Source organism: Comamonas sp. (assembly GCF_009360615.1).
GTDB lineage: Bacteria > Pseudomonadota > Gammaproteobacteria > Burkholderiales > Burkholderiaceae_C > Comamonas.
In genome coordinates this window covers 1-56220 of record NZ_SPEY01000086.1, presented here as the reverse complement: position 1 = coordinate 56220, position 56220 = coordinate 1, and the positions used below count along the sequence as shown (strand labels likewise).

General features: G+C 64.8%; 56 protein-coding genes (1 of these 56 only partly in view). 34 read left to right on the top strand and 22 right to left on the bottom strand.

Going from position 1 to position 56220, the window contains the following annotated elements; all coding sequences use genetic code 11:
- The 5 genes from E2583_RS20330 to E2583_RS20310 all read left to right on the top strand — a co-directional run.
- Nucleotides 1-1014 carry the 3' portion of an adenosine deaminase gene (locus E2583_RS20330; RefSeq protein ID WP_291598066.1) on the top strand. The gene continues 57 nt to the left of window position 1, outside the view, so the window shows 1014 of its 1071 coding nt (coding positions 58-1071); the start codon falls outside the window, past its left edge; it ends in the stop codon at nt 1012-1014.
- A 101-nt stretch (nt 1015-1115) separates the two neighbouring features.
- Nucleotides 1116-1484, top strand: coding sequence for a hypothetical protein (locus E2583_RS20325; RefSeq protein WP_291598065.1), 369 nt, complete (start codon nt 1116-1118; stop codon nt 1482-1484).
- The gene (locus E2583_RS20320) at nt 1481-1972 is read left to right on the top strand and encodes a low molecular weight protein-tyrosine-phosphatase (protein ID WP_291598064.1); all 492 of its coding nucleotides are present in this window, start codon (nt 1481-1483) and stop codon (nt 1970-1972) included. Before E2583_RS20325 ends, E2583_RS20320 begins: the two co-directional genes overlap by 4 nt.
- 12 nt (nt 1973-1984) lie before the next feature.
- Nucleotides 1985-2524: a CbrC family protein gene (locus E2583_RS20315; RefSeq protein ID WP_291598063.1), complete on the top strand. Its 540-nt coding sequence runs from the start codon at nt 1985-1987 to the stop codon at nt 2522-2524.
- Between the two features lie 3 nt (nt 2525-2527).
- Nucleotides 2528-2851 carry a hypothetical protein gene (locus E2583_RS20310; protein ID WP_291598062.1) on the top strand — a complete coding sequence of 108 codons (324 nt, stop codon included), beginning with the start codon at nt 2528-2530 and terminating at the stop codon, nt 2849-2851.
- A 17-nt stretch (nt 2852-2868) separates the two neighbouring features.
- On the opposite strand, the gene E2583_RS20305 is transcribed toward E2583_RS20310, so the two are convergent.
- From E2583_RS20305 to E2583_RS20290, 4 genes are all read right to left on the bottom strand, one after another.
- A complete protein-coding gene (locus E2583_RS20305; protein ID WP_291598061.1) occupies nt 2869-3798 on the bottom strand; it encodes a DMT family transporter in 930 nt (309 codons plus the stop codon).
- 129 nt (nt 3799-3927) lie between these two features.
- Nucleotides 3928-4167 carry a formate dehydrogenase subunit delta gene (locus tag E2583_RS20300; protein ID WP_291598060.1) on the bottom strand — a complete coding sequence of 80 codons (240 nt, stop codon included), beginning with the start codon at nt 4165-4167 and terminating at the stop codon, nt 3928-3930.
- Nucleotides 4167-7097: a formate dehydrogenase subunit alpha gene (fdhF, locus tag E2583_RS20295; protein ID WP_291598059.1), complete on the bottom strand. Its 2931-nt coding sequence runs from the start codon at nt 7095-7097 to the stop codon at nt 4167-4169. The genes E2583_RS20300 and fdhF overlap by 1 nt, the downstream gene beginning before the upstream one ends.
- 10 nt (nt 7098-7107) lie before the next feature.
- Nucleotides 7108-9261 (bottom strand): formate dehydrogenase subunit gamma, encoded by a 2154-nt coding sequence (locus E2583_RS20290; RefSeq protein ID WP_291598058.1) that lies wholly within the window; start codon nt 9259-9261, stop codon nt 7108-7110.
- Nucleotides 9262-9570: 309 nt separating this feature from the next.
- Between E2583_RS20290 and E2583_RS20285 the strand changes: the two genes are divergently transcribed.
- A complete protein-coding gene (locus tag E2583_RS20285) occupies nt 9571-10014 on the top strand; it encodes a MarR family transcriptional regulator (RefSeq protein ID WP_291598114.1) in 444 nt (147 codons plus the stop codon).
- 93 nt (nt 10015-10107) lie between these two features.
- Here the strand turns inward: E2583_RS20285 and E2583_RS20280 are convergent, their stop codons facing one another.
- The 4 genes from E2583_RS20280 to E2583_RS20265 form a co-directional block, all read right to left on the bottom strand.
- Nucleotides 10108-11424 (bottom strand): MFS transporter, encoded by a 1317-nt coding sequence (locus E2583_RS20280; RefSeq protein ID WP_291598057.1) that lies wholly within the window; start codon nt 11422-11424, stop codon nt 10108-10110.
- Nucleotides 11425-11765: 341 nt separating this feature from the next.
- On the bottom strand, nt 11766-14729 hold the full coding sequence (locus E2583_RS20275) for a c-type cytochrome (RefSeq protein ID WP_291598056.1): 2964 nt from the start codon (nt 14727-14729) through the stop codon (nt 11766-11768).
- Nucleotides 14726-15283, bottom strand: a complete 558-nt coding sequence (locus E2583_RS20270; protein WP_291598055.1) for a (2Fe-2S)-binding protein — start codon at nt 15281-15283, stop codon at nt 14726-14728. The genes E2583_RS20275 and E2583_RS20270 overlap by 4 nt, the downstream gene beginning before the upstream one ends.
- A gap of 92 nt (nt 15284-15375) precedes the next feature.
- On the bottom strand, nt 15376-16533 hold the full coding sequence (locus E2583_RS20265; protein ID WP_291598054.1) for an FAD-dependent monooxygenase: 1158 nt from the start codon (nt 16531-16533) through the stop codon (nt 15376-15378).
- Between the two features lie 323 nt (nt 16534-16856).
- Here E2583_RS20265 and E2583_RS20260 point away from each other — a divergent pair, with 323 nt between their 5' ends.
- The 5 genes from E2583_RS20260 (at nt 16857) to E2583_RS20240 (ending at nt 22833) form a co-directional block, all read left to right on the top strand.
- Nucleotides 16857-17645, top strand: coding sequence for an Asp/Glu racemase (locus E2583_RS20260; protein WP_291598053.1), 789 nt, complete (start codon nt 16857-16859; stop codon nt 17643-17645).
- Between the two features lie 11 nt (nt 17646-17656).
- Nucleotides 17657-18502, top strand: a complete 846-nt coding sequence (locus E2583_RS20255) for an alpha/beta hydrolase (protein WP_291598052.1) — start codon at nt 17657-17659, stop codon at nt 18500-18502.
- A 50-nt stretch (nt 18503-18552) separates the two neighbouring features.
- Nucleotides 18553-19638: a 2,5-dihydroxypyridine 5,6-dioxygenase gene (locus tag E2583_RS20250; RefSeq protein ID WP_291598051.1), complete on the top strand. Its 1086-nt coding sequence runs from the start codon at nt 18553-18555 to the stop codon at nt 19636-19638.
- Entirely contained in the window at nt 19635-20318 is a 684-nt protein-coding gene (locus E2583_RS20245) for an N-carbamoylsarcosine amidohydrolase (RefSeq protein ID WP_291598050.1), read from the top strand. The genes E2583_RS20250 and E2583_RS20245 overlap by 4 nt, the downstream gene beginning before the upstream one ends.
- Before the next feature lie 205 nt (nt 20319-20523).
- Nucleotides 20524-22833 (top strand): molybdopterin cofactor-binding domain-containing protein, encoded by a 2310-nt coding sequence (locus E2583_RS20240; RefSeq protein ID WP_291598049.1) that lies wholly within the window; start codon nt 20524-20526, stop codon nt 22831-22833.
- 6 nt (nt 22834-22839) lie between these two features.
- Here E2583_RS20240 and E2583_RS20235 read toward each other — a convergent pair whose 3' ends face one another.
- The gene (locus E2583_RS20235; protein ID WP_291598048.1) at nt 22840-23802 is read right to left on the bottom strand and encodes a LysR family transcriptional regulator; all 963 of its coding nucleotides are present in this window, start codon (nt 23800-23802) and stop codon (nt 22840-22842) included.
- Nucleotides 23802-24893 carry an iron-sulfur cluster carrier protein ApbC gene (apbC, locus tag E2583_RS20230; RefSeq protein ID WP_291598047.1) on the bottom strand — a complete coding sequence of 364 codons (1092 nt, stop codon included), beginning with the start codon at nt 24891-24893 and terminating at the stop codon, nt 23802-23804. Before apbC ends, E2583_RS20235 begins: the two co-directional genes overlap by 1 nt.
- 123 nt (nt 24894-25016) lie before the next feature.
- Between apbC and E2583_RS20225 the strand changes: the two genes are divergently transcribed.
- The 11 genes from E2583_RS20225 (at nt 25017) to soxZ (ending at nt 37412) form a co-directional block, all read left to right on the top strand.
- Nucleotides 25017-25586 carry a restriction endonuclease gene (locus tag E2583_RS20225; protein WP_291598046.1) on the top strand — a complete coding sequence of 190 codons (570 nt, stop codon included), beginning with the start codon at nt 25017-25019 and terminating at the stop codon, nt 25584-25586.
- An 89-nt stretch (nt 25587-25675) separates the two neighbouring features.
- Nucleotides 25676-26947 (top strand): patatin-like phospholipase family protein, encoded by a 1272-nt coding sequence (locus E2583_RS20220; protein WP_291598044.1) that lies wholly within the window; start codon nt 25676-25678, stop codon nt 26945-26947.
- A 90-nt stretch (nt 26948-27037) separates the two neighbouring features.
- Nucleotides 27038-28783 (top strand): diguanylate cyclase, encoded by a 1746-nt coding sequence (locus E2583_RS20215; protein ID WP_291598042.1) that lies wholly within the window; start codon nt 27038-27040, stop codon nt 28781-28783.
- Nucleotides 28784-29013: 230 nt separating this feature from the next.
- Entirely contained in the window at nt 29014-31155 is a 2142-nt protein-coding gene (gene metG / locus E2583_RS20210) for a methionine--tRNA ligase (protein ID WP_291598039.1), read from the top strand.
- A gap of 161 nt (nt 31156-31316) precedes the next feature.
- Nucleotides 31317-31655: a hypothetical protein gene (locus E2583_RS20205; RefSeq protein WP_309467949.1), complete on the top strand. Its 339-nt coding sequence runs from the start codon at nt 31317-31319 to the stop codon at nt 31653-31655.
- A gap of 337 nt (nt 31656-31992) precedes the next feature.
- On the top strand, nt 31993-32322 hold the full coding sequence (locus E2583_RS20200) for a c-type cytochrome (RefSeq protein ID WP_309467954.1): 330 nt from the start codon (nt 31993-31995) through the stop codon (nt 32320-32322).
- The gene (locus E2583_RS20195) at nt 32323-33600 is read left to right on the top strand and encodes an NAD(P)/FAD-dependent oxidoreductase (RefSeq protein ID WP_291598033.1); all 1278 of its coding nucleotides are present in this window, start codon (nt 32323-32325) and stop codon (nt 33598-33600) included.
- A 188-nt stretch (nt 33601-33788) separates the two neighbouring features.
- Nucleotides 33789-34811, top strand: coding sequence for a YeeE/YedE family protein (locus tag E2583_RS20190; RefSeq protein ID WP_291598031.1), 1023 nt, complete (start codon nt 33789-33791; stop codon nt 34809-34811).
- A gap of 185 nt (nt 34812-34996) precedes the next feature.
- Entirely contained in the window at nt 34997-36328 is a 1332-nt protein-coding gene (locus E2583_RS20185; protein ID WP_291598030.1) for an FAD/NAD(P)-binding oxidoreductase, read from the top strand.
- A gap of 101 nt (nt 36329-36429) precedes the next feature.
- Nucleotides 36430-36918, top strand: a complete 489-nt coding sequence (locus tag E2583_RS20180) for a thiosulfate oxidation carrier protein SoxY (protein WP_291598028.1) — start codon at nt 36430-36432, stop codon at nt 36916-36918.
- Nucleotides 36919-37082: 164 nt separating this feature from the next.
- Nucleotides 37083-37412 (top strand): thiosulfate oxidation carrier complex protein SoxZ, encoded by a 330-nt coding sequence (gene soxZ, locus E2583_RS20175; protein ID WP_291598026.1) that lies wholly within the window; start codon nt 37083-37085, stop codon nt 37410-37412.
- Nucleotides 37413-37480: 68 nt separating this feature from the next.
- Here the strand turns inward: soxZ and E2583_RS20170 are convergent, their stop codons facing one another.
- Together E2583_RS20170 and E2583_RS20165 are read right to left on the bottom strand one after the other, a co-directional pair.
- A complete protein-coding gene (locus E2583_RS20170; protein WP_291598024.1) occupies nt 37481-38188 on the bottom strand; it encodes a YitT family protein in 708 nt (235 codons plus the stop codon).
- A 321-nt stretch (nt 38189-38509) separates the two neighbouring features.
- Nucleotides 38510-39016 (bottom strand): outer membrane protein assembly factor BamE, encoded by a 507-nt coding sequence (locus E2583_RS20165; protein WP_291598022.1) that lies wholly within the window; start codon nt 39014-39016, stop codon nt 38510-38512.
- Nucleotides 39017-39121: 105 nt separating this feature from the next.
- Between E2583_RS20165 and E2583_RS20160 the strand changes: the two genes are divergently transcribed.
- The 5 genes from E2583_RS20160 (at nt 39122) to E2583_RS20140 (ending at nt 42375) form a co-directional block, all read left to right on the top strand.
- Entirely contained in the window at nt 39122-39580 is a 459-nt protein-coding gene (locus tag E2583_RS20160; RefSeq protein WP_291598020.1) for a hypothetical protein, read from the top strand.
- A 365-nt stretch (nt 39581-39945) separates the two neighbouring features.
- Nucleotides 39946-40152, top strand: coding sequence for a DUF3460 family protein (locus tag E2583_RS20155; RefSeq protein ID WP_291598018.1), 207 nt, complete (start codon nt 39946-39948; stop codon nt 40150-40152).
- Nucleotides 40153-40222: 70 nt separating this feature from the next.
- Complete coding sequence (locus tag E2583_RS20150) at nt 40223-41080, top strand: ScpA family protein (RefSeq protein WP_291598016.1); 858 nt, start codon at nt 40223-40225, stop codon at nt 41078-41080.
- 136 nt (nt 41081-41216) lie between these two features.
- A complete protein-coding gene (gene queE / locus E2583_RS20145; protein WP_291598014.1) occupies nt 41217-41855 on the top strand; it encodes a 7-carboxy-7-deazaguanine synthase in 639 nt (212 codons plus the stop codon).
- A gap of 154 nt (nt 41856-42009) precedes the next feature.
- Nucleotides 42010-42375: a 6-carboxytetrahydropterin synthase gene (locus tag E2583_RS20140; RefSeq protein WP_291598012.1), complete on the top strand. Its 366-nt coding sequence runs from the start codon at nt 42010-42012 to the stop codon at nt 42373-42375.
- A 152-nt stretch (nt 42376-42527) separates the two neighbouring features.
- On the opposite strand, the gene E2583_RS20135 is transcribed toward E2583_RS20140, so the two are convergent.
- Nucleotides 42528-43556 (bottom strand): porin, encoded by a 1029-nt coding sequence (locus E2583_RS20135; RefSeq protein WP_291598011.1) that lies wholly within the window; start codon nt 43554-43556, stop codon nt 42528-42530.
- Between the two features lie 346 nt (nt 43557-43902).
- On the opposite strand from E2583_RS20135, the gene panD reads away from it, so the two are divergent.
- The 3 genes from panD (at nt 43903) to E2583_RS20120 (ending at nt 45495) form a co-directional block, all read left to right on the top strand.
- Nucleotides 43903-44283, top strand: a complete 381-nt coding sequence (gene panD / locus E2583_RS20130) for an aspartate 1-decarboxylase (protein ID WP_291598009.1) — start codon at nt 43903-43905, stop codon at nt 44281-44283.
- 38 nt (nt 44284-44321) lie between these two features.
- On the top strand, nt 44322-44687 hold the full coding sequence (locus E2583_RS20125) for a 5-carboxymethyl-2-hydroxymuconate Delta-isomerase (protein ID WP_291598007.1): 366 nt from the start codon (nt 44322-44324) through the stop codon (nt 44685-44687).
- 124 nt (nt 44688-44811) lie between these two features.
- Nucleotides 44812-45495 carry a tRNA-uridine aminocarboxypropyltransferase gene (locus E2583_RS20120; protein WP_291598005.1) on the top strand — a complete coding sequence of 228 codons (684 nt, stop codon included), beginning with the start codon at nt 44812-44814 and terminating at the stop codon, nt 45493-45495.
- Between the two features lie 27 nt (nt 45496-45522).
- Here the strand turns inward: E2583_RS20120 and yiaA are convergent, their stop codons facing one another.
- The 6 genes from yiaA to E2583_RS20090 form a co-directional block, all read right to left on the bottom strand.
- Entirely contained in the window at nt 45523-46041 is a 519-nt protein-coding gene (gene yiaA / locus E2583_RS20115; protein ID WP_291598112.1) for an inner membrane protein YiaA, read from the bottom strand.
- A 205-nt stretch (nt 46042-46246) separates the two neighbouring features.
- Nucleotides 46247-46819 (bottom strand): DUF4274 domain-containing protein, encoded by a 573-nt coding sequence (locus tag E2583_RS20110; protein ID WP_291598004.1) that lies wholly within the window; start codon nt 46817-46819, stop codon nt 46247-46249.
- A 49-nt stretch (nt 46820-46868) separates the two neighbouring features.
- Nucleotides 46869-47501, bottom strand: coding sequence for an aminotransferase class IV (locus E2583_RS20105; protein ID WP_291598003.1), 633 nt, complete (start codon nt 47499-47501; stop codon nt 46869-46871).
- Complete coding sequence (pabB, locus tag E2583_RS20100) at nt 47498-48682, bottom strand: aminodeoxychorismate synthase component I (protein ID WP_291598002.1); 1185 nt, start codon at nt 48680-48682, stop codon at nt 47498-47500. Before pabB ends, E2583_RS20105 begins: the two co-directional genes overlap by 4 nt.
- A gap of 162 nt (nt 48683-48844) precedes the next feature.
- Nucleotides 48845-49144 (bottom strand): DUF4148 domain-containing protein, encoded by a 300-nt coding sequence (locus E2583_RS20095; protein WP_291598001.1) that lies wholly within the window; start codon nt 49142-49144, stop codon nt 48845-48847.
- A 130-nt stretch (nt 49145-49274) separates the two neighbouring features.
- Nucleotides 49275-50009, bottom strand: coding sequence for a Crp/Fnr family transcriptional regulator (locus E2583_RS20090; protein WP_291598000.1), 735 nt, complete (start codon nt 50007-50009; stop codon nt 49275-49277).
- A 203-nt stretch (nt 50010-50212) separates the two neighbouring features.
- Here E2583_RS20090 and panB point away from each other — a divergent pair, with 203 nt between their 5' ends.
- Complete coding sequence (gene panB / locus E2583_RS20085) at nt 50213-51082, top strand: 3-methyl-2-oxobutanoate hydroxymethyltransferase (protein WP_291597999.1); 870 nt, start codon at nt 50213-50215, stop codon at nt 51080-51082.
- 40 nt (nt 51083-51122) lie between these two features.
- Complete coding sequence (gene panC, locus E2583_RS20080; RefSeq protein WP_291597998.1) at nt 51123-51962, top strand: pantoate--beta-alanine ligase; 840 nt, start codon at nt 51123-51125, stop codon at nt 51960-51962.
- A gap of 114 nt (nt 51963-52076) precedes the next feature.
- Here panC and E2583_RS20075 read toward each other — a convergent pair whose 3' ends face one another.
- Nucleotides 52077-52478, bottom strand: a complete 402-nt coding sequence (locus E2583_RS20075; protein ID WP_291597997.1) for a hypothetical protein — start codon at nt 52476-52478, stop codon at nt 52077-52079.
- A 102-nt stretch (nt 52479-52580) separates the two neighbouring features.
- Here E2583_RS20075 and E2583_RS20070 point away from each other — a divergent pair, with 102 nt between their 5' ends.
- Nucleotides 52581-53030 carry a MaoC family dehydratase gene (locus E2583_RS20070; protein ID WP_291597996.1) on the top strand — a complete coding sequence of 150 codons (450 nt, stop codon included), beginning with the start codon at nt 52581-52583 and terminating at the stop codon, nt 53028-53030.
- Nucleotides 53031-53121: 91 nt separating this feature from the next.
- Entirely contained in the window at nt 53122-54603 is a 1482-nt protein-coding gene (locus tag E2583_RS20065) for a SulP family inorganic anion transporter (RefSeq protein ID WP_291597995.1), read from the top strand.
- A gap of 19 nt (nt 54604-54622) precedes the next feature.
- On the opposite strand, the gene E2583_RS20060 is transcribed toward E2583_RS20065, so the two are convergent.
- Nucleotides 54623-54994, bottom strand: a complete 372-nt coding sequence (locus E2583_RS20060) for a polyhydroxyalkanoate granule-associated phasin (protein ID WP_291597994.1) — start codon at nt 54992-54994, stop codon at nt 54623-54625.
- An 87-nt stretch (nt 54995-55081) separates the two neighbouring features.
- Entirely contained in the window at nt 55082-56008 is a 927-nt protein-coding gene (locus tag E2583_RS20055; protein WP_291597993.1) for a LysR family transcriptional regulator, read from the bottom strand.
- Nucleotides 56009-56220 lie beyond the last annotated feature (212 nt).

The window sequence follows — 56220 nt, the reverse complement described above, 5'->3', positions numbered from 1 at the left end:
CCCAAGATGGAGTTGCACTGCCACCTGCTGGGGACGGTCAGAAAAAGCACTTTCATCGAACTGGTTCAACGCACCAAGGCGCCGCTGACTCCCGAAGAGATCGAGGCTTTCTACACACGCGGCGAAAAGCCCGTGGGCGTGCTGCGCGTACTGCGCGCACTCGACGAGTGGCTGCTGCAGACGCCGGCCGATCTGGAGCGTATTACCTATGAATACCTGCAGGATGCCGCCGCCCACCATGTGCGCTATGCCGAATTCTTCTGGAACCCCACCGGCACGGTGCAATGCTCGGGCATGGGCTATGCCGTCGCCCAGCAAGCCATTCTGGCCGGCGCCGCAGCCGCGCAAAAGGATTGCGGCATACGTGGCCGTCTGGTGCCGTCCATCGACCGAGAAGCCCCGGCCGAGGCCGCCGTGCAGATGGTGCAGTGGATGCTGGACAACCGCCACGACGATGTGCCCGGCATCGGCATCGACTACCGCGAAAACGACCGCCCGCCCGAGCTGTTTGTCGACGCCTATGCGCTGGCACGTCGCAACGGCCTCAAGACCACGGCCCATGCCAGCGAGTTCGGCCTGCCCTGGAACAATCTGCAAACGGCCATTGAGACGCTCAAGGTGGATCGTGTCGATCACGGCTACACCGTCATCGACAACCCGGAACTGGCCCGGCGCTGCGCCGATCTGGGCATTGTGTTCACCGTGGTGCCGACCAATTCCTACTACCTGCGCACACTGGCTCCCGAACGCTGGGCACTGGATCACCCGATACGCCAGATGCCCGGCCTGGGCCTTCGCGTGCACCCCAACACCGACGACCCCACGCTGCACCATGTAAACCCTACAGGGGCCTGGACCAAGATGGTCAGCGACTTCGGCTTTTCGATGGCCGACCTCAAGGACTTCATGCTCAACGGCATCGACGCGGCCTGGATCGACGAGAGCGAAAAGCGCAGCCTGCGCCAGCAGTGGAGTGCAGAATTCGATGCACTGCGCCGCACACACCACGCCTGATTCCCAATCGCCGTATCGTTGTTCCATCAAGCACTTTCAGCGATCAAACCGGAGTCATGCAGGCATGACGCCCGCCATCACTCTTAACGACCATCTGCCCTATGCCGTCAGACAAGCCCGCCAGCCTTGAAGAGATTCAGGCGTCCATTGCCAGACTCAGAGCCACCGAGCAGCAGCTCGAGGCCACTGCGCAGAAGTACGAACGCAAGATGCAAAGCTCGAGGAAATGGAACTATCTTGCCGTGGCCATGGCCGTGGGGGTCTGCGCCGTGGCCTGGATCAACCAGGCCTCGCCCTGGCTGCGCTGGGGCGTGCTGCCCGTGGTGCTCTTCATGGTGCTGTTCTTCGAAGGCATGCGCCGGCTGCTGGGAGTGACCATGCAAAGCAGCCTGCGCCAGCTCAAGACCCAGATCCGCACACTGGAAACCAGGATGGCCGAGGTACAAGCCACAGCGAAAGATCAGCCATGACTGCCGCCAAACCCGTTCGCGTTCTGATGGTTTGCACCGGAAACATCTGCCGCAGCCCCACAGCCCATGGCGTGCTGGAAAAAATGGTCGCGGATGCGGGTCTGCAGCATCGGGTGCAAGTGGACTCCGCCGGCACGCACGGCTATCACGTGGGCGAGCCCCCCGATGCCCGCAGCCAGCAGCATGCGCGCCGCCGGGGCTATGACCTCAGCGGGCAGCGTGCGCGGCAGCTGACGAAGCAGGATTTCGACGCTTTCGATCTGGTGCTGGTGATGGACAGCGCCAATGAAACCGCCGCCCGCCGCCTCGCCAGTCCTGCACAGCAAGAGCGCCTGCATCGACTGACCGATTACTGCCAGCGCTTCGGCGACCCGGAAGTGCCCGACCCCTACTACGGTGGCGAGCGCGGCTTCGAGCATGTGCTCGATCTGATCGAGGACGCCTGCCAGAATCTGCTGCAAACCATCGCCCTGAATCGCCAGACCTGAATGGAGATCTCCATGGATTTGCCGAAATTTCGTCTCAGCCCCAATGCCTATGCGCTGAACCTGTTTGTGGCCGAAAGCGGTATCTGCTCCTGCTGCGGCCAAGCTCGTGAGCTCAAGTACAACAGCTCGTTTTACAGCCGCGAAGAGCCGGACTATCTCTGCCCCTGGTGCATTGCCGACGGCAGCGCAGCCCGGCGCTACGAGGGTGAATTCAACGACTACCTGGGCATTGAAGGCGTGAGCGCCGATCCCGACGAACCTGACAGCATCGCCATGGATCGCCTGCTGCTGCAGGAAGTCTGCGAGCGCACGCCCAGCTATCACAGCTGGCAGCAGGAGCAATGGCTGGTGCATTGCGATCAGCCCTGCGCCTTTGTAGGTTACACCGACCATACCGAAATCAAGCAGCTGGAGCAGGAGTTGCAAGCCGATATTGCCAACATGCCACAGCGCTATCTGCAGGCCATCAGCAAGACCGGTGATCCGGTGGGCGGCTACCTGTTTCGCTGCGTGAAGTGCGGCACGCACCGGCTGCACACCGATGGCAGCTAAGGCATGAGCACCGATGGCCTGCAGGTGGAATGCAGCCACCATATCGACGCCAGTGAGCCCGATGCCGAGGGCGTTTACGAGTACTACTACGAATACGACATCTACCGCTTCACGCTGGGCAATCTGAGCCTGGTGGTGCGCAGTTACAGCGACACCAGCGCGCAGGCGAGTGTGCTTCGCCTGGAGACCGCGGATAAATCACGCGCCTTGCAGCTCAAGGACTTGCAGCGGCCGCTGCTGCTGCAGGCCAAGGCTCATCTGCGCACCCTGGGCAAGCAGGATCTGCGCTGGTTCAACCCAAAATATGCGCGATACGATCCGCTTTAAGCAGGTCGCAAGCAGCTTCAGGTCCCCGTGCGGCGCCCCCAGTTCATCACACCCGTGCCCAGCACGGCCATCGCGCCGCCCAGCAGCATGGAGCCGTCAACGCTTTCTCCCAGAAGCAAGGCCGAAAGCATCACGCCGATCACCGGCACCAGCGTGATATAGCCCGAGGCGGCCCCTGCCCCCAGGGATTTGACGCCCGCGAAGTACCAGGCATAGGCCAGGGCCGTGGAACCGTAGGCCATGAAGACCATGGCCGTCCAGGCCGTACCACTGGCCTGAAATGCGGAAACCAGCCCCTGCATGCCTTCCAGCACGAGGCTGGCGATCAGGAGCAGCAGGGCACCGAAAATGGAGGTCACGGTGGTGGCGGCGAGCGCGTCCACGCCGGCCAGCATGGCACGGCCGATCAGCGTATAGCACACCCAGCAGGCCACGCAGCCCAGAATCAGCATTTCGCCCACCCCCACCGCTCCATTGAGCAATTGCAGCGGGTCGCCATGCGAGATGACCACCACGGCACCGCAGGCCGCCAGCAGCATCCCCAGGGCAATGGTGGCGTTGATGCGCTCCTTGAAAAGCCACACGGCGAACGCCAGCGTGACCACGGGGTTGAGCGTGATGAGCAACGCCGCCTTGCCTGCAGGCAGATGCTGCAGCCCCGTGAGGAAAAAGCTGGCATAGCCGAACACCCCGGTCGCGCCTGCTGCGAACATGCCCAGCCAGGTCCTGGCAGACCAGTGCCTGAGAGCCCCCAGCCCGCCCGAGAAGTGCAGCCAGGGCAGCAACAGGGTCGCGGCCAGCAAAAAGCGCAGCGCCGATGCCGCCAAAGGCGGCATGTTGAGCGCCAGAATGCGGCCTGCCGGCCAGGAAGCGCCCCACATCAGGGCCATGCCCAGAAGACGCAGATGGGCGCTCATCAACGAGCTTTTGACGGATTCGGAAGTCATGAAGATGGTCAACAAAAAAAGCCGCGGCCATTCGATCGCAGGCTGCGGCTCAGATCAGGGATCTGGAGACCCAATATACCCGCAACACATTGCGGGCGGACACATGCCGTCTCTGTGCTGTTCGTTGCGCTAAGACTGCACATGTCCCAGCAGCGCGGCATGCCTGTGCAGGGCTTCGCGCACCAGAGGCCTCAACTGCGCAGCCTCGCACGGCTCGTTCAAGGCAGCCAGAATGCGAAGCCGCATGCGCGGCTCCCAGAACTTCAGAATATGCTGGGCCACACCGTCCAGAGCCTCTTCATGCTCGGGCATGGCCTCGAAGAACTCGGCGATGCGATTGGCCATGCGGATCAGGTTGCTCGCATCCATCAGCGACCTCCCGCTTCGAGCTGAGCCACGGCGAGATGACGGAGCTGCTGGTCGTTGAAACGCCGGTAGCCCTGCTGCCAGCTTGAAGGCTGCGCCACAGGCAGCACCTGCACGGCCGTCACCTTGTACTCGGGGCAGTTGGTGGCCCAGTCCGAACTGTCGGTGGTGATCACATTCGCGCCAGACTCGGGAAAATGGAAGGTGGTGTAGACCACCCCCGGCTGTATGCGCTCGGTCACCGTGGCACGCAACACCGTCTGGCCGGAGCGGCTTTCAATGCCCACCCAGTCTCCCTCGCGGATGCCTCTGTCCTGTGCGTCATGCGGATGGATCTCGAGCCGGTCCTCGCCGTGCCACAGGCTGTTGGCCGTGCGACGCGTCTGCGCGCCCACGTTGTACTGCGAGAGGATGCGCCCCGTGGTCAGCAGCAGCGGAAAGCGCTGCGTGACCTTTTCGTCGGTGGCTACGTACTGGGTGATGACGAAGCGTCCCTTGCCACGCACAAACTTGTCCTGGTGCATGATGGCCGTCCCCGCCTCTTCGGTGCCTTCGTTGCAGGGCCACTGCACGCTGCCCAGACGCTCGATCTTCTCGTAGCTCACACCCGCAAAGGTGGGGGTCAGCGCCGCAATCTCGGCCATGATTTCGCGCGGGTGACCATAATTCATGGGGTAGCCCAGCGCATTGGACAGGAGCTGCGTCACCTCCCAGTCGGCATAGCCCGCCAGCGGCTGCATGAGCCGGGTCACGCGCGAGATGCGCCGCTCGGCGTTGGTGAACGTGCCATCCTTTTCCATGAAGGACGATCCGGGCAGGAATACGTGGGCGTACTTGGCGGTTTCGTTGAGGAAAATGTCCTGCACCACGACGCATTCCATGGCCGACAGCGCTGCCGTCACATGCTGTGTGTTGGGGTCCGACTGCACAATGTCCTCGCCCTCGCAGTACAGTCCCATGAAGCTGCCTTCCAGCGCAGCCTCGAACATATTGGGAATGCGCAGGCCCGGCTCGGGATTCAGCGTCACCCCCCAGGCACCCTCAAACTCAGCGCGAGTGATGCTGTCGGAGATATGGCGATAGCCCGGCAGCTCATGCGGAAAGCTGCCCATGTCGCAGGAGCCCTGGACATTGTTCTGCCCGCGCAAGGGATTCACGCCCACGCCTTCGCGGCCCACATTGCCCGTGGCCATGGCCAGATTGGCAATGCCCATGACCATGGTCGAGCCCTGCGCATGCTCGGTCACACCCAGGCCGTAATAGATGGCGGAGTTCACTGGACGGCCTGCGGGATGATCCGCCGCCCCGCGTGCGTACAGCCGCGCAGCACCGCGCACCAGCTCCGGTGCCACGCCGGTGATTTCGGCCGTGGCCTCGGGCGAGTTCTCCGGCCTGGCAACAAACTCCTTCCATTGTGCAAAGGACTTGGCGTCACAACGCTCGTCAATATAGGAGTCGGCCAGCCAGCCCTCGGTGACGATCACATGGGCCAGCGCCGTGATCATGGCCACATTGGTTCCAGGCTTGAGCTGGAGGTGGTAGTCGGCCTTGACATGGGGCGATTTGACGAGCTCGATCTCGCGCGGGTCGATCACGATCAAGCCGGCGCGTGCTTGCCGGGCGTCCCCACGCCGGGCGTCGCCACGCAGGCGCTTTTTCATGCGCGAGCCGAACACCGGGTGCGCCGCCGTGGGATTGGCGCCGATCACCATGATCACATCGGAGTGCTCCACCGACTTGAAGGTCTGCGTGCCCGCCGACGTACCATAGGTCTGACCCAGCCCATAACCGGTGGGCGAGTGGCATACGCGCGCACAGGTATCGACATTGTTGTTTCCGAAGGCGGCGCGGATGAGCTTCTGCACCAGATAGGTTTCCTCGTTGGTGCAGCGCGACGAGGTGATGCCGCCGACCGAATCCCTGCCATGCCTGGCCTGGATGCGGCGGAACTCCCCGGCCGCATGGGCTATGGCCTCCTCCCAGCTCACTTCGCGCCAGGGGTCCGTGATCTTCGCTCGGATCATGGGTTGGGTGATGCGATCCTTGTGCGTGGCATAGCCCCAGGCAAAGCGCCCCTTGACGCAGGCATGGCCTTCGTTGGCCTTGCCGTCCTTCCACGGCACCATGCGCACCACCTGATCGCCCTTCATCTCGGCCTTGAATCCGCAACCCACGCCGCAGTAGGCGCAGGTGGTGATCTCGCTGTGCTCTCCCTGGCCCAGCTCGACCACGGTCTTCTCCTGCAAGGTGGCCGTGGGGCAGGCCTGTACGCAGGCGCCGCAGCTCACGCAGTCGCTGGCCATGAAGCTGTCGCCCTGGCCTGCCGTGATGCGCGACTCGAAACCGCGTCCGGTGATCGTCAGCGCAAACGTGCCTTGCGTCTCCTCGCAGGCACGCACACAGCGGTTGCAGACAATGCACTTGCTGGGGTCGTAGTTGAAATAGGGATTCGAGACATCGACCTCGGCCCGGGCTTCCCCCTTGAAGTGGTTGGCTCCCTCCATGCCGTAACGCACCTCGCGCAGGCCGACCACTCCGGCCATGTCCTGCAGCTCGCAATCCCCGTTGGACGAGCATGTCAGGCAATCGAGCGGGTGGTCGGAAATGTAGAGCTCCATCACGCCCTTGCGCAGCTCCTGCAGCTGAGGACTCTGGGTGCGAACCTTCATGCCCGCTTCGGCAGGCGTGGTGCAGGACGCAGGAAAGCCCTTGCGTCCCTCGATCTGCACCAGACACAGCCGGCAGGAGCCAAAGGGCTCCAGCGAATCCGTCGCACAGAGCTTGGGCACCTTGATGCCGCCATCGACGGCAGCGCGCATCAGCGATGTGCCCTTGGGCACGGTGACCTCGCGGCCGTCGATATGCAGCGTGACCCGTTCCTCGGACAGGCTGGCAGGCGTTCCGCAATCGGTGTTCTTCAGATGTTCCAGCATGGCTCTCTCCTCAGGCGGGGTTCACGGTCTGCACGGGCTCGATACCGAAATCGGCCGGATAGTGCTGCAACGCAGAGCGCACCGGATAGGGCGTCATGCCGCCCATGGCGCACAGGCTGCCATGCTGCATGGTCTCGCACAGGCTCTCGAGCAGCACCACATTGGCCGCACGTTCGGCGCCGTCCTGACGTCTGATGCGGTCAATCACCTCCACTCCCCGCGTGGAGCCGATGCGGCAGGGCGTGCATTTGCCGCAGGACTCGATGGCGCAGAACTCCATGGCATAACGCGCCAGCAGTGCCATGTCGGCGCTGTCGTCATGCACGACCAGTCCACCATGGCCGATCACGTTGCCCTTTGCGGCATACGCTTCGTAATCCAGTGGCTCATGCCAGTCCCCGGGCGCCACATAGCTGCCCAGCGGACCGCCCACCTGGATCGCCTTGACGGGACGGCCGCTGGCCGTGCCGCCGCCGAAGTCCTGCACCAGCTCTTGCAGCGTGAGTCCGAAGGCCTTTTCCACCAGGCCGCCTCGCGCAATATTGCCCGCCAACTGGAACGGCAGGGTTCCGCGAGAGCGGCCCACGCCAAAATCCTGATAGAAGGCCGCCCCCCTGGCCATGATGATGGGCACGGTCGCCAGCGTGATCACATTGTTGATGACCGTGGGCTTGCCGAACAGGCCCTCGATCGCAGGCAGAGGCGGCTTGGCACGCACAATGCCGCGCCGGCCTTCGATGCTCTCCAGCATGGCGGTCTCTTCGCCGCAGACATAGCTGCCCGCCCCCTTGCGCACCTGCAGATCGAACGCCTTGCCGCTGCCGGCCACATTCCCACCGAGCCAGCCTGCGGCACCGGCACGCGCAATGGCCTCGTTCAGCACCGCAATTGCATGCGGATATTCGCTGCGCACATAGATGTAGCCCTGCGTCGCCCCGACGGCCAGTGCAGCGATCGCCATGCCCTCGATCAGGCAGAACGGGTCGCCTTCCATGAGAAGGCGATCGGCGAATGTCCCCGAATCGCCTTCGTCGGCATTGCAGGCGATGTATTTCTGCGGCCCTGGTGCAGCCGCCACGGTCTTCCATTTGATGCCCGCCGGAAATGCCGCCCCGCCCCGACCGCGCAGGCCGGAGTCCAGCACCTGCTGGACGATGGCTTCGGGCGCCAAGGCTGCAGCCGCCCTGAGGCCCTGCCAGCCGCCATGCGCCTCATAGTCCCGCAGGCTCAGCGGATCGATGATGCCCACGCGCGCAAACGTCAGGCGCTCCTGCCGGGCCAGATAGGGCATGTGTTCGGTGAGCCCATGGCATAGCACATGGGGCTGGCCCTGCAACAGGCCGGCATCCAGCAGCCCCGGTACGTCGGCAGCCTGGACCGGTCCGTAGGCCACGCGGCCCTGCGCCGTCTCGACCTCGACCAGGGTCTCCAGCCACAGCAAGCCGCGCGATCCGTTGCGCACCAGCTCCACCGGCAGGCCACGCGCCGCGCACTCGCGCTGCAGCGCCTCGGCCACCGCTTCCGCGCCCACGGCCAGGGCCGCTGCATCTCGCGGCACATAGATACGCGCGGCAGCGATAGCTTCATTTTCGATAGCTACCCGCGTTTTATCCGCCTTGGTTTCAAGCTGTTCTTGCTGTATTTCTGCCAGCAAGGCGTCGAGCCGGCCCTCGGTCATCCGTGCATGGACTTCGCTCTCGTCGACCATCACGGCCGGCGACTGGGCGCACAGCCCCAGGCAGTAGACAGGCTCCAGCGTCACGCTGCCATCGGCGCTCGTGTCATGGGCCTGGCAGCCCAGTGTCGTTTGCGCATGGGCGAACAGTGCATCGGCACCGCGCGACTTGCAGGCTTCGGCCCGGCAGACCTGGATCAGCGTCCTGCCATGCGGCTGCTCGCGCAAATGCGGGTAATAGCTGACCACGCCATGGACCTCGGCACGCGACAGACTCAGGGCCTCGGCAATCTGGGGAATGGCGGCACGCGGTATGTAGCCCAGCGCATTTTGCACAGCGTGAAGCAGCTCGATCAGGGAGCCGGGTTGCGGTGCATGGTCGGCAATGGCGCGCTCGACGGCTTCGTGCTCACGGGCACCGGGTGCGGTGCCGACACTGGCGGCACCGGCGACGGCGATGGGAATGATCTTCCCTTGAATGGCTGGCATGGATGTCCCAACTGGCTTTCGTTGTGGAAGCGGCGCGGTCCGATCCGCAGGCGCTCTGTCTCGTCTGCCATTTCAAGCCCTGTCCGGCATGTCGTCAAATTCATATTCCTGATTGCGCCATTCAAGCCGCAAATGAGCACAAAGCCCACGCCCGTCTGCCTGCACGCCCTGATCCATCGCCCCTGACGCCGGTGCTGTCGTGATGGAGTACTGCCGCGTCTCGCAGGCATGCCTGGCTTGTCCCAGATCACGGTGGCTGGCGTGATTTTTGGTAAGCTCAGGCGCACCATGATTCATCCGCCATCAGCCATGACGTCACAGGATGGCTATCACTTTTCGGACCAGATCGGCCACCTGCTAAGGCGCGTCTATCAACGGCATGCGGCGCTTTTTCAGCAGTACATACCCGACTCTCAGCTCACGGCGGCACAGTTCGTGGTGCTGTGCTCGGTGCGCGACAACCGGGGCAGCTCGCTGGCCGACATCGTGAAGGCCACGGTGATCGACCAGGCTACCATTCGCGGCGTGGTGGACCGGCTCAAGCAGCGCGAACTGGTGCAGGTGGACCATGACCGCATCGACCGGCGCAAGGTCGTCATCAACCTCACGCAGGCCGGCCAGGACCTGGTGCGCGACATGGAACCCTTCGCCAAGCAGATCACCGAAAGCACCTACGGCAAGCTCAATCCGGCCGAGCGCCTGGCGCTGGATTTTCTGCTCAAGAAGATGCTGGAAGGTGGCGAGGCGGATTGAGCCGTTGCAGCCTCCCCAAAAAAACAAAGGCCAGAAGGAAAAATCCTTCTGGCCTTTTTGCTGAGCCGACCTTTCAGTCAGCTCAGGCCGTCATCAATCCAGCGCCCGGTTGCGCGATTCCACATCCACGGCCCAGATCGACAGCGCACCGCCCACCAGCATGGCAGACAGCACCGCCAGGGCCCAGGTGAAGTGTGTGGCCATGATGGGCGCGATGATGGCCGGGGCAAACAGGCCGCCGAAGCGCGCCACGGCACCTGCCATGCCCATGCCGCTGGCGCGCAGGTCGGTCGGGTAGACCTCCGGCGTGAAGGCATACAGCGCACCCCAGGTGCCCAGCAGAGAGAAGCTCATCAGCAGCGTCGATCCGATCACCACGAACGGCGACGATCCCAGGCTGTAAAGCATGCAGCCCACGGCACTGAGCAACAGAAAGCCGATCAGCGTGGGCTTGCGGCCCCAGCGCTCCACGCCATAGGCCGACAGCGCAAAGCCGGGCAATTGCACCAGCGCCAGCACCACCAGGAAGACCTGGCCGCGCATGAAGGCAAAGCCTTCGCTGCTGAGCTTGACGGGAAGGTAGACGAAGACGCCGTAGTAGGCAATGGAGATCAGCGCCCAGGCCAGGAACAGCGAGACACTGCGACGTCGCAGGTCTTGCGAGAACAGTGCGAGCAGGGACTTGCGCTCCTGCTTCTCGGGCTGCAGGGCCGGGATGTCGGACGAGGCTCCGTTGACCTTGGCCACCCGTTGCAGCACCTTGCGCGCCTCTTCGGACTTGCCGTTACGGTTCAGGTACATGGGAGATTCGGGGATGTAGAAACGCAGCACCACGCCGATCAGCGCCGGCAGTCCGGTCACGAAGAAGATCACGCGCCAGGCATCGTCGCCCCAGTTGACGGCCACCAGCGCCAAAATGGCCAGGAAGATCGTACCCACGGCCCAGAACGACTCCAGCAGCACCAGCCAGCGGCCTCGCCGGTCGCTGGGCAGGAACTCGGCCATCATGGTGTAGTCCACGGGCAGCGTGCCTCCCACGCCGATGCCCGTGATGAAGCGAAGCACCAGCAGCCAGGCAAACTCGGGCGCAAAGGCCGAAGCCACTCCCGCAAAGGCATCGATCACCACGGCCATCATCAGCACCGGGCGGCGCCCTATGCGATCGGCCAGTCTGCCGAAGACGAAGGCACCGATCAGCATGCCGATGAAGAAGAAGGTGCCGGTCTGCAGCGCCTCGGGCACGGTCTTGCCGAAGGTCTTGGCAATGGATGGCGCGCTGAAACCAATCGACAGCACCTGCATGGCATCCGCCAGCCAGACCAGGCCGAAGATCACGAACAGCCGGTACTGGAACTTGCCCACACCCGCAGTCTGGATGCCTTTTTCCACTGAAATGTATGTAGATGACATGCAGGGACTCCTTTTTTAGTCATCGCAATTGTTGAATCTGTCTTTCTTGCAAGCACCGCCATTCGGCCCCGGCCTATTCGCGCAGTGCTCTCCACCCATCGCACATCCAGAACGACACAGCCCCTCGGCGCCATGTCCATGGACCGATGAGAAAGGTTCAGGATGTCGGTATCTGCATCCGGGCGGAGGGCACATTCCACACAGTCGGCCTTTCGAGAGCTTCGTGCGTGCTGTCCATCCCCCGTCCCCGGCATCAGATGTATGGACCCCGCCCCTGGAAGCCCTCCAGAGCCAGAGATCCCTGTCCGCGGCATCGCCCATGCCGCCGCCCGTTGTCGCCCCTAGGGCGCATGCGCCTGCATCCGCGCGCGCAGCCGGTTAATCCTCTTCGTATCGTCTGGCCAAGCTTTTTCCTCCGGTGCAAATCGTTCACGCAAATATCCGAGCAGGTCCGCAATCTGCCTGTCGTCCAGGCTGTCCCTGAAGCCGGGCATGTAACCCAGGGCATCGTCGGCTGGAGCCTGGATGCCGTTCAGAATGACCTGGAGCAGGTTGTCCGGACTGGCGGCATGCAGGCTGGTGTTCAGGTCCAGCAGCGGCTTGACGCCGAACAACGTAGGCCCGCTGCCTGCCTCGTGGCAGGCCGCACAGGCGTTCTGGTAGATGCGCTCGCCAGCGATATGGCGCTGCAGACGCCTGGCGGACGCGGGCGCCACGGCAGTCAATGGAGCGAGGGGGGCTGCCTGGGCCGGTCCATCATTGACTGCCACGGGATGCGCATCCCGTGCAGCCGGGCCCGGCTGCGCCATCAGATAGGTGGCCATGGCGCGCACATCGGATTCGGGCAACTGGGCCAGGCCATGGATGACGGGTGCCATGGGCCCCGCCGCCACGCCGTGGCGGGCCGAGAAGCCTGTGCGCAGGTACTGGTAAAGCTCCTCGCGGCTCCAGGGGCGCTTGCCGGCACCGAGCTGGTTGAGCGCGGGTGCGGTCCAGCCTTCGGCCTCGCCGCCGCCCAGATAGTGAATGCCCTTTCTTTCGGCACCCAGCGCATTGCGCGGCGAGTGGCAGGCTGCGCAATGGCCCGCACCCTCGACCAGATATGCGCCCCGGTTCCATTCGGCACTGCGCGCGGGGTCGGCCTTGAAAGGCGTGGCATCGTGGAAAAGCAGGTTCCAGCCGGCCATGGCCGGGCGCAGGTTGTAGGGAAAGGCCAGTTGCGTCTCGGGGGCCCTGGCCGTCACGGCGGGCTGGGACATCAGGTAGCCATACAGGGCCTGCAGGTCGCTCTCGCTGAGCTTGGCGAACGCCGTATAAGGGAATGCCGGATACAGCTGGCGTCCATCCTGGTGAACGCCGTGGCGCATGGCCCGCTCGAAGGCCGCGTAGGACCAGCGGCCGATGCCGGTTTCGTTGTCGGGCGTGATGTTGGTGGAATAGATGGTGCCGAACGGAGTCTCCAGACCCAGGCCTCCTGCATTGGAGGCCCCACCCGGTGCCGTGTGGCAGACCACGCAATCCCCTGCGGCGGCCACCAGGCGGCCGCGCTCCAGGGCCTGGGGCGAGTAGAGGGAGACATCGGGCCCGTCTGTCAGCGGAAGGGCCGGCTTCAGTGGCCAGGCCATGGCAGCCATCCCGGCAAGTCCTGCAACGCCTGCAGCCAGCCAGCCCCATCCGCGACCGGGTTTTGCGTCGCGGGACTTGCCCACGCCCTCGCCCGACAACGCCAGGCGCAATCGCTCGGGCTGAAAGGGTACTTCGCGCAGGCGCACGCCTGTCGCATGGTGAATGGCGTTGGCAATGGCGGCTGCGGCGGGCAGCGTGGCCACGCCGTCCAGCGCCAGGTCGCCCTGGCGGATGGGTGCGGCATCGCCTTGCACCTGCTGCGCCAGGTCGGAGTCTGGCCTGGCGATCACACCGCAAGCACCGACGGAGCCGGAGGCTCCCCCCCAGTCGTCGAAGGCGGGAGCCGATCCCAGCAGCCGGCGCGCATCGGCCAGCAGGTGCGGGTCCTGCTGCAGGATCTCGGGCCGCGCGCTGGCGGCCTGCGCAGGCTGCAGGCTGCGGCTGTCATGACCGGCCACCACGCGGGTCACTTCGATCTCGCCGGTGAGGGGATGCACCGCCACTTCGGCCACCCAGGCGCTCCAGGCATGGAGGCAGTCGCCCTGCGCATCGAGGGTCTGCAACTGGGCAACGGCAAAGCCCTGGCCCAGCAGACGTCCATCGGCGCTCTGGCGGGACGGCGCCTGCTGCGATGCCTGTGCCTGCTCGGCCACCTGCCGCGCGAGATCGCGCACCGGGCCTTCGGGCAGGTTTTGCAGACGCCACTGCAGCGGGTCACGTCCCTGCACCAGGGCCTGCTCATGCCAATGGCTTTCACAGGCAAATACCTGGGCGGCATTCAGATCATCGACAGCGGCATGGCGCAGGCCTGACAGTGGCTTGCGCTCCCGCACCTGACCGGCATCGAGCACGGTGGCCTGGGCGGCGGCGCGCGCCATCCCGGGCTGGCTCAGCAAACGCGCCATGCTGGGGCGCACGGCCCAGGGGAATTCGGACAGCAGCACGTCGGACTGCGCCAGCGCCTGACCTGCATGGGCCTGCATCGACGTGCCGGCTTCCTGTGCCTGCGAAGGCTGTGCATCCATGCGCAGCACCAGATCGCGACAGTCCGCAGCGTCGATCACCGCGGTCTCGCAGGCCACGCTGACAGGCCGGCCCACGGCAAGGGACAACAGGGCCGCATCGGCAGCCGCATCCATGAGATCCAGCGCGTGCACCGTGCATGCCGCCGTGGCAGGGAGACTCCACAGCCGCAGCGCGGACTCGGGGCATTGCAGCAGTGCGGCCAGCTCGCGGCCGATCATGTGGCGCACACCGACGTCACAGGCCGGAAGCCAGACGCTGGCATGGCCGTCGAGGCACCAGGCGGCGACACGCGCAGCACCAGCGGACCCTGCGCCCGCACCCGCCATGCGCCAGACATAGCGACCGGTCTCGGACGACTCGGGGCGGCGAGAGACGGAGCGTTCCGACAAGGCTCCGTGACCGCCCTGCCAGTCAGGCGCCAGACCGGCCACGGCCTGCCGCGCATGCACGGGTGCCACGGCCACCACGCCCAGAAAATGTTCGCGCTGCACGGCGGCCACCACTCCGGCCATGGCCTGTGCCTGCTCCAGCCGGGCCCGCGTGGGCACGCTGCCCTGGTAGCGCAAGCCGTCCCAGGCCGCGACGGGCGGGCGCAGCGCCAGGCCGTGCAGCAGGTCGGAAGGCAGGGCGGGGGTATTGCCGGCCGGGCTCATGGCTGGACCTCGCCCGCGCTGGAAGATGGAAAACCGGAGGGTGCCTGCAGTGCGGCGGCTTGCGCCCGCAGCTGCACGGCGCGCAGGGCGGCCTGCATGATTTCCACATGCGTGCCGCATCGGCACAGGTTGTGGTGCAGCTCGTTGCGCAGATCCTGTTCCGAAGGATTCGGGTTGCGCCGCAGCAGGGCCTCCACCGTCATGATCATGCCGTTGAGGCAGTAGCCGCACTGGGCTGCCTGGCAGTCGATGAAGGCCTGCTGCGTGGGACCCGGGCACTGGCGCGAGCCCAGACCTTCCAGCGTGGTCACTTCGCGACCCACAACCGCCTTCACGGGAATCACGCAGGAACGCGCGGCCACGCCATCGATGAGCACCGTGCAGGCACCGCACTCGCCCAGGCCGCAGCCGTACTTGGGCCCGTTCAGCTCCAGATCATTGCGCAGCACATGCAGCAGCGCCGTCCCTGGAGCAGCCGGCACCTCGCATGCGCGAGCGTTGACCTGCAGGGGAATACGGTGGGTAAGACTGCTTGAGTGGACGGGGATTTCCATGGGACGAGGCTCTTGCAACTGCGGTTCAGGATGTCGGCGTTCTGCAGCCGGACAGGAGAGGGAGTTTCCCCTGTCCGGCTGGGCTGCGAGTATCAGGCAGCAGCCCTGACCTTGGGCTCGACCAGGGGCACGTTGAACACGTCATAGCCAAAGCACCAGGACGGATCTTCATTGGTTCGCAGCCAGGTGTTGTCGTGCGAGATGCGCTGCACCTTGCTGGCCCGTTCGGCACGGTTGGCCTCATACAGCGCGAAGGCCAGTTCATGGTTGTGCGCGCCGACTTCCTTGAGACAGCGCGCCAGCATGGCACCGTCCTCGATGGCCATGGCCGCGCCCTGGGCCATGTGGGGCTTCATGGGGTGGCAGGCGTCACCCAGCAGCACCAGGCGGCCACGGCTCCACAGGGGCAGCGGATCGCGCTCCAGCAGCGACCACTTGGTCACTTCCACGGTGGCATCGATCAATGCCTGAACCGTCGGGTGCCAGCCCGAGAAGGCCTCGCGCATCTCTTCCTTGCTGCTGGGCAGCCAGCGGTCGCCCAGATCCCACTTCTCGACGGGAACGCCGGTCACGTAGTACAGCTCGTCGGCCTTGCCCGTGACGAAATAGGTCATCATGTGGCGGTCGTCGCTCCACCACTTCACGCAGGCGTCGAAGGGCAACATGCCGGCCTTGACCTCCGGCGTGGGGAATACGGCGCGGTGGGCCAGGTAGCCTGCGTACTTGGGCAGCTCGGGGCCCAGGAGCTCTTCGCGGATGCGGGAGTTCACGCCATCGGCACCGATGACGATGTCGGCCTCTTCGGTCGTGCCGTCGGCGAAGTGCATGACCACCACATTGCCCCGATCCTCGACCTGGGTGAGGTATTTGCCGTAGGCCATCACGCTGTCTGGCAAGGCCTCGATCAGCAGCGCATGGAAGTCGCCGCGGTGCACGGTCAGATAGCTGGCCCCGTATTCCTTGACGGCGTAGTCGCCCAGGGGGATCCGGGCCAGCACGTCGCCCGTCTGCCAGTGGCGGCTGTACCAGCAGTCGGGGTGGGAGCCCTGCTCGTTAAGCGCGTCCTCGATGCCGATGCGGCGCAGGATCTTCATCACATTGGGACCGACGTGAATGCCCGCCCCCAGGCGGGAGAAGCTGGGCGCCTGCTCATAGACGCGGACATTGAAGCCTTCCTGGAGCAGCAGCTTGGCAGCAGCAGCCCCGCCGAGACCAGCACCGACAACGGCGATTCGAGGGGATTGAGACACAGTTTTTCTCCTTGCAGGAATGTTGAAAGCCAGACGAGGCAACCGTTGCTTCGGCGCGTCCATACAGGGTCTACAGCAGGAACCGTGCCAGGCAACAAAACGCCCAATTCAGGTGTATGCACTTGAATTTCCCATAATCACATATGCACCACAGTGCGGCAGATTAAATTGAAATTCACCATTTTTGGTGCAATTTCCGCACCAAATAAGTACAAACACCGAGAAAATTCTCATTTGCAAGAAGGCACGTCTTTTGCAAGAATAAAGCGTACACACTCAGTTGATTCTGATCAAAAACCCTCAAAACCCTGCAAAGGCAAGCCATGACCCACACATTCCGCATCGGCCAGATCGTCCCCAGCTCCAACACCACCATGGAGACCGAAGTACCGGCCATGCTGCAGGCCCACTCCACGCTGCGTCCGCAAGACCGCTTCACCTTCCACTCCAGCCGCATGCGCATGAAGAAGGTGCAAAAGGAAGAGCTGGCCGCGATGGACGCCGAAAGCGACCGCTGTGCGCTGGAGCTGAGCGACGCACGCGTGGACGTGCTGGGCTACGCCTGCCTGGTAGCCATCATGGCCATGGGCAAGGGCTATCACCGCGTCTCGCAGCAGCGCCTGACCGAGCGCACGGCCAGCAACGGTGCCACGGCCCCGGTGATCACCAGTGCCGGCGCGCTGGTGGAGGCGCTCAAGGTGATGGGTGCCAAGAAGATCGCCCTGGTGGCGCCCTACATGATTCCGCTGACCCGGCTGGTCATGGACTACGTGGCCGCCGAAGGCTTCGAGATCGTGGACTGGCGCGCGCTGGAAATCCCCGACAACCTGGATGTGGGCCGCCACGATCCTGCCAAGCTGCCCGGCATCGTGGCCGGCATGAACTACGCCGACGCCGACGTGATCGTGCTGTCGGCCTGCGTGCAGATGCCCTCGCTGCCGGCCGTGGCCCAGGTCGAGGCCCAGACCGGCAAGCCCGTGCTGACCGCCTCCATCGCCACCACCTATGCCATCCTCAAGGAACTGGGGCTGGACCCCGTGGTGCCGGGCGCGGGCGCGCTGCTGTCGGGCGCCTACCCCTACGACAGCCGCAACATTGCGGCCAAGGCCTGAGGAACACACGCATGACCCGCCACTCCAGCCCCCCCAGCACATTCCGCTACGGCGGCAACGTCCACGCCAACGGCATCCGCCAGCACTACCTGCGCTACGGCGGCACCGAGGGCGAACGCGCGCAGCGCGACGCCGTCATCCTGATTCCCGGCATTACCAGCCCAGCCGTGACCTGGGGCTTCGTGGCCGAGCAGTTGGGCTTCCAGTTCGACACCTATGTGCTCGACGTGCGCGGGCGCGGCCTCTCATCCTCCGGCCCCGGCCTGGACTACAGCCTCGATGCCCAGGCGGCCGACGTGACCGCCTTCGCCCAGGCGCTAGGCCTTCAGCGCTGGGCGCTGATCGGCCACTCCATGGGCGGGCGCATTGCCGTGCGCGCTGCGCGCAGCCAGCCGGCCGGGCTCACGCGCCTGGTCATCGTCGATCCACCGGTGTCCGGCCCGGGCCGCCGCGCCTACCCGGCCGCCCTGCCCTGGTATGTGGACTCCATCCGCCAGGCCACGCTGGGCATGGATGCGGAGGCCATGCGTGCCTTCTGCCCCACCTGGACCGAAGAGCAGCGCCAGTTGCGCGCCCAATGGCTGCACACCTGCCACGAGCCGGCCATCGTGCAGAGCTTCGAGGACTTCGGCCGCGACGACATCCATGCCGACCTGCCCCACATCCCGCACCCGCTGCTGCTGGTCACTGCCGAGCGCGGCGACGTGGTACGCGGCGAGGACGTGGCCGAGTGGCAGGGCCTGGCACCCCAGACCGAGCACGTGCGCGTGCCCGGTGCCGGCCACATGATTCCCTGGGACAACGAGGCCGGGTTCTATGAGGCCCTGGGCGATTTCCTGGGTGCACGGGTGGACTGAATGCCCACTCGCCGCCTCCCCCCTTTCATCGCGACACCAAGGAGCCGACCATGTCCGTCAGCGATATCGATCTGATCCACGCCTGGAAGCAGGTGCTTACGCTGTCCCGTCTCGAAGCCGGCCAGACCGTCACCGTGCTCACAGGCGCCGACACACACCCGCAGACGCTGCGCTGCGCCATCGCCGCCTCCAGTGAGATGGGCGCGCGCGTCAATCGCCTGGACCTGCCGCCCGTCAACGCCGAAAAATCCCTGAGCCGCGACTCGCTGGCCTACCTGGGCACGACGCCGCTGACCGGCAACCCCGCCGCCATCGCCGCGCTCAAGGCCAGCGACCTGGTACTGGACCTGATGACCTTGCTGTTCTCGCCGGAGCAGCACGAGATCCTGCAGACCGGCACCAAGATCCTGCTGGCCGTGGAGCCGCCCGAGGTGCTGTGCCGACTGGTGCCCACCGAGGGCGACCGCGCACGCGTGCAGGCCGCGTCCAGGTTGATCGAGGCCGCCAGCCAGATGCACATCACCTCGACCGCGGGAACCGACCTGCGCTGCCGGATCGGCAGCTTCCCGGCCATCTGCGAATACGGCTTCGTGGACCGGCCCGGCCGCTGGGACCACTGGCCCAGCGGCTTCGTGCTGACCTGGCCCGACGAAGGCGAGAGCAACGGCCGCGTGGTGCTGGACCGGGGCGACATCCTCCTGCCCATGAAGGACTACGTGACCGACCCCATCGAGCTCGTCATCGAGAAGGGCTATGTCACGCGCATCCACGGCGGCCTGCAGGCCGACATCCTCAAGGAGTACATGGCCTCCTACGAAGATCCCGAGGCCTATGCCGTGTCCCACATCGGCTGGGGGCTGCAGCCGCGCGCCCACTGGTCCATGCTGGCCCACTACGACAAGGAAACGCACATCGGCATGGACGCCCGCGCCTTCGAGGGCAACTTCCTGTGGTCCATGGGCCCCAACAACGAGGCCGGCGGCAGCCGCACCACGGCCTGCCACATCGACATTCCCATGCGCCACTGCACGGTGGCACTGGACGACAAGCCCACAGTCATCCACGGCGTGGTGCAGGACGAAGAAGGACTGGCGCGCGCCGCCAAACGGTCCAAGCCAGGAAAGGACATCGCATGACAACCACCACCTTGCCGGCCACCGGCGCCCAGAGCATCCCGACCGGGGGTGCGCAGGGAGACATCTCCGCCTATGCACGCCAGGGCTTCGGCACGCCGCTGCCGCTGAAGGCACCGTTCGGCCTGCTCATCATCGACTTCGTCAACGGCTTCGCCGACCCGGCCGTCTTCGGCGGCGGCAACATCCCCGAGGCGATCGCGCAGACGCAGCACCTGCTGGCCCATGCGCGCGAGCGCGGCTGGCCCGTGGCGCACAGCCGAATCGTTTTCTCCGACGATGACGCCGACCACAACATCTTCTGCCTGAAGGTGCCCGGCATGCTGACCCTCAAGGAAGACAGCCCTGCCAGCGCCATCGTGCCCCAGCTGGCGCCGGCCCCGGGCGAATATGTGGTGCGCAAGAGCACGCCATCGGCCTTCTTCGGCACCATGCTCGCGCCCTGGCTGGCCCAGCGCGGCGTGCAGACCCTGGTGGTGGCCGGTTGCGTCACCAGCGGCTGCGTGCGCGCCAGCGTGGTCGATGCCATGCAGTCGGGCTTTCGCCCGCTGGTAGTGGCCGACTGCTGCGGCGACCGCGCACTGGGCCCGCACGAAGCCAACCTGTTCGACATGGCACAGAAGTATGCCGCCGTGATGCCGCTTTGCCAGGCCCTCTCCGAAACCGACGTCCCGGCAAACTGACCTCCCCCTGAGTGGCCTTGCCGCATCCTCCAGAGGGGGACGGTGCCCTCGGTGCGAGGCGGTGCGGCCGGCATAGGCCCTTCCTCGGTGCCTCCCGCTCAAGGCCCTGCGTGATCTTGCGCAGCCGCCCTCGCTGGCACCGTGGATTTGCAAACCGCGCTAAACCGTCGCTCTCGGCACGCCCGCATGTCCCACATTCGCTCTTATGACCCTGCCCCAGCCCCAAACCCAGCACACACAGCTGCTCACGCGCGCCGACACCCTGCTCGTGGTGCGCCAGCCGGTGGCACCGCCGCGCCCCGCTCCCGGCCAGCCCGGCACGGCCACCGACTATGTGCAGTCCACCCCCGAAATCTTCGTCGCCGTGCTGGCCGACGAAGATGCCCCGCTGGGCTGGCGCGCCCTGGCCTTCAATGGACATGTGGATCTGGGCACGGGCATCCGCACGGCGCTGGCGCAGATCGTGGCGGAGGAGCTCGAAGTGCCGCTGGAGCACCTGGACATGGTGCTGGGCCACACGGCCGCCGCCCCTAACCAGGGGCCGACCATTGCCAGCGCCAGCATCCAGATCTCGGCCATTCCGCTGCGACGCGCCGCCGCCCAGGCGCGCGAGCAGTTGCTGGCAATGGCCGCGCAGCGATGGAGCGCGAGGGCGGACCAACTCCGGGCAAGCGACGGCATTGTGCGCTTTGCCGACGGCAGCGATGCCCGCCAAATCGGCTATGGAGAGCTGCTGCGAGGCAAGCAACTGCAGCTGCAACTGGCCCCACCCGAGCAGGAGGTCAAGCTCAAGCCTGCGAGCGACTACCGGCTGGTGGGCCAGGGCGCGGCACGCATGGACATTCCCGCCAAGGCCACGGGCGAACTCAGCTTTGTCCATGATGTGCGCGTGCCCGGCATGCGCCATGGCCGCGTGATCCGCCCGCCGCATCCGGGCCGCGACAGCGGCGACTTCATCGGTCGCTGCCTGGTGTCCGTGGACCGGGACTCCGTGGCCCACCTGCCCGGCAAGGTGCAGGTGGTGATCGAGGGCGACTTCGTCGGCGTGGTCGCCGATCGCGAAGAGCAGGCCATTGCCGCCATGCGCGCACTACGCGTGCACTGGAGGGCCGTGCCCGCCGCGCCCGATCTGTCCGACCTGACCGCTGCCATCCGCACCCATCCCGCCCGGCACCGCGCACTGGTGGATCAGGGGCCCGTGGATGACGCCTTTGCCGGCGCGGCCACCCGGCTGCACCGCAGCTATGTCTGGCCCTACCAGATGCATGCCTCCATTGGCCCCTCCTGCGCCGTGGCCGATTTCAACGAGGATCGGCTCAAGCTCTGGGCCGGCACGCAGAACCCACACATGCTGCGCACCGACCTGGACCGGCTGCTGCAACTGGGCGAAGAGCGCATCGAGATCGTGCGCCTGGAAGCCGCAGGCTGCTATGGACGGAACTGTGCCGACGATGTCTGCGCCGACGCCGCCCTGCTGTCCATGGCCGTGGGCGCCCCCGTGCGCGTGCAGCTCACGCGCGAGCAGGAACACCAGTGGGAGCCCAAGGGCACGGCCCAGCTCATGGACGTGAGCGCGGCCATCGACGCCCGGGGTGCGCTGCTGGCCTATGACTTTGACGTACGCTACCCCTCCAACGACGCGCCGCTGCTGGCCCTGCTGCTCACCGGCCGCTTGCCAGGCCAGCCACGCACACTGGAGATGGGCGACCGCACGGCCGTGCCGCCCTACCGCTATGCCCATCAGCGCATCGCCTGTCATGACATGGCACCCATCGTGCGCGCGTCCTGGCTGCGCGGCGTCTCGGCCCTGCCCAATTCCTTCGCCCACGACTGCATGATCGACGAGCTGGCCCATGCGGCCGAAGCCGATCCCGTGGACTACCGTGTTCGCCACCTGGACGATCCACGCGCCGTCGAACTGATCCACGCCACGGCCCGCCATGCGCACTGGCAGCCAGGGCATTGCGGGAGCCGGGGCCAACCCGATGCCGACGGGCTGCTGCACGGCCGCGGCGTGGCCTATGCGCGCTACATCCACAGCCGCTTTCCCGGCTTCGGCGCGGCCTGGGCCGCCTGGGTCATCGACATCACCGTGGATCCCGCCAGCGGGCGCATTGCCGTGCAACAGGTGGTCGTGGGCCAGGACACGGGAATGATGGTCAACCCCGACGGCGTGCGCCACCAGATCCACGGCAACGTCATACAGACGCTGAGCCGAAGCCTGATGGAAAAGGTGGCCTTCAGCGACCATGGCGTGGCCAGCCGCGAATGGGGCGGCTACCCCATCATCGGGTTCCGCGACCTGCCGGTCATCGAAGTGGTGCTGATGCCGCGCCAGGAGGAGCCGCCCCTGGGTGCAGGAGAATCGGCCTCGGTGCCAGGACCTGCGGCCCTGGCCAATGCCTTGTTCGATGCCACGGGCCGGCGCTTCTATGCAGCCCCGTTCACACCCGATGCGGTGCGCGCCGTGCTGAATGCCACGTCCCCGGTCGGTCAGCCGAACCAACCCGCCTGAACAGGCTCATTCCTTCAGCGCACCGGCATGGCGCAGGCACTGCACGCGCCACTCGGCATCGTCCTGCAGCTCCAGCGCGGCCAGCAGAGCCCGCGTGGGTGCCATCCCCTGCTGGGTCATGAAGCCTATGGGCGTGAGCAACTCGGGCGATCGCAGCGGCCGCGCAATGAGGCCCGGCATGTGGCGCACGGTGGCCACCATCGCGCCGGGCAGCACGGTGACCATGGCGCCTCCCCCCCCGGGGGTGCTTTCGGCCACGGCCATGACCAGGCTCAGCACGGAATTCGTTTCCATGGCGGGCTGGACTTCGCGCTGCACGGCGGCAAAGGCCTCGTCGATCACCGTGCGGTTGTGCATGTCGGGCGTGAGCAGACACAGCGGCAGCGCTGCCACCTCGCCCCAGCCGATGTCGGCCCCAAAGGCAAAAGGACGGCTGTCGCACTGCGCATCCCGACACAGCAGATAGTAGTGCTCCTGGTACTGCAACCAGGACTGCAGGCGCGGACCGCGCGCCGGCAGCCGGGCACAGTAGCCCAGAGCCAGATCCAGTGACAGATCCTCGAGCCCGGTTTCTATCTCGGCCGAACTCATGGACAGCACCACGGGCGTGATGCCGGGGTGGCGCTGGCGCAGCATGGCGGCAAAGCGCGTGAGCATGGGAATCGCCGTAGGCACGGCAGCCATGCGCAGCAGCCCTTTGAGCCGGCCCGCTGCGGCACTCAGATCCTGCCTCAGCGCCTCCTCGGCCCTGAGCATGGACAGCGCCGTGGCCAGCACCTGCTCGCCCTCCGGAGTCAGCCCGCCAAACAGGCGACCGCGCCTGACGATGACGGCACCGAACTCATCCTCCAGCGCCTTGATCGCATTGGACAGCGCAGGCTGCGTGATATGGCAGGCCTGCGCCGCCCTTGCGAAATGGCGGTGCTCATTGAGCGCCACCAGATAACGCATGGAGGTCAGAAGGTTCATCAGGTATTGCTGCTAACCGTGATGGTGGGGAACTTGCTGGAGAAGTCCTTGGCCTTGAGAGCCACCTTCACCGCCAGATCGCGCGCCACCTTTTTGTAGACCTGGGCGGCTTCGCTCTCGGGCTCGGCCACCACCGTGGGCCTGCCGCTGTCGGCCTGCAGGCGGATCTGCAGCGACAGGGGCAACGCCCCCAGATAGTCGATGTTCTGCTCGCCAGCCATCTTCTTGCCCCCGTCTGCGCCAAAGATATGCTCGACATGGCCGCAGTTGGTGCAGACATGGACAGCCATGTTTTCCACCAGGCCGAGAATCGGGACGCCGACCTTCTCGAACATCTGAATGCCCTTCTTGGCATCGATCAGGGCAATGTCCTGGGGCGTGGTCACCACCACGGCACCCGTCATGGGCACGCGCTGGGACAGCGTCAGCTGGATGTCACCGGTTCCGGGCGGCATGTCGACCAGCAGATAGTCCAGATCCTTCCAGTTGGTCTGGCGCAGCATCTGCTCCAGCGCCTGGGTGGCCATGGGGCCGCGCCAGATCATGGCCTGGTCGTTGTTGACCAGCAGACCGATGGACATGACCTGGACGCCATGGTTCTCCAGGGGCTCCATGGTCTTGCCGTCATGGCTTTCAGGCTTGCCTGAAACACCCATCATCATGGGCTGACTGGGGCCGTAGATGTCGGCATCCAGAATCCCGACCCGGGCACCTTCGGCGGCCAGCGCCAGCGCCAGATTGGCCGTGGTCGTGCTCTTGCCCACGCCGCCCTTGCCGGAGGAGATGGCGATGATGTTCTTCACACCCGGCAGCAGCTGCACGCCGCGCTGCACGGCATGCGAGGCCACCTTGGTGACGATGTTGACCGAGACATTGCCCACGCCGGCCACCGTCCTGGCCGCAGCGATGAACTGGCTGCGCAGTGCAGGATGCAGACTGCTGGCGGGATAGCCCATCTCCACGTCGAACGAGACATCGTCACCGGCAATCTGCAGATTGCGCAGGCCGCGCGTGCTCACAAAGTCCTTGCCAGTGTGCGGATCAAGCACCGTGGCCAGCGCGCTCAGAAGCGCTTGTTCTGTAACAGCCATTGGATTTAGTTTTCCAGAGGTTTCTTCGATGACGGATAGTCTAGCGAAGCTGTCCAACCCCTGTGCACAGGAGACAATGCAGGCCTTTGCCCAAGATTTGAGAGACAGCCCGTGAAATTGAAGATGGCCGAAAATTCCCTGTTCGCAGTCCTGATACGCTCGCGCTGGTGGATCAGCTTTGCGATCTGCGCTGCCGTGGTGCTGGTGTCGCTGGCGGTGTTCCCCAAGGACATCTCGCCCTTTGCGGCCCTGGGGGCTTTTCCGTTCTTCATCGTGGGCTGCATCGCCTGTTACAAGCAGCTGCGGGCCCCCAGCCCGGCCAGGCTGGAGCAGATCCAGCAGGTGATCGCCGAGCAGTCCTGGGCAGACTTCAGCGCCCAGCTTCAGACGGCCTGGCAGGCCGAAGGCTATGAGATTCAGCGCCTGGACCAGGCCGGTGCCGATCTGCTGCTGACGCGCAACGGTCAGACCAGCGTGGTCGGTGCGCGCCGATGGAAAGCCGCAGCCCATGGCGTGGAGCCGCTGCGCGAGCTGCAGGCCGCGCAAACCCGGCTCAACGCCGACCTCGGCGTTTACGTGGCTCTGCAGCCTCTGGGCGAGAATGCCGCCAGCTGGGCCGCGCGGCATCAGCTCGTGGTGCTGGATGCCAAGTCCGTCGCCACGCTGATTGCCAAGACCCCGAAAAAGAGCTGACGGTCGCCGCCTGTCGCCAGGGCTGTACCGGTCCGCTCGATGGTGCGGCCCACCTACCGCCCTCGGCACAATCCGGGCACACTGCGGCCATGGCGGCAGAGCAGTTCTCACCCACCTTCCCTCCCAGTCTTGCCGACACAGACCGGCAGGCCCCCGCAGCCCCCAGCTCCAGCTTCGGGCAGACCGGCCTGCTGCTCAGCGGTGGCGGCGCCCGGGCCGCCTACCAGGTCGGCGTGCTCGCTGCCATTGCCGAGCTGCGCCGCGCCCGGGGTCTTCAGCATGGCCCCAACCCCTTCCCCGTGCTCGCGGGCACGTCGGCTGGTGCCATCAATGTCGCGGCCCTGGCCTGCCATGCCGATGCCTTTGACAGCGCCGTGCGGCGCATGCTCCATGTCTGGAGCCACATGCATACCGAGCAGATCTACAGGGCCGACTCGCTCAGCGTGCTGCGTAGCGGCGCACGCTGGCTGACGCTGCTGTCGCTGGGCTGGGCACTGGCCCGCTGGAGCCGCATGCGACCGCGTTCGCTGCTCGACAACACGCCGCTCAAAAACCTGATGAACAGCGGCCTCATGCCTTTCGAGCGCATTCCACAGCTGATCGCCGACGGGCATCTGCACGCCCTGGCCGTCACGGCATCGAGCTACAGCAGCGGCCAGCACATCACGTTCTTCCAGACCCGCGAGGCCCTGAGCCCCTGGATACGTGACCAGCGCAAGGCCGTTCAGACCCGGCTCACGGCCGATCACCTCCTGGCTTCCTCGGCCCTGCCCTTCATCTTTCCGGCCATGCCGCTGGCCATCGACGGGCATCTCGAGCATTTCGGCGACGGCTCCATGCGCCAGACCGCGCCTCTGGCACCGGCCATTCATCTGGGCGCCAGCAAGTTGCTGGTGGTCGGCGCCGGCAGGCGCCACGAGCCCCTGGGCAGCCAGCCCCAGGCCGATGCCAGCTATCCCACACTGGCCCAGGTGGCCGGGCACGCGCTGTCCAGCATCTTCCTGGACACGCTGGCCGTGGACATTGAGCGCGCCGAGCGCATCAATCACACACTGAGCCTCATCTCGCCGGCCGAGCGCATCCACAGCCGGCTGCGCCCCGTCGAGGTGCTGGCCATCACCCCCAGCGAGCGCATCGACGATATCGCCACCCGCCATATCGACAAATTGCCGATGCCGGTGCGCACCCTGCTGGCCACGCTGGGCGTGCGAGCCGGCACCGGCAACCCCATGCGAGACGGCGCGCTGGCCAGCTACCTGCTATTTGAGCAGGGCTACACCCGCGAACTGATAGCACTGGGCCGCACGGACACGCTGGCTCGAAGAGAGGAGCTCTGCCGCTTCCTGGGCTGGCCACCTTGATGTAACAAATGTTAATGATGAAAAAGGAGCCGGTTCCATGATGCATGAGACACTTTGCTTGACCTTCATCATCTTTATTGCCACTGCCTAGTGATTCCAATTCCACAGCCTGTCCGCGCCTCCAAATCGCTCAAGCTCTCGCTGATCCTGCCTTTTGTCGCCCTGATTGCGCTGTTGACCTCGGCCCTGGGCATGCTCTGGTACTGGACCGGCAGCAACGCGGTGTCCGCCTTGTCCGAGCAGGTGATGCAAGAGAAGGCCGAACGTATCGCGCTGACCGTGGACCGGCATCTGTATCCGTCCAGCGCAGTGCTGGAGGCCGCATTTCCCAGCGGCCAGTCCGTGCCTGCCGACATCCGCGGCCACATCCCGGCCCTGATCTCCCGGTTGTGGGTGGCCAGCTCGCTGCACACCCGACCCAACGACTATGTCTACTACGCCAATGTCGCAGGGCAGGGGATTGCCCTCAAGCGCCTGGCACCGGAGCTGGGACAACTGCGCCTGAAGACCCAGGCCGGAGAGCACCGCAGCTACTTCAGGCTTACCGGAATGCATGCCGAGCCGGTCTATGAATCCACCGAGACCCACCTGTTCGAGCCGCGCCAGCGCCCCTGGTTCAAGCTTGCGGCAGAGTCGGCCGAAGTCATCTGGACTCCTGCCTATATCGACTTCAGCGCCAAGGACCTGGTGCTGACACGCGCCCGCCGCATTCTTTCCGGCAAGGGCCGTCTCGAGGGGGTGGTAGCCACCGATATTTCGCTGCGCGCTCTCAACGAATTCGTCAGCCAGTTGCACCTTAGCGAGCATGGCCGCGCCTTCATCATCGAGGCCGACGGCTCCCTGATCGCCGCCACCGGCATGCCCAACATCCGACGGCGCGAAGACGGCCAGCTCGAGCGCTTGACCGCCGCCAACAGCCAGGACCCGCTGATCCAGGCCGTGTACGACCGCATCCAGAGCGCATTTCATGCCCCCACGTCCGGTGCGGCGCCGGGCACGGCCCTGCTGGAAGATGCCGTGCACCGCAATACTCGCATCGCCTACCGTCGCCTGAGCCTGGACTCCGGCCAGGACTGGATGGCCGTGGTGGCCGTGCCGCACAGGGACATGCTGACCGGCGTGTACCGTCACATGGTGCTGGTGGGCAGCCTGGGACTGCTGGCACTGCTTGTGGCTGTCGTCATCGGAACCCGTATCTTCGGTGCCGTGGCCAACGACATGCGCTCGCTGACCCGCGCCGTGCGCAGCGTGGGCCAGGGCGAGATCGACACGCCCATCGACGTGCAGCGCCGCGACGAAATTGGCGAGCTGGCCCACAATTTCCACCGCATGCGCCACAGCCTGTTCACCGATCCGCTGACTGGCGCCAGCAACCGCAGCGCGCTGCAGCATATTCTGGCCACGCTCACCCGCCCCCTTCCCGGCCAGAGCATGGCCGCCCCGTTCGCCCTGTTGTTCGTGGACCTGGACCGCTTCAAGCCGCTCAATGACCGCTGGGGCCATGACAACGGCGACCTGGCACTGGCCGAGATCAGCCTGCGCCTGCGCAACCTGCTGCGCCCCGACGATGTCGTGGCACGCCTGGGCGGCGACGAATTCATCCTCATCCTGCGCGGCGTCAGCGACGAGGCGCAGGTACAGGCCGTGCGCCTGAAGATCGAGCATGCGCTGCTGCAGCCACTGACCTCGCTCCAGGGCGTTCCCGAGGGCGAGACCGTGACCGTGGGTGCGTCGGTCGGCCAGGCCCTGTACCCCAGAGATGCCCAGGATGCGCAAAGCCTGCTCAAGGTCGCCGATCAGGACATGTACCGCAACAAAACTCCTTCGGTGCGATGAGGCGTGCCTCGCCTGATCGCTATGAATACAAAAGCTTCAATCGACTTTCAATCATAGATTTCAAATTGATTTCATTTTGGAATCCAAATTATTCATGCGATTACAGCTATGAAAAACAAAGCAATCACCACCCCGGGCCGGCTGCGGCGCGCGCCTGCGCAAAACCCGCGCCCGCAGCCTGGAGCCAAGCCCTTCTAGAATGACGGGTTCTCTGTGAAAGCTGTTTCCTCATGACCGCACGCAAACTATTCGTCACCACCGCCCTGCCGTACGCCAACGGCAACTTCCACATCGGCCACATCATGGAATACATCCAGGCCGACACCTGGGTGCGTGCGCAGCGAATGCAGGGCAATGCGGTCAACTTCGTGGGCGCCGACGACGCCCACGGCGCGCCCATCATGATTGCCGCCGAAAAGGCCGGCAAGACGCCCCAGCAGTTCGTGGCCGACATCGCTGCCGGCCGCAAGCAGTACCTCGACGGCTTCCACATCGCCTTCGACAACTGGAGCAATACCGACAGCGCCGAAAACCACGAGCTGTCCAAGCAGATCTATCTGGACCTGAAGGCCGCCGGCTTCATCGAATCCCGCACCATCGAGCAGTTCTTCGACCCGGAGAAGAACATGTTCCTGCCCGACCGTTTCATCAAGGGCGAATGCCCGCGCTGCCACGCCAAGGACCAGTACGGCGACAACTGCGAAGTGTGCAGCTCGGTCTATGCGCCCACCGACCTCATCAACCCGTTCTCGGCCCTGTCGGGCGCCACGCCGGTGATGAAGTCCTCCGAGCATTTCTTCTTCAAGCTCTCCGATCCGCGCGCCGTGGAGTTCCTGACCGAGTGGACGCAGAACGGCAAGCACGTGCAGCCCGAGGTGGCGGCCAAGATCAAGGAATGGTTCGGCGTGCGCACCAACCCCGACGGCTCGACCAGCGAAGGCCTGGACGACTGGGACATCAGCCGCGACGCCCCCTATTTCGGCATCGAGATTCCCGATGCGCCCGGCAAGTACTTCTATGTCTGGCTGGATGCGCCCGTGGGCTACCTGGCATCGCTCAAGGAACTGCTCAAGCGACGCGGCGAGGACTACGACGCCTATATGGCCGACCCCGACCTGGAGCAGTACCACTTCATCGGCAAGGACATCATCACTTTCCACACGCTGTTCTGGCCCGCGATGCTCAAGTTCAGCGGCCGCAAGACGCCGACCCGGATCTGCGTGCACGGCTTCATGACCGTGAACAACGGCGAGAAGATGAGCAAGAGCCGTGGCACCGGCCTCGATCCGCTCAAGTACCTGTCGCTCAAGATGAACCCCGAGTGGCTGCGCTACTACCTGGGTGCCAAGCTCAACGGCAAGAACGAAGACATCGACTTCAATCCCGAAGACTTCATGCTGCGCGTCAACTCCGACCTGATCGGCAAGTACGTGAACATCGCTTCGCGCGCCGCGGGCTTCATCAGCAAGCGCTTTGACGGAAGGCTGGGTCAGGTCAGCGAAGACGGCCAGGCCCTGCTGGGCGCGCTGCGCGAGCAGCAAACCGCCATCGTCGCCGCCTACGAGGCCCGCGACAGCGCCCGCGCCTCGCGAGAGATCATGCTGCTGTGCGACAAGGTCAACAGCTATGTGGACGCCAACAAGCCCTGGGAGCTGGCCAAGAAGGAAGGCATGGATGCCCGTCTGCACGACGTGTGCACGACCTGCATCGAAGCCTTCCGCATCCTGACCATCTACCTCAGCCCCATCCTGCCCGGCGTGGCCGCCGAAGTGGCCCGTTTCCTCATCGTGCCCCCCGAGCGCTTCGCCGACGTGGTCAGGCCCCTGGGCGCCGGCCACCAGATCGGCGTCTACCAGCATCTGATGCAGCGCGTCGACCCCAAGCAGCTTGAAGCCCTGTTTGAAGCACCCGCCGGCCAGGCCGCCGCCGAACCGGCCAAGGCCGAGAAGAAGGCCGCCAAGAAGGCCGAGCCCGCGATCGACCCCACGGCCCCCGGCGGCGAGCCGCTGGCCGAGACCATCGGCATCGACGACTTTGCCAAGGTCGATCTGCGCATCGCCAGGATTCTGGAATGCAGGGCGGTGGAAGGATCGACCAAGCTGCTGCAGCTGACGTTGGATGTGGGCGAGAAGGACGAGAACGGCCAGCCCAGGACCCGCAACGTCTTCAGCGGCATCAGCAGCATGTACCAGCCCGAGCAACTGCAGGGCAAGCTGACGGTGATGGTGGCCAATCTGGCACCGCGCAAGATGAAGTTCGGCCTGTCCGAAGGCATGGTGCTGGCGGCCAGCCACGCCGACGAGAAGACCCATCCTGGGATCTATGTGCTGGAACCCTTCCCCGGCGCACAACCCGGCATGCGGATTCATTGATCCTATGGTCCCCCCTGAATCGCCTTCGGCGCCTTCCCCCTGGGGGGACGACAGCCTCGCGGCGGGGCGGCGGGGCCGCCTTAGGCCCTTGCACGGTGACCCCGGGCAAGGCTTTGCCCTTTGCAAAGGCGCTGCACACCGTGCGACGCAATAGGATCATGATGTCGCGCAAGCCCCCGCGCCTCCTGGCCCTGGGGGCTCTTTGCTTCAGCCTGGCACTCTCGGGCTGTACCGTGATCGCCGTCACCGGCACCGCCATCAGCGTGACGGCCGGGGCCGTGGGCCTGGCCGCCGATGCGGCCATCGGTACGGCCAGGATCGTGGGCAAGGGCGTGGGCAAGGCGGCTGATGCCCTGATGGATGACGACCCGCCCGATACCAGCGGCGTGCACATACGCTACCGCGACTCCTCGGCTGCGGCTCCCGCAGGGGCAGAAATGCCGGCTGCAGCCGCCAACACCACGCCTCCCCCTCCTGAGGGTCTGCCGCCGCAATACTGACGAACCGCCTGCATCCGTTCAAAGAAGACCGCCTTGCGCTCCCTGCCCGGGAGCACCATGCGGTTTTTCATGCCCAGGTGCGCCCTGCAAGCACATTCGCAGCGCATAACTAAATAACCAATAACTTCCTGTTACATCGCCAGGATATTGGACTTGTCGGGGCCGGTCCGCTTCCTAGAATCCAGCTTCATCCGCTCTGCCTGCACCGTCCCTGCCCAGAAGAATGCCCGGCATTCAACACACATCACAAAGGCTGCGCACATTCAGGCATCGAGGTCACGAATCCCCCCACGCGGCCCGCTTGGGGACAACGGGAGACTCCATGCGATCGAAACCCTTGCTCACTTCAGCGCGCTCCGCGCTATGGCTGGCTGTTGCCCTGGCAGCCCCGCTGCCCAGCCTGGCCAGCTCTGCCGCCACCTCCTTGCGCGTGCAGGATGTGGCCTTGCTGGCTGCCAGCTGTGCCAACTGCCACGGCCCGGACGGCCGCTCCACGGGCGTCATTCCCCAACTGCGCGGCCTGCCCGAGGCCCACCTGCTGCAACGCCTGCAGGCCTTCAAGGCCGGTAGCGCAAAGGACGCCACCGTCATGACCCGTCTGGCCAAGGGCTACGACGATGAGCAAATCAAAGCGCTGGCCCAATGGTTCAGCAAGAAGGGGCCGTAAATGCAGATCAATCGTCGTCAAATTCTCGGCGGTGCCGCCGCCGGTGCAGCCAGCCTCGCCATGCCCGCCATCGTGCAGGCCAAGGCAGCGTCGGCCCGCGTGGTCGTGATCGGCGGCGGCTTTGGCGGAGCCACGGCCGCCCGCTATCTGCGCCAGTTCGCACCGCATGTCCAGGTCACGCTGGTGGAGCCGGCCGAGCGCTTCTATACCTGCCCCTTCTCCAATCTGTACCTGGCCGGCCTGCGCAGCTGGGAGAGCATAGGCCACGGCTACGGCGGTCTGCGCAAGGCCGGCGTGGACGTGGTGCATGCACGTGCCGACCAGGTCCTGACCGACTCCAGGCGCGTGCTGCTGTCCAACGGTCAGGCGCTGAGCTATGACAAGCTGGTGCTCTCGCCCGGCATCGACATGCGCTGGAATGCGCTGGAAGGCTATGACGAGGCAGCCGCCCAGCTTGCCCCCCATGCCTGGAAGGCCGGAGCGCAGACCCAGCTGCTCAAGAAGCAGCTCGAAGCCATGCCCGATGGCGGCAAGTTCGTGATGGTCATCCCTGCCAACCCTTTCCGCTGCCCGCCCGGCCCCTACGAGCGCGCGGCCATGGTGGCCCACTACCTCAAGCAGCACAAACCCAGGTCCAAGATTCTGCTGCTGGACGACAAGGATGCCTTCTCCAAGCAAGGCCTGTTCATTCAGGGCTGGAAGGCGCTTTACGGCGACATGATCGAATGGGTCAAGCAGGCCGATGACGGCAAGGTCGCACGCGTGGATGCCAAGAACCTGGAAGTGGAAACCGCGTTCGGCACCAGGCACAAGGCCGATGTGCTCAACGTCATCCCGCCCCAGAAGGCCGGCTTTATCGCCGACCGTGCCGGCGTGACCAATGCCAGCGGCTGGGTTCCGGTCAAGCCAGAATCCTTTGAATCCACCCAGGTCCGGCATGTCTATGTGCTGGGCGACGCCACGATTGCCGCGCCCATGCCCAAGTCCGGCTTTGCCGCCAATACGCAAGGCAAGGTGGCCGCTGCCGCGATTGCCGCCGAGCTGAGCGGCAGCCCCCTGCCTGCGGCGGCCTTTGCCAACACCTGCTACAGCCTGATCGGCACCGACTACGGCATTTCCGTGGCCGGCGTCTACCGCACTGCAGCGGGCAAGCTGATCGAAGTACCCGAATCCGGCGGCGTGAGCCCCATGAACGGCGATGCCGCCTTCCGCAAGGCCGAGGCCGACTACGGCGCAGCCTGGTACAAGGCCATCAGCGCGGATATCTGGGGTAGTTAACTGGCTCATCCCCTGAGGCGCTTTGCGCCTTCCCCTTATCTGTACGTGCTTCGCACTGCGGGAAGGGGACGCCACCATCGCGGCGGGGCGGGGCGGCCCTTGCTTGGTGGCCCTCCCTTGCGTGTCCCAAGCCGGCAGCAGCTGTATTTCAAGGCGGCGCTGCCGCTTGCCTTGCTTGAGTCATTGATATGTTGTTGTGGTCTGTTTTTTGGCTGGGCATGGCCTTCGGCGTCGCCGCGCGGCTGGGGCGTTTCTGTCTGCTGCGCGGGCTGCGCCAGCAGGTGGGACTGGACGCGGAAGCTGCGCCCGGCCAGGCACCTGCATTGCAGGCCTTTGCCCTGGCACTGGCAGTGGCCTTGCTGGGCTCGCAGGGGCTGCAGGCTCAGGGGTCGCTCGATCTGAGCCAGGCCGCCATTGCGCGGCCCAGCTTTTCCATGGCAGGCGTGCTGATCGGCGGCCTGCTGTTTGGCATTGGCATGGTGCTGGCCCGCGCCTGCGGAGCCCGCTCCCTGGTGCTGCTGGCGGGAGGCAATCTGCGCTCCCTGGTGACGCTGGTGTTTCTGGCGATCGGCGCGCAGCTGGCCATGACCGGCGTGCTGACGCCGCTGCGCCTGTGGCTGCAGGACCTCGCCCCCCTGACGCTGGCACACGCCACCCTGCCCGCCTACCTCTCTGCTCTGAGCGCCTGGCTGCTGACGCCTGCTCTGGCCTTGCCGCTGCTGGCCTACGCGCTGCTGCGCCCGGGCCTGCGCCAGAACCCGCTGCAATGGGGCTGCGCACTGCTCATCGGCCTGCTGGTGGCTGCCGGCTGGTGGCTGACTGCGCATATCGGGGTCGATGAATTCGAGCCGGCCCGCCTCACCTCGCTGAGCTTCATCGGCCCGATCGCCGAGGCCCTGCTCTATCTGCAACTGTCCGTGGGACGCGAGCCCGGCATAGGCCTGGCGCTGACGGCGGGCGTGCTCGCCGGTGCATTGTTCGCCGCCCTGGGCAGCCGCACGGCGCGCTGGGAAGGCTTCGACACCACCAGCCGCCTCGCGGCCAGCGCGGGTGGTGGCCTGCTGATGGGCGTGGGTGGCGTACTGGCCGCAGGCTGCTCCATCGGCCAGGGGCTGAGCGGGCTGTCCACGCTGTCGCTGGCCAGCTTTGTGGCCGTTGCCGGCATCCTGCTCGGAGCGCTTGTCAGCTTGCGCCTGCTGCGCCAGCAATAGCGCTGGCTTCGCTTGGGTATTCACCGATTCCGGATCAGGGCCTGCTCCTAGAATCTCCAGCCACCAGCTCTGCTTGTGCCGCGTGTCGGCTGAGAGACAATCGCATCGCGCTGCAGCCAAGCTTGCTTCCCCCAACGAATCCGAGGTCCTGATCGGGCCTCATGCCCATGACAGGAGCAATGCCCATGCAACGTCGCCATTTCCTCTGGACCCCACCCGCACTTGCCCTGGGCGCCGCTGCCGGCCCGGCAATGGCAGCCCCGGCCATCATCGGCAGCCAGTCACCCATCCTGCCGCGCAAGGGCAAGGGGCCGCGCATCGTGATCTGCGGCGGCGGCTGGGGCGGCATGACAGCTGCGCGCTATCTGCGCGAGTTGATCCCGAACTCAGACGTCGTGCTGCTGGAGCGAAACGCCACGTTCTGGTCCGGCCCCATGAGCAACAAATGGCTGGTGGACATCGTGGGCACGGACTTCGTGAACCGCGACATGCTGCACCCGGCCAACAAATACGGCTACACGCTGCTGCAGACCGAAGTCACGGGCTTCGAGCGCGACAAAAAACAGGTGCGCACGGCCCATGGACTGATCGAGTACGACTTCCTGATTCTCTCGGGCGGCATTCGCAACGATTACGAGGCCTGGTTCGGCAACGACCAGCGCGCCATCGACTACACGCGCACCCGCTTCCCCAACGCCTACATCCCCAACCAGGAAATGCTCTCGCTCAAGAGCAAGGTCAAGAACTTCAAGGGCGGCACGCTGGTGATGACACTGCCGCCTCCGCCGCATCGCTGCCCGCCTTCGCCCTACGAGCGCGCCTGCCTGATCGCCTGGCATATCAAGAAGAACAAGATTCCCGGCAAGATCGTGATCCTCGACCCCAAGCCCAAGATCGCCCCCATCGGCGTGGGCTACAAGCAGGCCTTCGAGGAGCTGTACGCGGACATCATCACCCATGTGCCCAATGCAGGCGTCAGGGAGGTGGACCCCTTCAACAAGCAGATCAAGACGGCAGCGGGCGACTTCAAGTTTGACGACGCCATCCTCATGCCACCCCACCAGGCCGCCGACATGGTCTGGAAGGCCGACCTGATCGGCAAGGATGTCGCCACCGGCAAGCCCACGGGCTGGGCCGACATGCACAACCGCCTGTTCCATGCCAGGAGCGACGACCGCGTGTACTTTGTGGGCGATCTGATGGGCGCGATCTCGCCCCAGTTCGGCCACTACCCCAAGAGCGGTCATGTGGCCAACTACATCGGCAAGATCGTGGCCCGGAACATTGCCGAGCGCGTGGCGGGCAAGGAAGTCGTGGCCCGGCTGCCCGACAACCTCTGCTACATGATGGTCAACGGCGACCCCCAGGAAGAGATTTCGGTGAAGTTCGAATACGAGGTCGATGCCAGCGGCCAGGTCAACCAGACCCAGATCGACATGGATGTGCGCACCTCCGATCTGGTCAAGGAAGACTTTGCCTGGATCAACGGCAAGTTTGGTGATTTCCTGGGGATCTAGCCATCAGAAAGGCCCCCACCACGAGGCGGCTCCGGGGCGCCGTTTCTCGCCAGACGCTGGCGCGCGTTTTGAAGTTCTGTTGATTGGATTGAAGAAAAGCAATGTTCAAGCACACCTCCCGTAGAAGTCTGGTGCTGGGCGCGGCAGCAGCCGGGGCCGTCTTGGCCCTGCCCGCCCCTGCTCTCGCCCAGGCCAGGACTCCGCTGGTCGGACCGCTGGCCCCCAACCCGGCAGAGTTCAGGAAAGTCATGGAGCAATTCACGGGCGGCAAGCCAGGCTTTGCCGAAGGCCTGCAGCTGGAGGTGCCCGTGCTGGCCGACAACCCCAGCGCCGTGCCCGTCAAGGTCAAGGTGACGCTGCCCATCACCGAGCAGGACTGGTGCGAGGAAATCATTGTGCTGGCCGAACTCAATCCCTCGCCGCTGACCTGCCGCATGCAGTTCACCGCAGCGGCCGGAACGGCCGAGGCGGCGGTGCGCATACGCCTGTCGCAGTCGCAGACCGTGCATGCCCTGGCCCGCATGAAAAGCGGCAGGATACTGATCGCCAAGCAGGCGACGACCGTGGCCGCCAGCGGCTGCGGCATGTGAATCCAGGACTCCTCCTGAGTCGCTTCGCGCCTTCGCCCACAGGGGGACGGTGCCAGCGCAGCAGGACGGCCTTTGCGCGGCGCTTGCCGGACTCGAGCCCCCAGCAAATTCGAACATAGCGGCTTCCAGGCTCACCCTGGATGCGTGAACTGAAAGGAATTTTGATGAGTAAACCACCCCGTGTCTGGGTCAGCAATGCCAACCCCAAGAAAGGCGAAGTGCTGCGCGTGCGCGCGCAGATCGAGCATGTCATGGAAAGCGGTCTGCGCACCGACCCGGCCACGGGCAGGGTGCGCCCGCGCAATATCGTGAACCGTTTCGAGGCCCGGCTGGGCAACAGCCTGCTGTTCAGCTGGGAGCCCGGCATCTCGATTGCCCAGAACCCCTATATCGAGTTCACCTTCGTGGCCCGGGAAGGCGGCGAGCTGCAAATGCAGTGGAAGGACGAGCAGGGCCAGACGCTGAGTGCACAGAAGACGATCAGCGTCACCTGATGGCAAGCGCCGTGAAAAAGCCCCGCCCGGCTTGCACCGGGGCGGGGCTTTTTCCTGCAGGTCATGCCTCAGTTGCCCTGATAGCGGCCGGGACGATGGCTGATCCACAGGAACATGCTCATGATCACCGCAGCGAGCACCGAATACGCCACACGCTCCAGGGGCACGATCGCCAGCGCCAGCAGCACGACAGTGCAGTCGATCATCATCTGCACCTTGCCGGCGCGAATGCCGTAGCGGTCCTGCAGATAGAGAGAGACGATGGTGGCCCCGCCCAGGCTGGAACGGTGCCGAGCCAGGAACAGGCAGCCCGACCCCATGAGCAAGCCGCCCGCCACGGCCGCATAGAGCGGATTCAGGTAGTCGATATGGATGAAACGTGGACCCACATCGGCCATCAGTGCCAGCATGGCGACCGAGACAAAGGTCTTGACCGTGAACTCCGCGCCCATGCGCTTCCAGGCAAACCAGTAGAACGGCAGATTGATGACGAAGAAGATGGCCCCAAAAGGCAGTCCCGTCACATAGTGCAGCAAAAAAGCCACGCCCGCCGTGCTACCCGTGAGCAGTCCCGCCTGTGCAAACAGCATCATGGTGATGGAGACAAACAGCGAGCCCGTGAACAGGGCCTGCGCGTCCTCGAAGCGGCCATGGCGCAGGCCCGAAGTGGCCGGTGCAGCAGCAGCGGAGACATCCATGCGACCGGCCAGAGCTGGGCCGGCGGAAGAAGATAGCGGTGTGGACATGTCGGGTAAGACAGCAAGAGGGATGCCCATGGTCTCGATAAAGACCGGGGCGAGCCGGCGCGGATAACACCGGGAAACCCCTTAATTTTACGGATGGACTCATGCGGGATGCACATGATTTGCTGCAACGCAACAAATCCAGCAGGGGAATTTCGCAAGCACCGCTGCCACGAAATTCAAGCTTTTCCGGGCTCCATCGCTTACAGACAAATCAACAACAGCTATCAATTCAGAAGCACCCAGACGACCCACCCGCCATGCATTCGCGCAGGCCTGCCTGGAGGATGGCAAAAAGCCCTGCCCGCACCGTGCAGACAGGGCTTGCAGCGAGACCCGCTCCCCGACAGGCGATCAGCCGCGCGGCTCGTCGGGCAGGCGTTCGCGGTGGAGCGTGCGCAGCACCCGGCCATCGGAGCCGAAGGTCACCGTGAACTGCATCTCGCGCGTGGGCGGGTCGATGTAGTTCCAGTCCCATTCGGTCTCCTTCCTGAGCGGGTACGTCATCATCTTGGCGGGCTTGCCAAGCATGCGGCGCACCTGGTTCTCCTCCATGCCGGGCACGACCTTGGCAAACACATGCGGGGCCAGCACCTGGCGCAGCGCACTCATCTTGCCGTCCAGGCCTATGGTGATCATGTAGTTCCTGGCACCGGCAGGCTGGCGGTTGTACTCCAGGGTGCGCGAGCCGTCTTCCTCGCTCCAGATGCGCTCGGGCTCGCCAAACTTCGCGCGTACATCAGCCTCGGTGGACAGGCCTTCCTCCAGCTCCCGGATCTTCTGCTCGTCACAGCCCAGCAGCGCCAGGGTACTGATCGCAGCCGCCGCCAGGGCCGCCGTCACACGGGAAAAAATATTCATGGCTTGAATCACAATGCTTGCCTGACAGAATGTGAATTCTGACAGCAAGCCACCCGCGCAAGCGCGCCACTTTTGCAAACGCTTGTCACAACGGAGCCATCCCCAGTGAGCACAACCCTAGAACAACTGTTTTCCCAATTCAGCAGCGCGGCACAGGCTGCCCGGGATCAGCAGGACAAATGGCTGATCATCGACCCTGTCTACGAGCATCTGGAGACGCTGCAGGACGCCCCCCTGGAGCAGGTGCTGCCCCATATCCTGGCACTGATCGAACGCTATCCCGAGCTGGACTATGGCGGCCCTGGCCCGTTCGGCAGCCTGATCGAGGAACACCCCATGGCCGCCTACACCCCCGCCTTGCTGGCATCGCTGGAGCGTCAACCCAGCGTTCAGGTGATAGGCTGGCTGGATCGCACCATGCGCGTGGACGAGGACTTCCAGCGCAATGACCCGAACCCGGTCGGAGCCGCCGAATTTGCCGCCGTGCTGCGCAAGATCGTCGATTCGCCCCTGGCCTCGGACGACTGCAAGGAGTTCGCGCAGATCTGTCTCAAGGATCTATAAGAGAACGTGCTTGCGATCTCTACGCAGCCGCGTTGGAGCGCAATCGGGATGAGTTCGAAGGGATGACTCGGCGCTTGCACCGGGGTGCAAGCAAGAGACAGCGTGCGGAAATCGTCCGATTTCGCTCCAACCCTGCGGGACAGTGTCTTTGCAAACGCCCGGTCAGGGGCGGTCTGCGGCGTTGCGAATCCTCGCAATAGCAGAGCTATTGCTGCGGTATCGCGCGCGGGGGGCCGCCCCCTTGCATCCCATCCCGCAAAGCCTTTGTCGCGGCGCGAGGAGATCGCAAGCACGTTCTAATAGCCCGCAGCGGTCCCGGCGCCCGCGACGGGCTAAAATCCGCTGATCTGAGAGGTTTTACACATATGTCTTTCTTCCGCCGCCCCGACTACCGTTCCGACACCACCAATTTCATCAACGAACTCAAGCAGCAAAAGCCCGAGCTGGACAAGCAGCAGCAAGCCGGCCGCGCCCTGCTGTGGGACAAGGATGTGAACTACGAAGTCTGGGAAGATCTGCGCGCCGGCCGCGTGGAGCAAAAGCCCTACGTTTACCAGACCAACCACTCCTGATCTCATCGATGAAATCAGCCTCCAGCGCTTACCCACCGAGCGCGCTCAGCTCTGCAATCCATCGCAGACCATGAGCGAGGCTGAAGCACAGACCCTGTTGCCGGGCCAGCACCCGGACGCGCCTGACCCCTCGCCCTCGGTCGTCGATCAGGTAGCCCTGGCACGCCTGTACGGCGAGCCGCTGTTTGCGCTGCCCCAGGATCTCTATATCCCGCCCGATGCGCTGGAGGTCTTTCTCGAAGCCTTTGAAGGCCCGCTGGACTTGCTGCTCTATCTGATCCGCAAGCAGAACTTCAACATCCTCGACATCCCCATGCTGGACGTGACGCGGCAGTACATGGCCTACGTGGATGAGGTTCGCAGCCGCAATCTGGAGCTGGCAGCCGAGTATCTGCTGATGGCAGCCATGCTCATCGAGATCAAGTCGCGCATGCTGCTGCCGCCCAAGAAGCAGGAGGACGGCGAGGAGGCCGAGGATCCGCGTGCCGAACTGGTGCGCCGCCTGCTCGAATACGAGCAGATGAAGCTGGCCGCACAGCAGCTGGGACAGCTGCCAACCTACGGGCGTGACTTTCTCAAGGCCACGGTCTACATCGAGCAAAGCCTGCAACCGCGCTTTCCGGATGTCGAGATCAGCGAGCTGCAGGCCGCCTGGCGCGACATCCTCAAGCGTGCCAAGCTGGTGCAGAGCCACAAGATCACGCGGGAAGAACTGTCGGTGCGCGAGTACATGAGCCAGATCCTCAAACAGCTGCAGGGCCAGCGGTTCGTGGAGTTCGAGCGCATCTTCGATCCGGAAAAAGGCTCGACCGTGCTGGTCGTGACCTTCATCGCCATGCTGGAGCTGGCCAAGGAAACGCTGATCGAGATCACCCAGGCCGAAGCCTACGCGCCCATTTATGTGCGCCTGGCCTACACCCCTGTGTAAGGCCTGCGGCCGCCTGCAAGGCAGGCGCCCTGTAACCCTATGGCCCACGAGAAGTTCAGCAAGGGCTTACATTCTCATACCGGGCTGCTGCGCAGCCGCCCCTTGTTCCGCCGCGCCTTGACGCGACACATTCGACATGACATACAGCGTCAAAGAAATTTTCTACACCTTGCAGGGCGAAGGCGGCCAGGCCGGCATGCCTGCCGTCTTCTGCCGCTTTGCGGGCTGCAATCTGTGGACGGGCCGTGAACAGGACCGTTCCCATGCCATCTGCCAGTTCTGCGATACCGATTTTGTCGGCACGGACGGCACCCTGGGTGGCAAGTTCGCCACCGCCGACGCGCTGGCCGAGCGCATTCTGAGCCTGTGGCCAGCCGACGACCGCCGACACCGCATGGTGGTGCTGACGGGCGGCGAACCTTTGCTGCAGGTCGACCAGGCCCTGATCGCGGCCCTGCATGCGCGCGGTTTTCGTATTTCGGTGGAAAGCAACGGCACGGTGGCCGCACCCGAGGGCATAGACTGGCTGTGCATCAGCCCCAAGGCTGGCGCCGACTGGATTCAGCGCAGCGGCCAGGAGCTCAAGCTGGTCTGGCCTCAGCCGACATTCGATCTGGCTGCCATTGAAGCCAGCACCGAGTTCCGGCACTATTTTCTGCAGCCCATGGACAATGCCCTGCAGGACAGCAACATTGCCGCCTGTATTGCGCAATGCATGCAGCGCCCTGCCTGGCGCCTGAGCCTGCAAACCCACAAGCTCACCGGAATCAGATGACCCCCCTGAGTCGCTTCGCGCCTGCCCTCTCTTTCGCAACGCAGAAGGGCAACATCAGCCTCGCTGCGGGGCGGCGCGACCGGCCCCGGCCCTTGCTTGCTGCCACTGGCGTTGGTGCACGCCGGTTGCATGGGCAAAGCCAGAAGTAACGTTTATGCAGTTCACCGTTCACCAGCGATTTTTCTTCGATGCCGCCCACACCCTGGAGCGCGCCATCGAGACCGAGAGCAGCCGCCGCATTCACGGCCACACCTATTGGGCGGAAGTCAGCGTGACCGGCCCGCGCAATCCCGACAACGGCATGGTCATCGACCTCGGCCACCTGCGCACGCGCCTGGAGCGGCTTCGCGATCAGCTCGACCATCACTTTCTCGATGAAGTGCCGGGCCTGGGCAAGCCCACGCTCGAAAACCTCTGTCTCTTCATCGCCAACGCCCTGGCCGACCTTCAACCCGCGCCCAGCCGCATCCGTGTCTGGCGCGACAGCATCGGCGACGGCTGCGTGCTCGACCTGTCCTGAAGACAGCCGCACAGCCACCACAAAAAAAGGCCCCGCCGATGCGGGGCCAGCTTGCTGAGAGTCAGACGGCTTCCCCACCAGGAGGCCTCACTCGGCAAGATCATCAGGCAGCACAGCGTGGCCGACGCCGCAAGTCTGGGCTGCCCATGCGCTTAGAAATTATGGCGCAGGCCGATCTCGTAACCCGTCAGGCTCTTGCCCACAGCGGGTGTAGGGCTCAGCGACGAACCCAGCTTGCGGGAAGCCTTGTCGTCATTGCTCATGCGTGCCACGGCCGCATAGATTTCGGTGCGCTTGGACAGCTTGTAGCCATAGCCCAGGGCCAGGCGCTGGGAGTCCGCATCGCTTTGCTTCTTGTCCTTGTACCAGGTATAGGCCGCACGCAACTCGCCTGCGCCCAGGGGCATCTTCACGCCCAGGCTGTACAGATCGACACGCTTGCCGTTGCCGCGATCGGAAGCGATCAGCAGCAGGGGAGTGACGACGCCGAAGTTGTAGGACGCGCCCAGATTCATGGTCTTGTAGTCCACGCCGACGGCTGCGGTGCCGCCGCGCGCAATGCCGTAGGCCGCCGCCACGTTCAGCGGACCGTTGGCATAGCCCAGACGCAGGCCGGTGGAGCTGGCCAGGCTGTGGTCGTCGGCCTGCTCGCCAAAGCTGTGGGTCAGCTGGCCGTAGACGCCGTCCAGCTTGGGCAGGAGATAGCTGATGGCGTTGGAGTTGCGCTTGGGGTTGGAACCTTCGGAGGTGCCTGTTGCCGAGCCGCTGATCAGGTTATGGCCGTTGATGGCGCCCATGCCGGTGTCGCCAAAGGCGTGAAAGGTTTCCAGATTCTGGTAGGCAGGGGTCTTGTCGCGACCCAGGCGCACCTCACCGAAATTGCCCAGCAGGCTGACGGTGGAGCGGCGATCGAACTTGAAGCCCGAAGCCGTACCGTCGTCCACGCTCAGGCTGCCTTCGAGCCAGAAATCGGCCTTCAGGCCGCCACCCAGGTCTTCCACGCCGCGAAAGCCCAGACGGCTACTGGAGTTGCCGCCGTTGGCCAGGCCGGAAACGCTTTTGCCGGTGGTGGAGATATGGGCCACCGAGACGTCGGCTACGCCGAAGACAGTCACGCTGGATTGGGCCAGGGCACCGGCCGAGGCGGTCAGGGCGGCCAGGGCGAGAAGAGTTCGTTTCATGCTGTTCACTGTGTTTGTCGAAATGAGAAAGCCCATGCAGTGCGACTACGGCCTGCCTTGGACGGGCCCCGTCCGGGACTGAAGTCATTAAACAAAGTGAAAATGAAACATTAGTTACAACCCTTAAATTTGCAACAGAACAACAATCCCCCACACAATCGCTGCATGCTCCTGCAGAGACCCTGTGCAGAGTCCCCCGCCTCGGCCATCCGCAGCACGGCATTCTCTTGTCAATGCCCTCAATGAACTACATGGGTTTTGCCGATCGCATTTAGACTTGCGTGATTTTTCGCAAGCACAGGCCTGCCCATTTCAGCAACGCGCAAAGCGCCCCAGAGAGACAACCATGTTCCGCACCCTGCTCAAATCCAAGATCCACCGCGTCAAGACCACGCAATGCGAGCTGCACTACGAAGGCTCCTGCGCCATCGACGAGGATCTGCTGGATGCCGCCAACATTGCTGAAAACGAACAAGTCCATATCTGGAATATCGACAACGGCGAGCGCTTTGTGACCTACGCCATCAAGGGCGAGCGCGGCTCGGGCATGATTTCCGTCAATGGCTCGGCCGCCCGCCGGGCCAGCGTGGGCGATCTGCTCATCATCGCCGCCTTCGCCCAGGTTCATGAAAGCGATGTGGCCGAGCACCAGCCACAGCTGGTCTTTGTGGACGAGCGCAACAAACAGGTCGAGCTGCGCCACAAAGTGCCGACCCAGATGCTGTAAAAACGGCTACTGCCTCCCACACCGAGCGAGAGAAATCCATGCCTCATCTGCATATTGAATACACCGACAACCTGACCGGCCTGAACGAGCGCGAACTCATGCGCGACATCAATGCCGTGGTCTGCGCCCACCCCACCGTTCTCGATGAAGCCGATGTCAAGGCCCGCATTGCCCGGCTGAACATGGACCAGGTCTATATCGGCACCCAGCCCGACCAGCGTGGTTTCGTCCACGTGCACCTGCAGCTGATGGCCGGCCGCAGCACCGAAGCCAAGAAGCAGATGTCGGACGGCATTGCCGAAGTCCTGCGCCGCCTCGTGCCCCAGCCTGCCGACGTGGTGGTGCAGCTGAGCGTGGACGTGTCCGATATGGACAAGGCCACCTACTTCAAGGGTCGCCTGTAAGCCCTCGGCCGCACAAGCCAGAGCGCCCGCAGCTCCTGCTTGCGGGCGTTTTTGTTTCAGGGCTTGGTTAGAGATAAAAATCGCCTCAACCCCTTACCCTAAAAGAGCAAGCAGCTCCTGAATCATGAGCAAATCCGAGCCTCGCCCCCGCTGCCCCCGCTGTCACCGGGCGCTGCGCACCTGCGTCTGCGCGCTGGCCCGTCCGATCGCTCATCGGGTCGAAGTACTGATCCTCATGCATCCCATGGAGGTGCATGAAGCCAAGGGCACGGGGCATCTGCTGCATCTGTGCCTGCCACACAGCCGGGTGTTGGTGGGCGAGGAATTCGATGCCGTCGCGCTGGAAGCGGCTCTGCATGGCAGATGGGGCAGCCGGGCCGATATCGATAGTGCACCACACCACAGCCTGCTGCTCTACCCCAATACAGCAGGCCAGGATGCCGCCCTGGGGCTGGCTGCCGCCGGCCCCCTGCCTCTGCCCTGGCCGCAGCCGCCAGAGCACCTTCGGCTGGTGGTCATCGACGGCACCTGGCGCAAAAGCCGCAAGATGCTTTATCTCAATCCGGCACTGCAGGCCCTGCCGCGCCTGCCCCTGCTCGATGTGGAGGACTCCGGCTATCGCATCCGCAAGGCCCATCTGCCCGGACAGCTCTCCAGCTTCGAGGCTGCAGCACTGGCCCTGTCACAGCTGCAGAATCGCCCCGAAGACGCGGCGGCCCATGCCGTGCTGCAGGAGGTCTTCCGGCAGTTCGTGGCGCTGCAGCTGCAGCTGCGCCAACGGCATCAGACGCCCCCGAGGGGCGTCTGAGCTTCAGCGGTCGGGCGGGTTTGCGGCTTAGCGGTTGTGGGCCACCGGCTCCGGCACATCGGCGGACTTGGCGGGATCGGCCACCACCAGTGCGGGCCCGCTGCGCTCACTCTTTCCGCGCTTGCGCTCTGCGGTTGCATCGTCGGCGCTCAGGCTGTCACGGGTGTTCTTCTGCACGGCAATCGCTCCAAACAGGGCCAGTGCAAAAGCCATGGCATAGAAACCTTTTTCGCTGAGCTGCAACGTGGCGTTGAAGAGTCCGGTGCCCAGCAGCAGCACCGCAATGATCAGTGCCACCCAGCTGATGCCGTAGTAGATGCCGGTCACGGCAACGCCCTCAAGCCTGTCGCGCACGGTTTTTTGCAGCGAGATGGCCGAGTACAGACCCAGCACCAGCACCGCAAAGTAAAAACCCTTCTCGTTGAGCTGCATGGCAGCATTCCACAATCCGGCCATGAAAGCGATGATGCCCAGCAGCAAGGCGGCCCAGGATGCGCCGACAAAAGCGGAGGATGGCTTGTGGCTGGTAATGGCTTGGGAGTTCATGAGCGGGTCTCGGAAGTTGTGGTGAACGGATAGTAGAAAATTCATTCACCCACGCCAAGCCTTTCTTCGCAAGGTATCGCCAAAAGATACCCGAAGACCTTTTTCGCTCGCCGACCGAAGGCTGACCGGAACCGCATCCGGCTTTCTCCCCCGCCGACCGCCGGTTCACCCGAAGCACGGGCAATCGCCGTTGCATGCGCTGCAGCTAGTCCTCATCCTCGACTTCGTCTCCATCCATGGCGGCATTGAGCTCTTCCTGCACATGGGGCGGCATGCCGTCCTCCCAGCCATGCTCGTCGACATAGGCATAGATGTCGGGTTGCTCGCCAGGAACGGCCTCCAGCATGATGGCCGGAATCTGCCATCTGGCGTCATCGCCCTTGACGGCTTCGCTGGTCCAGTCATAGCCCGGGTGTTTTTCGTTGCCCGTGGGGGACGCCAGATCGTTGGCCGGGTCCCAGCCGATGGTGGCGGGAGCCAGATTGCCCTGCTCGAAGCGTTGGCTCAGCGCCTGTATGCGGGCCCATCCCGGACGGTTGATGCTGGGCACCTTGTCCTGCGAGGCATAGTGCTGGAAGTAACCCGGTTGCTGATACCAATAAAGCGCCTTGGCAACGGCCGGCTCCAGCTTGGGATGCTTGCTGATCCAGTCAGGCAATGCGCTGCCGTTGTCGTAGTTCATGGTGGTGACCACGGCCAGCCACTGCAGCGGTGTGGCAGTGTCCAGGAACTCTTTCATCAGGTCCAGGTACAGGGCATCAAAGTCGTCGTCATCCATGGCTGAGACTCCTCCAGGTTGCTTACGTGCGCACGATAACAAACCGCGCCTAGGCGATCAAACGAGCATCCAGCCAGCCACGCAGGCTATTGATGAAAGCCCAGCCGCTCGCATGGCGCGCCTGCTCCAGCGTCACCACCTGCTCTATGAGCCGGCCCTGCGACAGGGCCAGTGCCCGGCCCACGCCCGGCAGCAAGCCGCATTGCAGCGGCGGCGTGACCCAGCGTCCATCGAGCAGCACGGCAATATTGCCGCGTGTGCCTTCGGTGATCTGGCCGTCCTCGTTGAAAAGCACGATATCGAAAATGCCGGTGCTCTGGGGTTTGAAAGCGTCGTAATGCTGACGTACCGAGGTTTTGAAACGCACCACATCGCTGTACGCCACCGCATTGGCGATGGGCCGATGCGCCAGCCGCAGCGCGACAGGCCCGGCATTGGGCGGCAGGGGCTCGGCCGTGATCTGCACGTCCCCCGTGGCCGACAGCGCCAGCCGCACACGCCAGTCGCCCATGGAATGGGTCTGTCGCGCCATGCGCTCCATATCGGACTCCAGCTGCATCTGCATCAGCGGATAGCGAAAATGCTGCGCCGTGATCTGCAAACGGGCCCAGTGCAAAGCCCAGTTCTGCCAGCGGCCGTCCTTGAGCGCCAGGGTCTCAAGGATTTCCAGATTCGTGTTCATACGCCAACGCCTCGCTCAAGCACCTTCAGGAAAGCCTGCTTGTGTTGCCATTCCATCCATTCATCGGCCGCATTGGCGCTGGACGTGATGCCGCTGCCTATGCCGCAGCGCAGGTGCCCATTCCGGAGAACCACGGTGCGAATGGGAACATTGAAACTGGCGTGAATGCGCCCGGGCTCGCTCCCCGGCCGCACCACGCCCAGCGCACCGCAGTAAACGCCACGGGGCTCAGGCTCCAGTTCGCGAATCAGGCGCATGGCCTGGCGCTTGGGAGCCCCCGTGATCGAGCCGCAGGGAAACAGCGCCCGGAACACGTCCACCAGCCGCACATCCGGGCGCGTGCGCGCCACCACATCCGAGGTCATCTGCCAGACGGCCGGCAGCGCCTGGACCTGAAACAGCTGGGGCACTTTCACGCTGTGCGGCTCGGCAATGCGGGAAAGATCGTTGCGCAGCAGATCCACAATCATCACGTTCTCGGCCCGCTCCTTGACCGAATCGCGCATGGCTTGCGCTGCACGGGCATCGGCGTCCGGGGTCTCTCCGCGCGCAGCGGTTCCCTTCATGGGGCGAGTCAGAATCCGCGCGCCGTCCCAGTCGAAAAACAGCTCCGGAGACAGTGACAGCACCTGCATGTCGCCGCTGTCGACCAAGGCCGCATAGCCACCGGGCTGGGCCTGCTGCAACCTGGCGAAGAGCGCCTGGGCCAGGGCGACGGCATCGCCATGCTGCGGCTCACCCAGCTCGGCAGACAGGGGAGCGGTGTAGTTGATCTGATAGCAGTCGCCCGCCGCGATGGCCGCATGGATGCGCGCCACATGGGCATCGAACTGCTCGCGGCTGAGTGCCGTTTGCCAGCGTATCGCCCCAGTCCGCACCGGCAGGATCTGCGCATCGTCTGCCAGCGGTGCACGGTGCAGACCGAACCAGACCAGCGGCTGGTCAGCCGCAGGCCTGTGCACGGCCTCGGCATAGGAGCGGTCGAGCCCGCCGGCTGCTTCATAGGCCAGCCAGCCCACACACCACAGACCCTGCTCGGCCGCCTGCTGCACGGCTTCGAGCACGGCAGGCACGTCCTCTGGCCGATGCGCTTGCAGGATCTGCTCGGGCTCGCCGAAGCCGTGCCGCAAACGGGGTGCACCGGCCTGCCAGGGCGCGGTGAAATCTAGAACGGTTCTCAAGTCAGATCACCTGCAAGCGCACTATCGACATACGCTCAATGCTATCAAACCTGCCATATCCATCCGCCCAGTGCTGCCGGCATAAAAAAACGCGCTGAAGGAATCCCTCAGCGCGCATCCACCAATGGGCCACCTCTGTCGGATGGCTAAGAGAGAACCCCGTTACTGGCCGCCCAGCTGCGACTGGTACTTGGCCACGGCTGCCGTATAGGCCGGGCTGGCCAGCAGACGCTGGTATTCGGCATAGGCCTTGCGGTATTCGCTGCTGAATTCGGTCTCGACATAGGCTGCGGGCGTGGGCATATAGCCCAGGCCCGCGCGTTGGTACATCTCGAGGTCGGCCATCACTTCGGCACGACTTTTGCTGGGAGTTACGGAAGTTTGGGGGAGGTCTTGAGCCATGGCTGCGGCGGCACTGGCGGTCAGCACGGCGGCAGTCAACAAACGGGTGAGGGAGCGCATTTCAATCCTTTCAACGGCCCAGCAGCGGGAATAGAACCTGCCGTGCTGCAGCACGGCTGAACTATGCACCGGGCCCCACCGAACGTCTGTGCGTTTTCTCACGCAAAAAATCATTCCACATTACAAAAAATCAATGGGCTTCCTCGAGCAGAAGCCGCAAGCCATCGACGCGGCAAAGACGCAGATTGCGTCCTTCGCGCCGGAGCAGACCCAGACGCGTGAGCCGCGACATCTCGCGGGCCACCTCTTCGCGGCTGGTTCCCAGCATCAGGGCCAGATCGTTCTGGCGCGGGGCTGGCGACAGCAGTGCCTCGTCGTTCTCGATTCCCGCCATTTCGGCGCGCTCCAGCAACTGGGCATGCAGGCGACCACGCACCGAGAGGGTTCCCAGGCTGACCACACGCCGCGCCAGTATCCCCGCCAGTTCGCTGAGACGCTGGACCACGGCCCGCATGACCAGAACATCGCTCATGATCAGTTCTTCGAGCTCGGCATTCGACAGCGACGCCACCAGGCTCTCATGCGTGGCCTGCACCTGCACGGAGACATGCTTGACCGGCGGCTGCGGCGCGAAGGCGCCAAAAAAGTAGCCGGGCTCCAGATACCCCAGAATCATGGCCCGTCCGCTGGCGCTGTAGCTGCCGACACTGAGCTGGCCGCTGATCAGCATGTACATGCGCTGATCGGTGTAGGCTCCGTGCAGCACCTGCCCGGCCTCCAGCCGGTGCCACTGGCATTGGCCCGCCAGCACGGACAACCTCTCGTCGGACAGCGACTCCAGCCAGCTCACGCTGCGCAGTCCCTGCCAGGCCACGGCTGACACGGGCACGGGAACCGAAGGCTGCAGGGACTCGGGCATGGACATGAACAACCTTGTGCAAATAGAGGTGAAAGCGCAGTCAACGCAGGGCCGGGCAACGCTGGGCCCACCGCATAGTAATGCGGACGACCGCAGCCCTAGCCCTTTTTGACGTGGCGCTGCATCGCAGCATCGCATAGACTCGCGGGCAAAATTGCCTGCAGGCTTTTTCGGCTCGGCCAGGCCACAGACCCCACAGGAGACAGCTCATGACCGCTACCGGCACGCCTTACGGCACCATCCCCCCCTCTTCGCCCCAGCCCCAGCGCCGCCCCGTCAGCCTGCCGCGCCTGGCCCAGATGCGTGCTGCCGGTGAAAAAATCACCATGCTGACCGCCTACGACGCCACCTTTGCCGCCGTGGCAGATGCGGCCGGTGTGGAGTGCATTCTCGTCGGCGACTCGCTGGGCATGGTGTGCCAGGGCCTGCACAGCACGGTGGGGGTGACGCTTCAGGATATGGCCTATCACACGGCCAGCGTCACGCGCGGCCTGCACCGGGCCCAGGCCACGGCCTGGGTGATTGCCGACATGCCCTACGGCAGCTATGCGGAAAGTCCCGAACAGGCCATGCGCAGCGCCTGCCAGCTGATGCAGGCCGGTGCCCATATGGTCAAGCTCGAAGGTGGCGGCTGGACGGCTCCCACCGTGCGTTTTCTCGTCGACCGCGGCGTGCCCGTCTGCGCCCACCTGGGACTGACGCCGCAGACCGTGCATGCCCTGGGCGGCTACCGCGTCCAGGGCAAGGACGAGCAGGCTGCGGCCACGCTGCGCAGGCATGCACTGGAGCTGCAGGACGCCGGTGCCGCCATGCTGGTGCTGGAGATGGTGCCCGCCGCCCTCTCCGCCCAGCTGACCGAGGAGCTGCCGCTGTGCCACACCATCGGCATTGGCGCAGGCAACGGCACGGCCGGCCAGGTTCTGGTGCTGCACGACATGCTGGGCGTGAACCTGGGCAAGATGGCCAAATTCGTGCACAACTTCATGGCCGATGCAGGCAGCGTCAAGGGCGCCATGGAGGCCTATGTGCAGGCCGTCAAGAACGGCAGCTTCCCCGACAATGCCCTGCACGCCTGGTGAACCCGGGCCTTTGTTTTCGTTCCCCTGCACTGTTTGAGTCATGCAAATCGTTCACACCATCGCCGAGCTGCGCGCCGCCCTTGCCGGTCGCGGCCGCCCTGCCTTTGTGCCCACCATGGGCAATCTCCACGAGGGCCATCTCTCCCTGGTGCGCCAGGCCCGCCTGCATGGCGACGTGACCGTGGCCAGCATCTTCGTCAACCGCCTGCAGTTTCTGCCCCACGAAGACTTCGACAGCTACCCGCGCACCTTCGATGCCGACTGCGCCCAGCTGGAAGCCGAAGGTTGCGACATCGTCTTCGCTCCCAGGGAGAAAGACCTCTACCCCGAGCCGCAGACGTTCAAGGTCCAGCCCGATGCGCAGCTGGCCGACATCCTGGAGGGGCACTTCCGCCCCGGATTCTTCACCGGCGTCTGCACCGTGGTCATGAAGCTGTTCCAGGCCGTCTTTGCCACCACGGGCGGCGGGACAGCCGTTTTCGGGCAGAAGGACTACCAGCAGCTGATGGTGATCCGCCGCATGGTGCAACAGTTCGCTCTGCCCATAGAGATCGTCGGCTGCGCCACGGCGCGTGCCGACAGCGGCCTGGCGCTGAGTTCGCGCAACGGCTACCTCAGCGACGAGCAGCGCGTGCAGGCCATGGCGCTGTCGCAGGCGCTCAAGGCTCTGGCCGATGCCGCTCGCCAGGGCGGCAATCTGGCCGATCTCGAGGCACAGGCCATGGCCGCGCTGCGCGCCAAGGGCTGGGAGCCCGACTATCTGAGCGTGCGCCGGCGCAGCGATCTGCAAACGCCTGCCGATGCGCGCAGCGGTGAACTGGTGGCCCTGGGCGCGGCACGCCTGGGCAGCACCCGGCTCATCGACAACCTGGAGTTCTAGGATTCCGTATCCCTCTTAGGCACGGGGCAAGGGCAGCTGCCCCTTGCCCCGTGCCTCTGATTCCGGCCGCGTCGGTGTCCAGCGTCAAGAACAAGACAGAGGCAAGGAGCGCCATCAGCACTGGTAGGAGTCCACAGACGACTGACCGGGCAAAGCCTGCAGCGCAAGTCCCTGCCCCTTGAGCCGGCAAAACAGGCCGTCGCCCATTTCCAGCTCCAGCACAAAACCCGCATCGCTGGCAAAAGGCAGGGGCAGGCGGCGCAGACGCTGCCCGGCGACATGCAGTTGTGCTTGCCGGACACGGCCCACGGCGGCCAGGACTGGAGTCAAATCAGCCTCTGAAGCCTTGTCAGTCTGCGCAATGTGCTTGCATATCAATAGCAACGGCTGCCACAGCCCCTCCCCGGCACCGGCTCGGTCACCGTCAAGCACACGGGCTGCGGAAAAGCGGATCTGCAGCGCGCCGTCCTGCCGGCTGATTGCCGCAATCTCGGAATCTTCAAACTCGACATTCATGCGCCCAAGCATAGCGCTCTGGCACCTTGGCAACAGCGGCCCCGAACGCGGCCGCGCATACTGTCACCCACTCCATACACACCGGCATGAAAGGGGACGCCAATGAGCACAAAGCTGTATCTCGATGATCTGTACGTGGGCCAGAAGTTTGTCAGCGAGGGCTATCCCCTGGATGAAGCGCAGATCATTGCGTATGCCAGGCAGTTCGATCCCCAGGTCTTTCACCTTGACCCCGAAGCGGCCAAGCACACCTTCTTCCAGGGCCTGGCGGCCAGCGGCTGGCATACGGCCTCCATCAGCATGCTGCTGGTGACGCAGAGCATTCCGCTGGCCGACGGCGTGATCGGCGGCGGCATGGAAGAGCTGGCCTGGCCCCAGCCCACGCGCCCCGGCGACGTGCTGCAGGTGGAGTCCGAGATCGTGGAGATCATTCCCTCCCAGTCCAAACCCAACCGTGCCCTGGTGCGCGTGCTGGCGCACACCAGAAACCAGCGCGGCGAGGTGCTGCAGCGCTTCAGGCCCCGGATGGTGTGCTTCCGGCGTCCGTCCTGACCCTCTTGCAGCAAAAGTCCCGGGCACTGCTTAACATCGCCCACCGGCGCGGCCTGCCCTGCACAGGCCGCGCATCACTTGCTGCTGCGATATGAATTCCACCTTTTCCCCGAGCCGATGGCGCGCCGAGTGGGCGCCCAGCGTACCGCGCGAGCTTCTGGCCGGCGCCGTCGCCACGTTTGCGCTGATTCCAGAGGTCATTGCCTTTTCCTTTGTCGCCGGCGTGGACCCGGCCGTGGGACTGTACGCCTCCTTCATCATCAGCATCGTGATTGCCGTGTTCGGTGCGCGCCCGGCCATGGTTTCGGCAGCAGCCGGTTCCGTGGCCCTGGTGGCGGCACCGCTGGTCGCTTCCCATGGCCTGCAATACCTGCTGGCCGCAGGCCTGCTGGCAGGTGCCATGCAGATCGCCTTCGGCCTGTGCAGGATGGGCAGCCTGGTGCGCTTTGTCTCCAGCTCGGTGCGCACGGGTTTTGTCAACGCGCTGGCCATTCTGATCTTTTCCGCCCAGCTGCCGCACCTGCATGGCGCCAATGGCGCCACCTGGGTCATGCTGGCCCTGGGTCTGGCCCTGATCTACGGCCTGCCCTGGCTGGGGCAGAGACTGCAGCTCGGGGCGCTGAGCGCCATTCCCTCACCACTGATCTGCGTGCTGGTGCTGACGCTGCTGGGCCATTTCACGGGGCTGCCGCTCAAGACCGTGGCCGATCTGGGTCATCTGCCGGACAGCCTGCCGCTGTTCGCGCTGCCCGAAATCCCCGCGAGTCTGGAGACGCTGCGCATCATCGCCCTGCCGGCCCTGGCGATTGCCATGGTGGGCCTGCTGGAGTCCGTGCTCACGGCAGCCGTGGTCGATGACCTGACGGGCACGCCCAGCGACAAGAGCCGCGAGTGCAGCGGCCTGGGCCTGGCCAATGTCTCGGCCAGCCTGTTCGGCGGCATTGCGGGCTGCGGCATGATAGGTCAGGCCGTGGGCAATGTGAAATACGGCGGGCGCGGTCGCCTCTCCACCCTGTTTGCCGGGGTGTTCCTGCTGGTTCTGATGGTCGCCCTCAAGCCCTGGGTGTCCAAGGTGCCGGTGATCGCCCTGGTGGCCATCATGGTCATGGTATCGGTCTCGACCTTTGACTGGAAATCGCTGGGCAATCTGGTGCGCCACCCGCGTCTGTCCAGCTCGGTGATGCTGGTGACGGTGCTCATCACCATCGCCACCCACAATCTGGCTGCCGGCGTGGTCGCCGGCGTGCTGCTCTCGGGCGTGTTCTTCACCTTCAAGGTGGCCAATATGCTGCAGGTCACAGGCAGCCTGGACGCTGCCGGCCATCTCTATACCTGGACGGTGAGCGGCCAGGTGTTTTTTGCCTCGGCGGATGCGCTGATCGAGGCCTTCGACGTGCGTGCTGCAGCCGGCAAGCAGGCCCGCATCGATGTCAGCGGCGCGCATTTCTGGGACATCACCGCCGTTGGCGCGCTGGACAAGGTGACGGAGCGCCTGCGCCAGCATGGCTGCCGCGTCGAGATCCATGGACTGGACGAGGCCAGCCAGAGGCTCATAGAGCGCATCAGGGTCTAGGACCGGCGGCTGGGGCCGCTTATTTCAGGCGGGCCTGCGACAGGCGCCTGGCATTGGCCACGGCCTTGCGGCGAATCGGAGCCAGACTTCGGGCCGCCACCTTGTCGGCCGCCACGGGAAGCTTCTGGCCCATGGTCCAGGGATTGCGCATCCAGGCCAGACACAGCTGCTGCTGCACCTTGAACATTTCCGCCCCCATGGTCAGCCAGGCCTGGCTGAAGGCCACCTGCTTTTCCACCACCATGCGGGTGAACTCCTTCTGATCGCGCGCAGACAGGACCGGGCCGCTGAGCGCCATGCGCGTCAGACGGTGGTTGATGACCTGAGGCGCAGCCATGCTGATGTCCAGCAGCTCGCTGGCCGTGCGATGGGGGATGGCGGATTCAGGCATGCGTAACTCCTTGCATTCGGGCGCTTCATTGTGCACTGCAACATAGAAGTTTGCGCAAGCTCACTTGTGAAAGCCCTCCCGGAGGCTTCAGAGCCGGTTCTCCAGCAGGCTGAGCGCCTCCTGCTGCAGCGCCGCAATCAGCCAGGGCAGGCCGGCATCGGCGGGCCGGTGCAACGGAAGCAGCATATGCACCTGAAACGCGATCGAAAACGCCAGCGGCCGCACTACCAGCTGCGGGCCGGCGCAGGCGCGCGCCGTCAGCGGGTTGACGATGGCCAGACCCAGCCCCTGCTGCACCATGGCGCAGACGGCCACGGCACTGGCGGTCTCCAGGCTCAGCCGGCGCTGCACGCCGGCGCGGGCAAACACCGCGTCGATCTGGGCCCGATAGGGGTCGTCGCGCGCCAGGCTGATGAAGGACTGATCCTCGAAATCCCGCTCGTTCAGCAACGCCTTCTGCGCCAGCGGATGGCCTGCAGGCAGCACGGCCACTTCATCCATAGCCGGCAGGGACTGGCTGCGCGTGCCCGGTGGCGCATCGGCCAGCTCGGACAGGCCCAGGTCGAAGCGCTGCGCCGCCATCCATTCCTGCAGCAGGGGGGCCTCCTGCGTGCTAACGCTCACGGCCACTGCACCATGACGGGCATGCAGACGTGCCAGCGCGCCTGGCAGCAAGGCGTGGCTGAGTGCCGGCAGGCACAGCACGCTGATGCTCGCGCCTTGAGGGCGTCCCAGCTCCACGGCGCGGTCTATCACGCGCTCCAGACCCTGCCAGCTGCGCCGCACCTCGTCCCACAGCAGCAGGGCCCGCGCATTGGCACGCAGCCGGCCCTGCACGCGCTCGAACAGCGCATAGCCCAGCAGTTGCTCCATGCGCGCCAGCTCGCGGCTTACCGTGGGCTGCGAGGTGTAGAGCAGCTGCGCTGCGCCCGTGACGCTGCCGGCCGTCATGACGGCCCGGAACACTTCGATGTGGCGATGGGTGATGCGCGAGGAGGCTTCTGAATCGGTCATGCGCAAAGCATATCAATATTGAATGATCTTCATAAATCATGCGATTGGACTGGATAGGCATCCCGAATGCATGATGCGCGCAACCTTTACCTTCAAGAGACCGCCCATGGCAAATCCCTTCTCTCCTGCACAGCTCTGGAACCTGGCCGACCAGTACGGCACGCCGCTGTGGGTGTATGACGCCGCCACCATCCGCGAGCGCATTGCCCAGC

Excerpts from the sequence above, each read along its gene's own strand:
- E2583_RS20260 (WP_291598053.1), top strand. The coding sequence starts at position 16,857 with ATGACCCACACATTCCGCATCGGCCAGATCGTCCCCAGCTCCAACACC.
- panD (WP_291598009.1), top strand. The coding sequence starts at position 43,903 with ATGTTCCGCACCCTGCTCAAATCCAAGATCCACCGCGTCAAGACCACG.
- panC (WP_291597998.1), top strand. The coding sequence starts at position 51,123 with ATGCAAATCGTTCACACCATCGCCGAGCTGCGCGCCGCCCTTGCCGGT.
- E2583_RS20060 (WP_291597994.1), bottom strand. The coding sequence starts at position 54,994 with ATGCCTGAATCCGCCATCCCCCATCGCACGGCCAGCGAGCTGCTGGAC.
- E2583_RS20315 (WP_291598063.1), top strand. The coding sequence starts at position 1,985 with ATGGATTTGCCGAAATTTCGTCTCAGCCCCAATGCCTATGCGCTGAAC.
- E2583_RS20055 (WP_291597993.1), bottom strand. The coding sequence starts at position 56,008 with ATGACCGATTCAGAAGCCTCCTCGCGCATCACCCATCGCCACATCGAA.
- E2583_RS20325 (WP_291598065.1), top strand. The coding sequence starts at position 1,116 with ATGCCGTCAGACAAGCCCGCCAGCCTTGAAGAGATTCAGGCGTCCATT.
- E2583_RS20190 (WP_291598031.1), top strand. The coding sequence starts at position 33,789 with ATGTTGTTGTGGTCTGTTTTTTGGCTGGGCATGGCCTTCGGCGTCGCC.
- E2583_RS20120 (WP_291598005.1), top strand. The coding sequence starts at position 44,812 with ATGAGCAAATCCGAGCCTCGCCCCCGCTGCCCCCGCTGTCACCGGGCG.
- E2583_RS20165 (WP_291598022.1), bottom strand. The coding sequence starts at position 39,016 with ATGAATATTTTTTCCCGTGTGACGGCGGCCCTGGCGGCGGCTGCGATC.
- E2583_RS20075 (WP_291597997.1), bottom strand. The coding sequence starts at position 52,478 with ATGAATGTCGAGTTTGAAGATTCCGAGATTGCGGCAATCAGCCGGCAG.
- E2583_RS20185 (WP_291598030.1), top strand. The coding sequence starts at position 34,997 with ATGCAACGTCGCCATTTCCTCTGGACCCCACCCGCACTTGCCCTGGGC.
- E2583_RS20275 (WP_291598056.1), bottom strand. The coding sequence starts at position 14,729 with ATGAGCCCGGCCGGCAATACCCCCGCCCTGCCTTCCGACCTGCTGCAC.
- E2583_RS20255 (WP_291598052.1), top strand. The coding sequence starts at position 17,657 with ATGACCCGCCACTCCAGCCCCCCCAGCACATTCCGCTACGGCGGCAAC.
- E2583_RS20320 (WP_291598064.1), top strand. The coding sequence starts at position 1,481 with ATGACTGCCGCCAAACCCGTTCGCGTTCTGATGGTTTGCACCGGAAAC.
- E2583_RS20205 (WP_309467949.1), top strand. The coding sequence starts at position 31,317 with ATGTCGCGCAAGCCCCCGCGCCTCCTGGCCCTGGGGGCTCTTTGCTTC.
- E2583_RS20280 (WP_291598057.1), bottom strand. The coding sequence starts at position 11,424 with ATGTCATCTACATACATTTCAGTGGAAAAAGGCATCCAGACTGCGGGT.
- E2583_RS20195 (WP_291598033.1), top strand. The coding sequence starts at position 32,323 with ATGCAGATCAATCGTCGTCAAATTCTCGGCGGTGCCGCCGCCGGTGCA.
- E2583_RS20270 (WP_291598055.1), bottom strand. The coding sequence starts at position 15,283 with ATGGAAATCCCCGTCCACTCAAGCAGTCTTACCCACCGTATTCCCCTG.
- E2583_RS20170 (WP_291598024.1), bottom strand. The coding sequence starts at position 38,188 with ATGGGCATCCCTCTTGCTGTCTTACCCGACATGTCCACACCGCTATCT.
- E2583_RS20250 (WP_291598051.1), top strand. The coding sequence starts at position 18,553 with ATGTCCGTCAGCGATATCGATCTGATCCACGCCTGGAAGCAGGTGCTT.
- E2583_RS20135 (WP_291598011.1), bottom strand. The coding sequence starts at position 43,556 with ATGAAACGAACTCTTCTCGCCCTGGCCGCCCTGACCGCCTCGGCCGGT.
- apbC (WP_291598047.1), bottom strand. The coding sequence starts at position 24,893 with ATGGCTGTTACAGAACAAGCGCTTCTGAGCGCGCTGGCCACGGTGCTT.
- E2583_RS20240 (WP_291598049.1), top strand. The coding sequence starts at position 20,524 with ATGACCCTGCCCCAGCCCCAAACCCAGCACACACAGCTGCTCACGCGC.
- E2583_RS20305 (WP_291598061.1), bottom strand. The coding sequence starts at position 3,798 with ATGACTTCCGAATCCGTCAAAAGCTCGTTGATGAGCGCCCATCTGCGT.
- E2583_RS20095 (WP_291598001.1), bottom strand. The coding sequence starts at position 49,144 with ATGCGCTCCCTCACCCGTTTGTTGACTGCCGCCGTGCTGACCGCCAGT.
- E2583_RS20090 (WP_291598000.1), bottom strand. The coding sequence starts at position 50,009 with ATGTCCATGCCCGAGTCCCTGCAGCCTTCGGTTCCCGTGCCCGTGTCA.
- E2583_RS20070 (WP_291597996.1), top strand. The coding sequence starts at position 52,581 with ATGAGCACAAAGCTGTATCTCGATGATCTGTACGTGGGCCAGAAGTTT.
- fdhF (WP_291598059.1), bottom strand. The coding sequence starts at position 7,097 with ATGCTGGAACATCTGAAGAACACCGATTGCGGAACGCCTGCCAGCCTG.
- E2583_RS20245 (WP_291598050.1), top strand. The coding sequence starts at position 19,635 with ATGACAACCACCACCTTGCCGGCCACCGGCGCCCAGAGCATCCCGACC.
- yiaA (WP_291598112.1), bottom strand. The coding sequence starts at position 46,041 with ATGAACTCCCAAGCCATTACCAGCCACAAGCCATCCTCCGCTTTTGTC.
- metG (WP_291598039.1), top strand. The coding sequence starts at position 29,014 with ATGACCGCACGCAAACTATTCGTCACCACCGCCCTGCCGTACGCCAAC.
- E2583_RS20110 (WP_291598004.1), bottom strand. The coding sequence starts at position 46,819 with ATGGATGACGACGACTTTGATGCCCTGTACCTGGACCTGATGAAAGAG.
- E2583_RS20225 (WP_291598046.1), top strand. The coding sequence starts at position 25,017 with ATGGCCGAAAATTCCCTGTTCGCAGTCCTGATACGCTCGCGCTGGTGG.
- E2583_RS20220 (WP_291598044.1), top strand. The coding sequence starts at position 25,676 with ATGGCGGCAGAGCAGTTCTCACCCACCTTCCCTCCCAGTCTTGCCGAC.
- E2583_RS20105 (WP_291598003.1), bottom strand. The coding sequence starts at position 47,501 with ATGAACACGAATCTGGAAATCCTTGAGACCCTGGCGCTCAAGGACGGC.
- panB (WP_291597999.1), top strand. The coding sequence starts at position 50,213 with ATGACCGCTACCGGCACGCCTTACGGCACCATCCCCCCCTCTTCGCCC.
- soxZ (WP_291598026.1), top strand. The coding sequence starts at position 37,083 with ATGAGTAAACCACCCCGTGTCTGGGTCAGCAATGCCAACCCCAAGAAA.
- E2583_RS20290 (WP_291598058.1), bottom strand. The coding sequence starts at position 9,261 with ATGCCAGCCATTCAAGGGAAGATCATTCCCATCGCCGTCGCCGGTGCC.
- E2583_RS20285 (WP_291598114.1), top strand. The coding sequence starts at position 9,571 with ATGACGTCACAGGATGGCTATCACTTTTCGGACCAGATCGGCCACCTG.
- E2583_RS20155 (WP_291598018.1), top strand. The coding sequence starts at position 39,946 with ATGTCTTTCTTCCGCCGCCCCGACTACCGTTCCGACACCACCAATTTC.
- queE (WP_291598014.1), top strand. The coding sequence starts at position 41,217 with ATGACATACAGCGTCAAAGAAATTTTCTACACCTTGCAGGGCGAAGGC.
- E2583_RS20150 (WP_291598016.1), top strand. The coding sequence starts at position 40,223 with ATGAGCGAGGCTGAAGCACAGACCCTGTTGCCGGGCCAGCACCCGGAC.
- E2583_RS20125 (WP_291598007.1), top strand. The coding sequence starts at position 44,322 with ATGCCTCATCTGCATATTGAATACACCGACAACCTGACCGGCCTGAAC.
- E2583_RS20300 (WP_291598060.1), bottom strand. The coding sequence starts at position 4,167 with ATGGATGCGAGCAACCTGATCCGCATGGCCAATCGCATCGCCGAGTTC.
- E2583_RS20235 (WP_291598048.1), bottom strand. The coding sequence starts at position 23,802 with ATGAACCTTCTGACCTCCATGCGTTATCTGGTGGCGCTCAATGAGCAC.
- E2583_RS20065 (WP_291597995.1), top strand. The coding sequence starts at position 53,122 with ATGAATTCCACCTTTTCCCCGAGCCGATGGCGCGCCGAGTGGGCGCCC.
- E2583_RS20140 (WP_291598012.1), top strand. The coding sequence starts at position 42,010 with ATGCAGTTCACCGTTCACCAGCGATTTTTCTTCGATGCCGCCCACACC.
- E2583_RS20180 (WP_291598028.1), top strand. The coding sequence starts at position 36,430 with ATGTTCAAGCACACCTCCCGTAGAAGTCTGGTGCTGGGCGCGGCAGCA.
- E2583_RS20310 (WP_291598062.1), top strand. The coding sequence starts at position 2,528 with ATGAGCACCGATGGCCTGCAGGTGGAATGCAGCCACCATATCGACGCC.